This window comes from Streptomyces parvus (assembly GCF_014648875.1).
In the GTDB taxonomy this organism is placed as follows: Bacteria; Actinomycetota; Actinomycetes; order Streptomycetales; family Streptomycetaceae; genus Streptomyces; species Streptomyces parvus.
Window position 1 is genome coordinate 553,253 of record NZ_BMRY01000004.1, and the last position, 57,532, is coordinate 610,784.

Below are 57,532 nucleotides of genomic sequence, written 5' to 3' on the forward strand. Positions count from 1 at the left end.
GTCGACGGGGGGCTCGTCCACCGGGGGCTCGTCGACCGGGGGTTCGTCCACGGGCGGTTCGTCGACGGGGGGCTCGTCCACCGGGGGCTCGTCGACCGGGGGTTCGTCCACGGGCGGTTCGTCGACGGGCGGCTCATCCACCGGAGGCTCGTCGACCGGGGGCTCGTCCACGGGCGGCTCATCCACCGGGGGGTGTTCGTGCTTCGGGCCGTCGGCGTTCACGCACTTGTTGCCGAAGGCCGGGTTCAGCAGAGCGATCACATTGACGGTGTTGCCGCACACATTGACCGGGACGTGCACCGGCGCCTGCACGGCGTTGCCCGAACCGACCCCCGGCGAACCGACGGCCGCGCCCTCGGCCGACGCGTCGGCGTGCGCGGTGCCGCCCACCGCCGCCAGGAGGCCCGATGCGGCCGCCATGACGATCATGCTTTTGTTCAAGACCTGTCGCATTACTTGCCCTTTCTGAGGACATTCGCGAGGACATCGCGTGGGTGCTTCGCGCGCGGACAACGGGCAGCCATCGGGCGGAGCCGCTGCACAGCCGGATCCGGCGGGAAGCCATGGTGAAAGTGGTGAAGACGTGCGCGCTGGACGACTGCCATAACGACACAGACGTCACGCGGGAAACTTGGAGTTGCGTGGAAATTGTGTAATCACCCGTACGGGTGGTGCTGTCGTATCCCGCTCATCCCGGTTCACAGAACAAGAAAAACGATTCGCCCTCAACTGTGCTGATCTTCGGTGGTGTTGACCGCGTCCGGGTGTCCGTCACGGCTGTCGGGCGGCGTCACGGGCGTCGGCGTTCGCCCACTCGTTCGGGCGAAATTGTTCGGAGGGGCCCTGTGCAATTCCTTCACGAACGGACTGCCGTACGGAATCACCGTGCGCAGGGAGGTGGGGATCCCCTCGTGTCCGGCATTCGGGTGAAGGGGCGGAACCTAACGTCGCGTGGCGAGTTGACCAGGGGGCTCCGCCACGGGGCAACCAGTACGAGAAGGGTTAATCGTGATCAAGAAGGTTCTGGCTACGGGCGCTGTCGCCGCCTCCATCCTCGGTCTCGGTGCGACGCAGGCCATGGCCATCGCCAACGACGGCGGCACGACCTCGGTCAACGGCAACGGCGCCTCGCAGTCGTACGGCAACTCCGAGACCCACGGTGACTGGAGCCCGCAGTTCGCGCTCGTCCAGGGCTCGCTGAACAAGCCCTGCATCGCCCTCCCTGCCAAGGCGAACGTCGGTTCGCTCATCGGTCTCGTGCCGGTCGCGGTCCAGGACATCAACGTCCTGTCCTCCCCGCAGAACCAGCAGTGCACCGAGAACTCCACCCAGGCCAAGGGTGACGAGGCGCTGTCGCACATCCTGGAGGACATCCCGATCCTCTCCGGCAACGGCGTCGGCAACAACTGACCCGCAGCCGCCCTACTCGGGCCCGGGCCCTCGGCGTTCCTCCACCGAGCGACCCGGGCCCGTCGCTTTCCCGGGACGCGACTGCGGCATTCGGGGGGATATCCAGAAATCCGTCCGGCGGACAGTTCCGATTCCCGGTGATCATCGTTACGTAGGACAGCGCAGGAGTCGCGAGCGATTCGTTATCCGGCTCGGGCGGGGCACGACAGTCGTGACCGCACCGGACTCCGCCGAGGAAGGGAATAGACGTGAAGTTCACCAAGGTTGCCGCTGTCGCCGCCGGTACGTTCATGGCGATGGGCGTCGCCGCGCCGGCCATGGCCGACTCGGGCGCCGAGGCCATTGCCGCGGGCTCCCCGGGCGTGCTGTCGGGCAACATCCTCCAGGCCCCGATCCACATTCCGGTCAACGTCTGCGGTAACACCGTCAACGTGATCGGTGCACTGAACCCGGCGTTCGGCAACACCTGCATCAACAAGTAACTCCCCGGCGGGGCCGGGGCTTCCCGGTCAGCAGTCGGTGGGCCCCGGACGGCACATGCCGTCCGGGGCCCTTTGTCGTGGACGACGTCGGAGAAATTCCGCGCCCCACAGTTTCCCGGAAGCGGCCTGATCGTTGATCAGGAGGAAAGCGGCAGAAGTCACAGGTAAAGAAAGCTTGTGTGCGGCACGGAGACGTGACCGAAGCAGACGCCGCGCAGAAGGGAACCAGAAAAGTGAAGTACGCGAAGACCGCCGCCCTCGTTGTCGGTTCCGTGGCTGCCCTCGGAACGGCCGCTCCCGCCTTCGCGGCTCCCACGCCCACGGCCCCCAACTTCAGCCTCGACAGCGGCCTCAACCAGGTGATGGCCAGCGCCCCGCAGGTCGTGGACCCGCTGGTGGACACGGCCGCCGAGACCACCGAGACGCTCTCGGAGGACGGCACGGTCGGCAAGCTGGCGGGCCAGGCAACCGGTGCGGCCGAGGGCGCCGCCCCGCTGCTCGGCGGCGTTCCCCTCGGCGGCTGACCGCCGCTACACGACCATCTCCCCGGGTTTCTCCGCCTGATACGCATCACTTCGAGAAGGGCTCTTCCATGTTCAAGAAGATCATGTCCTCGGCGGCCGTCGCCGTCTCCATCGTCGGCGTCTCCGCCGCGGCCGCCCCGTCCGCCATGGCCATCGCCAACGACGGCGGCACCACCACGGTCAACGGCAACGGCGCCTCGCAGGCCTACGGCAACTCCGAGACCCACGGCGACTGGAGCCCGCAGTTCGCGCTCATCCAGGGCTCGCTGAACAAGCCCTGCATCGCCCTCCCGGCCAAGGCGAACGTCGGCTCGCTGCTCGGCCTCGTGCCGGTCTCCGTCCAGGACATCAACGTCCTGTCGTCCCCGCAGAACCAGCAGTGCACCGAGAACTCCACCCAGGCCAAGGGTGACGAGGCTCTGTCGCACCTCCTGAACGACATCCCGATCCTCTCGGGCAACGGTGCCGGCAACAACTGAGACCGCGTGACCCCGGTCCGCTCCCGGTGACCCCTGGGGCCGGTCCATCCGTACGGCGACCGTTCTTCGCCGGACCGGACGGACCGGCCCCTCGTCATGTGCCACGTCGTGTGCCGGTGTCTCCCGTCGGGTCAACCGGTTGGGCCGGATGCCGTAACCACGGCTGACGGCCCCCGCCGGGCCGGGTAGGGCATCGGCATGGATCCGTACGACAGTCAGACCCCGCAGAGCGCCGAACGGTGGCCCGCGCCGGGCGGCGGCACACCGATCTACGACCGGCTCGTCGCCGAATGGCAGGCGGCCCGCGACGGCCACCCCCTGGCGGAACCGCACCAGGAACCGGCCCCCCGCCGCGGTGGATTCGTACCGGCGGCGCGCACCGCGGACCAGGGCCCCGGGCCTGAGACGCCCGGAAACTGACCAGCAGCGTCGACCTTGCGCCGGAACGAACCCATATGAGTGGTACTGCGCAACCGATCAGGGGCAGCGGCAGTTGATCAGTACGTTCCACAACGGGACGCTCCGAAAGGTGAAGTTGATGAAGAAGATGATGGCCGGCGCTGCAGTGGCCGTGTCCCTGCTCGGTCTGTCCGCAGTCGCGGCTCCCACGGCCATGGCGATCGGCAACGACGGCGGCACCACCACCCTCAACGGGAACGGTGCCGAGTCGGAGATCGGCAACGCGGAGACGGAGGGCGACTGGAGCCCGCAGAACCAGCTCGTTCAGGGCACCCTGAACAAGCTCTGCGTCGGCCTGCCCCTCAAGGCGAACGTCGGTTCGCTCGTCGGTGTCGTGCCGATCGCGGTCCAGGACGTCAACGTCCTCTCCAACCCGCAGAACCAGCAGTGCGCCGACAACTCCACCCAGGCCAAGGGCGACGAGCCGCTGTCGCACATCCTGGACGACATCCCGGTCCTCTCGGGCAACGGCGTCGGCAACAACTGACGCACCCCAGCCTGACGCAGTCGGCGCGGGCGGTCCGAGGATCACTCCTCGGACCGCCCGTTCTCGTTCGGCACGGCATCGCGCACACGACGAGGCCCACCACTCCACGGGGGTGGTGGGCCTCGTCGCAGGCGGGGCGGTGACGTTCCTCAGCCCAGGGAGCGGACCGGGAGCAGGCAGTGGGCGGCGGTCCGGACGACCTCCTCGTCGGCGGCGAAGGCCCGCAACTGCTCCTCGCTGACCGGCTGTCCGGGAACCGCCTCCGGCCACGGGGTCGTGGCGAACATCCCGTACACCTGGCCCTGCGCCTGGGCGGCGGCCAGCCACTCAGCGGGGGCCGGGTACTGCGCGCTGAGATGAGGCAGGGTCAGGACGGCCTGCCCCGCCTGGACGAGGAGCTTCGCCTGGATGCCCGGGCTCTCGGCGGCGTCCTGGATCGAACCGCCGACGTGGAGGCCCGCACGCTCCAGCGCGGCGCGCATGGCCTCGCGGCCGACCACCGGACCGTCCTGCCCGTCGCCCAGCGAGTAGGCGAGGAGGAAGGCGGTGTCCTGGTCCGCGTCGGGCTGCCGGCCGCTCCAGCCGATCAGGATCTGGGTGCCCAACTGGGCCGGGGTGAACATGCCGGTGGAGGCCTGGGGTGTGGTCATGCTCGGCACCCTAACGGCCCCGGACCGTGGCTCATGCACACGTATCACCCGATCGAGGGAGATTGCGGCCATCCCTCGCGAATAAGCCTGCTCGAACGTCCCTCGACCGTGGTCCGGAATAAATCGGTTGACGGTGTTCCCGGGGGGAGGGCTAGGGTGATCACCGTTCCGCCGGAAGCCGGTTCCGGGAACCGGGAACCAGAGGAATCAGGAGGTGAGGACATTGATGACTGTCGTTGCGATGGGCACTGCCCACAACCGGAAGAGCATCGTCCTCATCCCCGTGGCCACCGGCTGACCACTTCTCTCCTTTCCGCGCCGAGCGCGCGCCGGGGCCACCCTGTGAAGGGTCTCCCTTGTCTTTCCCGCTTTCCTCCCTCTCTTCTTCCGCTGACTCCGCTGTCTCCTCCTCGCACCCGCTGACCCCGTACGGCTGGGACGAAGACTGGGCGGCAGCCTTCTCCCCTTACGCCGAGCAGGGGCTCGTGCCGGGCCGGGTCGTGCGCGTGGACCGCGGCCGGTGTGACGTGATCACCGCCGACGGCACGGTCCGCGCCGACACCGCGTTCGTCGTACCCCGCGACCCGATGCGGATCGTCTGCACCGGCGACTGGGTGGCGCTCGACGCCGACGGTGACCCGCGTTTCGTCCGTACGCTGCTGCCGCGCCGTACCGCCTTCGTCCGCTCGACCTCCTCGCAGCGGTCTGAGGGCCAGGTGCTCGCCACCAACATCGACCACATCGCCATCTGCGTCTCGCTCGCCGTCGAGCTGGACCTCGGGCGGGTCGAGCGGTTCCTCGCGCTCGCCCTGTCCAGCTCCGAGGGCGCCGCGCTGCTGGGCGACGGCTCCGGCGGGGAGCGGCAGCCCCAGCCGATCGTGGTCCTGACCAAGGCCGACCTGGTGCCCGACGCGGTCACCCTCTCCCACCTCGTCCAGGACATCGAGGCCATCGCGCCCGGCGTCCAGGTGCTGCCCGTCAGCTCCACGACCGGCGAGGGGCTCGACGTCTTCGGCGCCATCGTCTCCGGCGGTACGAGCGTGCTGCTCGGCATCTCCGGCGCCGGCAAGTCCACCCTGGCCAACACCCTGCTCGGCCAGGACGTCATGGACGTACAGGCGGCCCGTGACGTCGACGGCAAGGGCCGGCACACCACCACGACCCGCAACCTCCTGCTCCTGCCGCAGGGAGGCGTCCTCATCGACACCCCGGGGCTCCGCGGCGTCGGCCTCTTCGACGCCGAGACCGGGGTCGGGGAGGTGTTCTCCGAGATCGAGGAGCTGGCCGGGGAATGCCGGTTCCACGACTGCGCCCACGAGGCCGAGCCGGGGTGTGCCGTCCTCGGCGCCCTGGCGGACGGAACCCTGCCCGAGCGGCGGCTGGAGAGCTACCGCAAGCTGATCCGCGAGAACCAGCGGATCGTGGCCAAGACCGACGCCCGGGTACGCGCCGAGATCCTCCGGGACTGGAAGCGCAAGGGCGCGGAGGGGCGCGCGGCCATGCAGGCCAAGCGCGGCCGGGTGCGGTAGCCCGCCGGCGCACGGATGCGACGTCCGAATTCCGCGAGTGCGGCGGCCCCGGCTGCCGCACACTGGACGGTGTGATGGACGATCGGACCAGGTACGAGGCGGTGAGCAGCCGCGACGCACGGTTCGACGGCGCGTTCTTCTTCGCCGTCGTGACCACCGGCATCTACTGCCGGCCCAGCTGCCCCGCCGTCACCCCCAAACGCGCCAACGTGCGCTTCTACCCCACCGCGGCGGCGGCCCAGGCGGGCGGCTTCCGGGCCTGCCGCCGCTGCCGCCCGGACGCCGTGCCCGGCTCCGCCGAGTGGGACGTCCGCGCGGACGTCGTGGGCCGGGCCATGCGTCTGATCGGCGACGGCGTCGTCGACCGCGAGGGCGTCCCCGGGCTCGCCGGGCGGCTCGGCTACAGCGCCCGGCAGGTCCAGCGCCAGCTCACCGCCGAACTGGGCGCGGGCCCCGTCGCGCTCGCCCGCGCCCAGCGCTCCCACACCGCTCGGGTGCTCCTCCAGACCACCCCGCTGCCGGTCACCGAGATCGCCTTCGCCGCCGGGTTCGCCAGTGTGCGGCAGTTCAACGACACCATCCGGCAGATCTACGCCCGCACCCCCAGCGCGCTGCGCGCCGAAGCGGGGACGGGGCTCGGCGGCGGCCGCCGCGAGGGGCTGCGGGCCGGCATCCCGCTGCGGCTCGCCCACCGGGGCCCGTACGCCACCGCCGCCCTGTTCGACCTGCTGGCCGCCGAAGCGGTCGCCCGGATCGAGGAGGTGGCCGGCACACCCGGCTCCCGTACCTACCGGCGCACCCTCCGGCTGCCGTACGGCTCCGGGCTCGCCTCGGTCGACGAGGCCTCACCGGGCGGCCCCTGGCTGGAGGCCCGGATCCAGCTCACCGACCTGCGCGACCTGACCACCGCCGTCCAGCGGGTGCGCCGCCTCTTCGACCTGGACGCCGACCCGTACGCCGTGGACGAGGCGCTGGCCGCCGACCGCCGCCTCGCCCCGCTGGTCGCCGCCCGCCCCGGGCTGCGCTCGCCGGGCGCGGCCGACCCGGAGGAGGCCGCGGTGCGGACCCTGGTGGGGCGTGCGGCGGCCGAGGAGCTGGTCGAGCGGTACGGGAAGGCGCTGGACGTGCCCTGCGGGGGGCTCACCCACCTGTTCCCGGAGCCGGACGTGCTCGCCGGTTCCGCCGAGGACCCGGCGCTGCGGGCCCTGGCCACCGCGCTCGCCGACGGCCGGCTGCGGCTGGACGCCGGGGCCGACCGGGACGAGGCGGAGGAGACGCTGCTGGCGCTGCCCGGGATGGACCGGCCCACCGCCGCCCTGATCCGGATACGGGCGCTCGGCGACCCCGACGTGGACCCGTACGGCACACCGGGCGCGGAGCGGTGGCGGCCCTGGCGCTCGTACGCCGTACGCCATCTGGAGACGGCGGGTGCGGCGGAGGCGGCAGCCCTGGGCTGACCCGGGCCGACCGGCCGACCGGACACCCCGGGTCAGCCCCAGAGCACCGCGCCCAGCCAGGCACCCGCCACCAGCAGGCAGCAGAACAGCTCCACCAGCACCGCGTAGCCCGTCGCCCGCATCACCGAGCGCACCGACGTCCAGGCCGCGCCCCGGCTGCCCAGGCGCAGCCGCTCCGCGCCGAAGATGGCCCCCACGTACCCGAGGACCCCGCCCACCACGGGCACCACGAAGAACCCGGCGATCCCCGCCACCCCGCCGATCATCAATGTCCGGCGCGGCGCCCCCGACTCACCCGGGCGACGGGGTGGCAGCAGCGGCTTGAGGGCCTGGTTCAGCAGCATCAGCCCCGTCGCGCCGATCAGGACGCCCCAGGCGGCCGGTGTCATGTCGGTGAGCGCCCACCACAGGACCGCCGCCCACACGATCGCCTGACCCGGCACCCCCGGCAGCAGTACGCCGACCAGACCCAGCAGCATGACCAGGCCGACGGCGACGAGCTGCCACACACTCATCTGACCAGCGTGCCGGAGAGTGTCCCGCTCCGCCCGTCAGCGCACCCCGGCCACCTGCGGCGATGAGGCAGTTTGACGACAGGACCTAGGCCCCCGAACCGGTACGGGCCACCCAGCCACGCTCGTACGCGTGCCAGCCCAGCTGGAGCCGGGTCGAGACGCCCGTCAGCTCCATCAGGCCCTTGACCCGGCGCTGTACGGTCCGCAGCCCCAGATCCAGCTGCTTGGCCACACTGGCGTCGGTCAGCCCCGCCAGCAGCAGGGACAGGATCTCCAGATCCGTCGGATCCGGCCCGACGCCGTCCTCGCGGACCCCGCCGCCCTCGCCGAGGCGCAACGGCATGGCATCGCGCCACACCGCCTCGAACAGCCCCATCAGCGACTCCAGCAGACCACTGGCGTGCACCACCAGGGCCGCGGGCTCCGCACCCCGCCCGGTCAGCGGGACCATCGCGAGGCTGCCGTCGGCCACCACCAGCTTCGTCGGCACCCGGTCGACCACCCGGCACCGCTCGTCCCGGCTCAGCGCCGCCGACAGCTCCAGGATCCCGTACGGCGTCGACAGCACCTCGCGCTCGACCACCACCCGGTAGCTCACCCCGCGCGAGGCCGCCCGCTCCTCGGACTCGTTCTCCATCCCGGTCACCGCGATCGGCTTCCCCGTCACCAGGGCGCACACCTCGGACACCGCGCCCAGCTGCAACTGGTGGAAACGCTGGGTGACGGCACTCGCCCCCGTCACCACCTCCACCAGATCGTGCACCGCCGGTTCGCTCGCCTCGGCCCGGTACTCCTCGGCGAGCAGCGCGGAGGCCAGCTCCGCCTGCTCCAGCTCGTGCCGCTGCTGGATCAGCAGCGCGCCGAGCGCCACCCCGGGCGGAGCCGCCACCCAGCGTCCTGGCCGGGCCGACGACTGGGCGGCGAGACCCTGCTGCTCCAGCCGTCGCAGCACCCGTTCGGCGTCCGCCTCCGGAAGCGCCAGCCGGTGCGCGAGATCGGTCAGCTCCGCGGCCCCCGCCGCGACGAGCGCGCGGTACGCGGTCTCCTGTCTCTCGTCGAGACCTATGGCCCCCAGCATTCTCCGACCTCCCCGGACGTGGCTGATCGCGCATCGCGGCGCCCCTGCGGCGGGCCCCGCATGGCGGGAAAGGGCCACGGCGTAAACCCGCCGCCCACATCATCCCCCGTACCCCTGGCCCCTCTGCCACTGTGGCGCCACCGCAGCACCAACAACCTCCGGGATGCGGCCTCTTGGGCTGCTTCGTTCCGGAATGACCTGGGGAGAGCGATGCGCCCGATATCGCGTACGGCACTCGGAACGGCGACCGCCGCCGTGCTCGCCGTCACCGTGATCGCGCCGTCGGTGGCCGCGCCACCGGACGGGCGAGACGCGAACAGACCGATCACCGGGAGCGCGGCCACCGCCGCCACGGACCCGAAGCCCGTCACGCTGACGCTCGTCACCGGGGACAAGGTCCTGGTGACCACGGACGCCTCGGGCGCGCCCGCCGCCACCGCCCTGCCCCGCCCGGACGGCAGCGTGCCCCTCGTCCAGACCCGGCAGTCCGGCCCGGACCTGTACGTCTACCCCGAGTCCGCCGTCTCCGCGCTCGCCGCCGGAACCGTGGACGAGGAGCTGTTCAACGTCACCGGGCTGATCCGCCAGGGCTACGACGACAGCCGCGCCGACTCCGTCCCGCTGATCGCCACCTACACCGGCGACACCGCCCGCCGCACCCTCGTCACCCCGCGCGGGGCCGAGCGCGGCGCGGCCCTCGACATCATCGGCGGACTCGCGCTCACCGCCGACAAGAAGCGCGCCGCCGACTTCTGGGCCGACCTGACCGCCCCCCGCTCCCGCGCGGGCTCCGGCCTCAAGAAGCTCTGGCTCGACCGCAAGGTTCAGGCCAGTCTCGACAAGTCGACTAAACAGGTCGGCGCGGACCGCGCCTGGGCCGCCGGCTACGACGGCACGGGCACCAAGGTCGCCGTCCTGGACACCGGCGCGGACGCCGAACACCCCGACCTCAAGGGCCGGATCACCGCATCGGAGAACTTCACCGACTCCGCCGGAACCGACGACCGCCAAGGCCACGGCACCCACGTCGCGTCCACCGCCGGCGGCTCCGGCACGGCGAGCGACGGGAAGAACAAGGGCGTCGCGCCCGGCGCCGATCTCCTGGTCGGCAAGGTCCTCAACGACAGCGGCTCCGGCGCCGCCTCCTGGATCATCGCGGGCATGCAGTGGGCCGTCGACAACAAGGCCGACGTCGTCTCCATGAGCCTCGGCAGCGCCGAACCCACCGACTACACCGACCCGATGAGCCAGGCCGCCACCGAACTCGGCAAGAACAAGGACACGTTGTTCGTCGTCGCCGCCGGAAACCTCGGCCCGTCCCTCAACACCGTCTCCTCGCCCGGCTGCACCCCCGGAGTCCTGACCGTGGGCGCGGTGGACCGCGACGACTCCACGGCGAACTTCTCCAGCCGCGGCCCCGCGATCGTCTCGCACACCCTCAAGCCCGAGATCGCCGCGCCCGGTGTCGCGATCTCCGCCGCGTCCGCGGGCGGCCGGGGCTCACAGGCGTACCGCTCCATGTCCGGTACGTCGATGGCGACCCCGCATGTCGCGGGCGCGGCAGCCGTGGTGAAGCAGCGTCACCCCGACTGGACCGCCCAGCAGATCAAGGCGGCCCTCGTCTCCTCGGCGAGCAGCGCCGTCCCCGGTGACGTACGCGAGACCGGAGGCGGCCGCCTCGACGTCGACCGCGCGATCCGTACGCCCGTCACCGGCGCCCCCGCCGTGCAGGGCGGCACCTTCAACTGGCCGCAGGACAAGAGCGACCGCACCACCGTCGCCGTGCCCTACACCAACACGAGCGGCAAGCCGGTGAAGCTGTCGCTGAAGGTCGCGGGCGTCACCGGTAACGACGGCTCGGCCGTCCGCTCGAAGATCGCCTCGCTCGGCCGCACGTCCCTCACCGTGCCCGCCGGGAAGACCGTCGAGGTGCCCCTCGCCCTCGACCCCGCCGCCCGGCTGACCGCCGCCCAGTACGGCGATGTCACCGGCCGTGTCCTCGCCACGGCCGCCGGGGGAGTGAAGGTCTCCACCCCGTTCTCCCTGTACGTGGCACCGGAGACCGTCACCCTGCGCGTCAAGCTCGTCGACCGCACCGGTAAGCCCGCCGACGGCGTCTCCTCCCTCGACCTCATCGGCACCGACACCGCCTCCGGCGAACGCCGGTTCAACGAGGGCGCCACCGACCAGACCTTCCAGGTGCGGCCCGGCGCGTACTTCGTCTTCAGCTTCATCGCGACGCCCGACCCCACTGACCCGACGGGCCGGCTCGTCGGGTCCGTCGGCTATCTGGCCCGCCCCCAGCTGACCGTCACCAAGGACACCACCCTCGTCCTCGACGCCCGCAAGGCCCACCGCCTGAAGGTGCGGACCGAGGACCGGGCTGCCGAGACACGCGGCGCGACCCTCGCGTTCGGGCGTTCCTGGGACGACACCTGGCTGCACTCCGGATCCATCTCCGGCACCGGGATCGTCAAGGACTACCTGGTCGACGTCCAGGGCAAGGCCCGTGACGGGGACTTCGAGTTCGCCTCCTTCTGGCGCGCCTACGCCCCGCAGATCCAGAAGCTCTCCCTCGTCGGCGGAGCCGCGCTGCACCCCAGGCCGGCCACCACGGGCTCGGTCAACCTGGACGGCACCGGCCGCGCCGAGGTCGTCGACGCCGGTGCAGGCAGCGCCGCCGAGCTGGAGGCCGCCGGAGCGAAGGGCCGGATCGCCCTGGTGAAGGTCGGCGACGACGCGTCGAACGTCCTGGCCCAGGCACGGGCCGCCGAGGCCGCCGGGGCGAAGGCGCTCATGGTGCACCGCCCCTCGGCCGGCGACTGGCAGCCGGGCCTCGGCTACGGGGCCGCGCCCCTGCCGGTCCTCGCTCTGCGCGCCGACGAGGCCGCCGTGCTGAAGAAGGCCCTCGGCAAGGGCGGGGCGGAGGTCTCCTGGACCGCCACGGCCGTCAGCCCGTTCGTCTACAATCTCGCGTTCCCGGAGAAGGGGCAGCTCACCTCCGACCGCACCTACAAGGTCCGGGACAAGAAGCTCGGCTCGGTCGTCTCCACCCATGAATCCATGGGCGTGGCCGCCGACTTCATCGACACGCTCCTCGTCTCCCGCCCCTACGGCGCGACCTACAGCGCCTCCTCCCTCGCCCTCGTCGCCGCCCCCGGAAAGCGCACCGAGTACTACACGGCGGGGGACACGGTCTGGCAGAAGATGCTCTCCTCCAGTTTCCCGTGGGGCGAGCTGATGACCGGCGACGCCCGTACGTACCAGGCGGGCCGGACCACGACGGAGGAGTGGTACCGAGGTCTGCTGGTCCCCGGCGCCCCGCGCGACGCGAAGGGCGAGGAGGCGCTCGCCGGTGAACGGCAGGACAATCTCATCGGCGTCGCCCCCGCCTTCATGACCGACTCCGAACACGTCGGCCAGCAGGGCTCGTTCGGAGACATCGGCAGTATGCAGCTCAAGCGTGAGGGGGAACTTCTCGGAAGCAGCGGCTATCCGTTCGGCGTCTTCACCGTGCCCTCCGAGGACGCCGCGTACGAACTCACCCTGACGACCACGAAGATCGGCTCACCCGCCGCGGTCTGGAAGCGGTCCACGCAGACGGAGACCACCTGGGGCTTCCGCTCCGAGCGGAAGCCGGACGTGGCGTCGCAGGGGCTCCCGCTGCTCTTCCCCCGCTACGACGTGCCCACCGACGGCATGAAGACGGTGCCCGCGAAGAACGGTCAGCGGATCGGGCTCGCCGCGACCGGTCACGCCGGGTACACACCCGGTGAACTCACCTCCGCGAAGGTGTCGTTCAGCTACGACGGCGGCGAGGCCTGGCACGCGGCCACCACCGCGCACCAGGGCGGCCGCTGGACCGCGACCGTCGACCACGCGGACGCGGCGGGCAAGTCCGTCACCCTGCGGACGGAACTGACCGACGCGAACGGCAACGCGGTCGTCCAGACGGTCGACGACGCGTATGCCGTGCGCTGACAGGGCGGGCACAGCGAGCCGCTGAACCGCAGATCGGCTGAGCATACGACCGTCTGAAACGCCGAGATGCCGATCGTTCCGACCGGTCCGCCGGGCGTCCTTCCCGTGGGGGGTGGGGCCGCCCGGCGGACCCTGTTTATGGGCCACTTTTTCCCGATGCCCCGTTTTCGGGCCGCCTTCGCGGTCGACAATAGGGGCATGAGTCAGCAGGGGGAGAAGCCCGCCGCCCACGAGGACGACTGGTGGCGCAAGCTGTACGACGAGTCCGCGCCGGACACCGGTCCCAGTCGCGCGGCCGACAGCCTCGACGACCGCTTCGACTCCGTGTCGGACACGGTGAGCGGCCCCGCGGACACCCGCCGGGCCAGCGCACGCGAAACGGTCCGCGACCCGTACGCGGACGCCTACGAGGATCCGTTCGCGGACCGCTACGAGTCCCCGGACGCCGACGGTTACGAGGCCGCGCACCCGGCCGCCGAGCCGGTCCGGGACGTGGACGCGAACCGGCCGCCGGACCAGGGGCGGTTGCCGGGGCAGAGCCGGTCCGAGGTCCCGGCTCCGCCTCCGCCGCCGGTCGTGATCCCGGACCCCTCGGTAGCGACGGGTCCGGTTCAGGACCCCGGACCGGACCGGGCAGCGGCGCCGAGCCCGGACCCCGACCCGTCAGGGGTTGCGGACCCGCCGCCGGTTCCGGCAGCGGCACCGGCTCCGGATCCCGTGCTGGACCCCTGTGTGCTGGCCCCGCCCCCGCCCACCGCGCCCCGCACCACCGCCTTCCCGGCGCCCTGGGAAGCGCCCGGTGGGCAGGCCGGACCCCGGACCTTCGCCGCGCCTCGGGTGCCGGCCCCGCCCGTGCCCGAGGCCGACGGGCAGCCCGAAGCCGGTCTCGCGGCCGACCCCAGTGCGCTGCACGAACTGCCGCCGGATCCCACCCTCGCCGCCGGTGTACGGCCCGTCGTCGGGCACCTGGGGGACCGGCCGCCCACCTACGACGCCGAACCCGCCGCGCTGCCCTCCGCCACCTCGGAGAATCTCGAAGGGCTTGTTCCCGACACCGTGTCGGACGGTGCGAGCTACGGGACGTACACCCTGCGCGCCGCCTCCGTACGCGGCGACTCCGCCCGCTTCCGCGGCGAACCCCGGCGCGACGGGCTGCTCACCGCCCGGTTCGGCGCCGCCGAAAGCGCCCTCGTCCTCGTCGCCGTGGCGGACGGCAGGCGGGACGGCGAGGCGGCCCACCTCGCCGCGGCCGACGCCTGCCGCTGGATCGGCGGGGCCGTCGCCCGCAGCCACCTCCGGCTCTCCGAGGACATAAGAGCGGGCCGCCGGGGCGACCTCAAGTCCGGGCTGCACCGGCTCACCGACCGTACGTACGGCAAGCTGCGCGCCCGCGCCGCCGAACTGGGCGTCGAACCCGACGCGTACACGGCGAACCTCCGCTGTCTCCTGCTGTCCGCCGACCCCGACTGCCGCACCCGGGTGTTCTTCGGCGTCGGCAGCGGGGGCCTCTTCCGGCTCCGCGACGGGCTCTGGCAGGACCTTGAGCCCTTCATCCCGGAGAGCGGCGGGGCAGGCCGGGCCGCGTGGCCCGGCGGCGAGCAGGAGGCGGGGCCGGACGGGGACCGGCTGACCATGGATCTGCAGATCACCGGGCCGGCGACGCCTGACGTCGAGGGTCCGCCGCAGCCGCCCGCCGAGCCCTTCCGGTTCCGGGCCTCCGTGGCCCGCCCCGGGGACACGCTGATGCTGTGCAGCAACGGACTCGCCGAGCCCATGCGCGGCGAGCCGGCGCTCCCCGGCGAGCTCGCCGAGCGCTGGGGGAGCGCAGGGCCGCCCGGACTGCCCGCCTTCCTCGCCGACACCCAGCTCCGGATCAAGGGGTACGCCGACGACCGCACCTGCGCCGCCGTCTGGGAGGCGTAACCGCGCGCCCCGTGGGTTGATGGATTCCGGAGCCCGGCGGAACGACGTTTCGCCGCTCCGGTCCCCGGACAACCGACGTGCACGGAGCACGGGCAAGGAAGGGCGCGCACCCATGGCCAAGCAGAACGTGGCGGAGCAGTTCGTCGACATCCTCGCCAGGGCGGGCGTCAAACGTATGTACGGTGTCGTCGGCGACAGCCTCAACCCCGTTGTGGACGCCATCCGGCGTAATGCGGCCATCGACTGGATCCACGTCCGGCACGAGGAGACCGCCGCCTTCGCCGCCGGAGCCGAGGCGCAGGTCACCGGCTCGCTCGCGGCCTGCGCGGGCTCCTGCGGGCCGGGCAACCTGCACCTGATCAACGGCCTGTACGACGCGCACCGCTCCATGGCCCCCGTGCTGGCCCTCGCCTCGCACATCCCCTCCAGCGAGATCGGTCTCGGCTACTTCCAGGAGACCCATCCCGAGCTGCTGTTCCAGGAGTGCAGCCACTACAACGAGATGATCTCCCACCCGGAGCAGATGCCCAGGCTGCTCCAGACGGCGATCCAGCACGCCATCGGGCGCGGCGGCGTCAGCGTCGTCACGATGCCGGGCGACGTCGCCTCCAAGCCCGCCCCCGAGAAGTCCATCGAGCACGCCCTCGTCACCGCGCGGCCGACCGTGCGCCCCGGCGACGACGAGATCGACAAGCTCTGCCGCATGGTGGACGAGGCCAAACGGGTGACGCTGTTCTGCGGCAGCGGCACGGCCGGGGCGCACGCCGAGGTCATGGAGTTCGCCGAGAAGATCAAGTCCCCGGTCGGGCACGCGCTGCGCGGCAAGGAGTGGATCCAGTACGACAATCCGTACGACGTCGGGATGAGCGGGCTGCTCGGCTACGGCGCCGCGTACGAGGCGACCCACGAGTGCGACCTCCTCATCCTGCTCGGCACCGATTTCCCCTACAACGCCTTCCTCCCGGACGACGTGAAGATCGTCCAGGTCGATGTGCGCCCCGAACACCTCGGCCGCCGCTCCAAGCTCGACCTCGCGGTCTGGGGCGATGTGCGCGAGACCCTGCACTGTCTCACCCCCCGGGTGAAGCCCAAGTCCGACCGCAAGTTCCTCGACCGGATGCTGAAGAAGCACGCAGGCGCCCTGGAGGGCGTGGTCAAGGCCTACACCCGCAAGGTCGAGAAGCACGTCCCGATCCACCCCGAGTACGTCGCCTCCGTGCTGGACGACATGGCCGACGAGGACGCCGTGTTCACCGTCGACACCGGAATGAACAATGTGTGGGCCGCCCGGTACCTGACACCCAACGGCAAGCGCAGGGTGATCGGTTCGTTCAGCCACGGCTCCATGGCCAACGCCCTCCCGCAGGCGATCGGCGCCCAGTTCACCGACCTGAACCGGCAGGTCGTCGCGATGGCGGGCGACGGCGGATTCTCCATGCTGATGGGCGACTTCCTCACCCTGGTCCAGTACGACCTGCCGGTGAAGGTCGTCCTGTTCAACAACTCCTCCCTCGGAATGGTCGAGTTGGAGATGCTGGTGGCCGGACTGCCGTCGTACGGGACCACCAACAAGAACCCCGACTTCGCCGCCATCGCCCGCGCGGCCGGTGCCTACGGCGTACGCGTGGAGAAGCCGAAACAGCTCCAGTCCGCGCTCAAGGACGCGTTCAAGCACAAGGGGCCCGCCCTCGTCGACGTCGTCACCGACCCGAACGCGCTCTCCATCCCGCCGAAGATCAGCGCCGAGATGGTCACCGGCTTCGCGCTCTCCGCCAGCAAGATCGTGCTGGACGGCGGAGTGGGCCGGATGCTCCAGATGGCCCGCTCCAACCTCCGTAACGTGCCGCGCCCCTGAGGCCCTTCACGCCGGGGTCAGACGCACCGTCAGGATCTGGAACGGCCGAAGGTCGAGCACCAGTCCGCCCTCGTCGGTCGCCGCCGGGTGCAGCGGCCGCTCCAGCAGATCGGTGATCCGGGCCTCCGTGACCGGGAAGGACACCGTCAGCCGGGTCCGCGCCCGGCCGCCCGCCGACTCGTAGAGCCGTACGATCACGTCCCCCCTCCGGTCCTCGGCGAGCTTGACCGACTCGACCGTCACCGCCGGATGCCCCGTCGACACCAGCGCGGGCACCACCGGGGCCACCGCCGCCCGCAGCGGGAGGTTCAGCGCCAGGCCCTCCCGTACGGCATCCGTCACCTCCGCGCCCGGCGCGAGCGCGTAGCGGAAGCGGTGCACGCCCAGATCTGTGTGCGGGTCCGGGCTGTGCGGGGCGCGCAGCAGCGTCAGCCGGACCGTGGTGCCGAGGCCGTCCGGGTGCGGCGTGCGGGTCACATCGTGGCCGTACGTCGAGTCGTTGAGCAGCGCGACCCCGTAGCCCGGCTCGGCCACCCGTAGCCAGCGGTGGGCGCAGATCTCGAAACGGGCCGCGTCCCAGGACGTGTTGTCGTGGGTAGCCCGGTGGACATGGCCGAACTGGATCTCGGCGGTGGACCGTTCGGCGTGGACGTCGAGCGGGAAGGCTGCCTTGAGGACCTTCTCCGACTCCTGCCAGTCCACCTCCGTGTCGATGTCGAGCTGCCGGGCCCCCGCCGCGAGCCGTAGCTCCTGTACGACGGTCGACTGCCCGAACGAACGCACCACCCGCACGGCCGCCCGCAGCGGTCCCTCCTCCACCAGCGACACCGAGTCGGCGGCGGTGAGGTCGGTCCGGGTGTTCCGGTAGTGCCGGTCGATGTCCCACGCGTCCCAGTGGTTGGGGTGGTCCGGGTGCAACTGGAGGAGGTTGGCGCGGGCGCCCGGGACCAGCACCTCGCGCCCGGCGACGAGGTCGTGGACCGACGAGACCAGCCCGTCGCCGTCCACCACCACCCGCAACAGCCCGTTGTCCAGGACGAGGCCACCTGAATCCGAGGCTTTCGCGGTCACCGCTCGCTCCGGGACCGCCGCCCCGTCCAGCAGACCCGCCCCGAGCCCCGGACTCCGCGCCGGCACCGCCGCCCTGCCCTCGCCCAGCTCCTGGACGTGCGCCCCCGACGGCAGCACCCCGGCCGCCTCCGCGTCCAGCTCGATCACCTGGACCCGGTCGTACGGCGATGAGTTGAGCGCCACCAGGCCCTCGGCCGTGCCCAGCGAGGCCACCGCGTCGGCGACCAGGTCCGCCAGCTCGGCGCGCACCTCCTCATAGGTGTCCCGGGCCTCACGGTGCACCCAGGCGATCGACGAACCGGGCAGGATGTCGTGGAACTGGTGCAGCAGCACCGTCTTCCACACCCGGTCGAGCCGCTCGTACGGATAGCGGTAGGAAGGGGAGCGCAGGGCTGCCGCCGTCGCCCACAACTCGGCCTCGCGCAGCAGATGTTCGCTGCGGCGGTTGCCCTGCTTGGTCTTCGCCTGCGTGGTGTACGTGGCCCGGTGCAGCTCCAGATACAGCTCGCCCGACCAGACCGGCGCCCGCTCCCCGTACTCCTCCTCGGCCGCCGTGAAGAACGCCGAGGGCTTCTCGACCGTCACGCGCGGCGAGCCCTCCAGATCCCGCAGCCGGCGTGCCCGCTCCAGCATCTCGCGGGTCGGACCGCCCCCGCCGTCACCCCAGCCGAACGGGACCAGCGAACGCGTCGCCCGGCCCTTGTCCGCGAAGTTCTTCTCCGCGTGCGCCAGTTGGCGGGCGTGCAGCTGGGCGTTGTAGGTGTCGACCGGCGGGAAGTGCGTGAAGACCCGGGTGCCGTCGATGCCCTCCCACCAGAAGGTGTGGTGCGGCATCCTGTTGTGCTGGTTCCAGGACAGCTTCTGGGTGAGGAACCACTTCACCCCCGCCAGTTTCGCCAGTTGGGGGAAGGCGGCGGTGTAGCCGAAGGAGTCCGGCAGCCAGATCTCCTCCGTCTCGACGCCCAGCTCCTCCTCGAAGAACCTCTTCCCGTGGACGAGCTGGCGGGCCAGCGCCTCGCCGCCCGGCATATTGGCGTCCGACTCCACCCACATCGAGCCGACCGGCGACCACTGGCCCGCCGCCACCGCCTCCTTGATCCGCTCCCAGATGTGCGGCTGGTGCTCCTTCACCCAGGCGTACTGCTGGGCCTGCGAACAGGCGAAGACCAGCTCCGGGTAGTCCCGCGCGAGGGCGGTGACATTGGCGAACGTACGGGACGCCTTGCGCACGGTCTCGCGCAGCGGCCACAGCCACGCCGAGTCGATGTGCGCGTGCCCGGCCGCCGAGATCCGGTGCGCGCTCGCGGATGCGGGCCGCGCCAGCACCTCGGCCAGCGCCGCCCGGCCCGCCGCCGCGGTGGCGGAGACGTCGTGCAGATCCAGTGCGTCGAGCATCGACTCCAGTGCCCGCAGGATCTCGTGCCGCCGCGACCGGTCGTCGGGCAGTTCGTGCATCAGCTCGGACAGCACCTCGATGTCCAGGATCAGATGCCAGACCTCCTCGTCGAGGACCGCGAGGTCGGCGGAGGCGAAGCGGTACAGCGGCCGGTCGCCCGCGGTCAGCACATCGCCGAGCGGGGTCGGGGCGAAACCGTGCTCCAGGACCGCCGGATTGGCGGCCGCCTCCAGCAGCAGATCGACCGGCTCCCCGCCCGCCGCCGGGTGCGCGAGCGCCAGATGCCGGTTGCGGGGATGAACACCCTTCAGGGGGACGCCCAGATGGTCGTACAGCATCCCCTCGGCCTGGAACCCCGGACCCTGGCCCGTGAACCCCGGGTCGACGACCACCTCCACCCGGCGCCCCGACCACTCCCCGGGCACCGCTCCCCGCAGCCGGAACCAGCTGGTGGACCAGGGCTTCCCCCACTCCGTACCGGCCGTGAACGGCGCGAAGTCCGCCCCGATGGCCTCCGCCACCGGCACCGGCTCACCCGGAACGTGCCACACGGACACGGTGAGCGGGGTGCGGGCGGCGTACTGGGCCGGGCGGACGAACTGGTGGAGGGCCCTCTCCAGGCGGCCCTCCACCAGGGCGCGGTCGTCGTGCATCACAGCTCCTCGGGAAGGGGTGGGGCTCAGGTTCCTTCCCCGGGAGCGCGCGGAACACCCCTCGGAAACGGGGTCAGCAGCCGTGGTCCACCAGGTCGAAGGAGGCGTAGTGGTCGGCGGTGTAGTAGTCCTCCTCGTTCTGCTCGCCGGTGACGATCCGGCGGGCGCCGCGGTTCGGTGAGCCGGGAGTGATGACCGTGTACTCGTGGTAGTAGCCGGTGGACTGATCCGGCAGCAGGCCCTCGCGGTTCTGGAAGACGGTGCCGTCCTGCTCGTACGGGAACGGCCCGCCCTGCTCGATGAGATCCAGGGTGTCGTGCGCCTGGGAGGGCAGCGCGGAGTAGCAGACGCTGCCCACCGCAGCCGTCCGGAACGTGGTCGCGGAGTAGGCGGTGGCGGAGGTCGTCGCCGGGGTGGCCGCCTGGGCCGTGACCGGGCCCGAGGCGAGGAGAAGGGACAGGAGGGCGGCCGAGCCGCCGAGCCGGGTGATGCGTGGGGGGATGCGCATGCCGTCATGATGACGCGCGTAGAAGTTGGGTCGTCAACGTCAACTCAGGTGTATTCGCCGGACGTTGACCGCAGCTGCGCCTATGTGGTGATGGCGTGCGCGGGTGGGATGTTCCGTGCGCCCCTCGCCGCTCCCGACCGTTCACTTATTGATGGGTCCCGGGGCGTGACCGTGTGCGTACAGGGGCATGCATCCCGCGAGGCTGTTCGACGGGCAGCCGGATCGAAGGAGGTCGGTTCACTGTGCGGGCGGGGGAAATGGCGAAGCGTCAGAAGAGGACCACGGTCGTCGAGGGGCGCGGCCCGCGGGGCCGGAGACCGGGTGAGGCGTCGCAGCCGGCCCGGATGCGCCGAAGAGTGGGGCACGCCGAGCGTTCGGCGGTGGGGGAGGTCCGCCGGGAGCTGCGGGAGTTCCTCCGACATCGCTCCGGCCAGGAGCAGACCGACGCCGCGGAACTGCTCGTGAGCGAGCTGGTGACCAACGCGCTCATCCACACCCGGCACGGGGCCGTGGTCACCGCCACGGCGTCATCCGCCCGACTGCGGGTGGAGGTACAGGACTTCGCGTCCGAGGATCTGCCCGCGCCGTACGTACCGAACGCCGACGACGGTACGCACGGCAGGGGCCTGATCCTGGTCCGGAGCCTGGCCGACGCCTGGGGCGTGGAGGCACAGGCCCTGGGCAAGACCGTCTGGTTCGAGCTGCACGGCGGAAGGCCCTGAGGAGCCCTCCGCCGCGCGATGAGGATCAGCCGAACTGCTGCTCCAGATCCTTCAGTTTCTGTTCCAGTGAGTCGAGCCGGGGGAGTGTCTGGGTGTCGTCCTCGGCGGTGAGGTCGACGGTCCTCGGATCAGTTCCCTGGTTCGGTGCGTCCAGACTCTTCGGGCTCGAACCATCGGCCGTCTGCTTCGGGCCGACGGCTTGCAGGGATGGCCGGGGTCGCAGAGGCAGCTGACCCGGCTCTGCTATGGCAGGCTCCGCGACGGCCGGCGCCGCGCCTCCCGAAGCCGGGGCGAGGGCGGGCACATCGACCTGCTGCCCGCCCCGGCCGCGTCCCCAGACCCGGTTCTGCCGGTTCAGGGCCTTGATGCGGGCCCGGTCCAGCTTGGCCTGGTCCCTGCGGCGCAGCCGGTCCTGCTCCTGCTCCTTCCGGTCCTCCCGCACCTCGTCCACCGCCTCGTCCAGGGTGCGGACGCCCTCCAGGAGCATCAGCGACCAGGCGCCGAAGGTCTCCCGGGGGGCCCGCAGCCAGCGGACGATCCGGATCTGCGGCAACGGACGGGGCACCAGGCCCTGTTCGCGCAGCGCCGCGCGGCGGGTCTGCTTCAGCGCACGGTCGAAGAGCACCGCGGCCGAGAGGGACATCCCCGCGAAGAAGTGCGGGGCACCCGCGTGGTCCATGCCCCGGGGAGCGTGCACCCAGTTGAACCAGGCGGCGGCCCCGGCGAACGTCCACACCAGCAGCCGGGAGCCGAGCGCCGCGTCTCCGTGGCTCGCCTCCCGTACGGCCAGCACGGAACAGAACATGGCGGCCCCGTCCAGCCCGAACGGGACCAGATACTCCCAGCCGCCGCTCAGGTTCAGGTTCTGCCGGCCGAAGCCGACGAGCCCGTGGAAGGAGAGCGCGGCGGCGACCGCCGCGCAGCAGAACAGCAGGACGTAACTGGCGGTGGCGTACAGCGCTTCCTTGCGTCTGCGGCGTTCCTCGCTGCGTTCCCAGGAGTCGTCGGCCGCGGCCTTGGCACGCTTACCGCGTGCGACCACCGTCACCGCCGCCATGACCCCCACGAGCAGTACGGCGCCCGGAAGCAGCCAGTCAAGCGATATGTCGGTCAGTCTCATGCGCGGTCCCTTGCGTCACGTAGGGCGTTTCGTACGCCATCGTGACGGAATTCCCGTCCCGCTCCGGTGGTTTCGGGACAAGAGCACGCCATGGGGGAAGGAGAGGCTATCGATGGGTGGAATCTTCTCGAACTCCCGCCCGGTCAGGCCGAGTTGCGTTCGATTTCGCGTCCCTCGGACGGGCGGTGTGGATCAGGAAGCCGCAGCGAGCTTCCGCACCCGGTCCGCGTCGCAGGTACGCGGGCAGGTCACACAGGTGTCCTCGGGGCGCAGGGTGTAGAAGAGGCAGCAGCTCGCCCGGTCCCGGGTCGGCAGCGACTGCCCGTCGGGCCCGGTCAGCTCGCGGAAGCCCGCGGTGCCGACGTACGGCTTCGTCGTGCCGGGGAGCAGCAGCTCCAGCTCGGCCATCGCGCGCCGCTCCTCGCCCATCAGATGCGCGACGTACCAGATGCCCTCGACGATCTCGTCCGTGGCCATTCCCCACAGGGCCCGCTTTCCGCGCCGCATGCGCGGACCGAAGCCCTCCAGCACCGGCCCGAGGTGCTCGGTCAGCGAGGCCAGGACCTCGGCGCGCAGCGCCGCCTCGTCCGGCACGACCCGGGCCCCGGGCAGCGTGGCCGCCGGGTCGCCCGGCAGGCAGGCGAATTCCCTCACCCGCACGGTCAGGTGGCCCAGCGCCCGCTGGAAGGACACGTCCTCGACCGGGATCCGGGGCACCCGGCGCTGGAGGAACCACGGCACGGTCACCAGGAGGCAGGCGGGCCACGCGTACCGGTGCAGACCGAAGCTCGCCACCACGTCCGGGCGGGCCTGCTGGCCGTAGTCGCGCAGCACCTGGGCGTTGTCCCAGGCGAGGAAGGTGTCCACGGCGGCTCCGCCTGCCGCCAGCTCCGCCGCGCCGACCCAGCCCGCGCCGGACGGGGCGACGGCGTCGCCGTCGAGCACATCGGCCCGCAGACCGGGGAACACCTCGGTCAGGCGCGTGTACGCGGCGGTCACGGGGGACGTCGCGGCACCGGTGAACGGCGGGGAGAGGGTCATGCAGGGGACCACCGAATCGGGGGATCGTTTGCAGGTAAGGCTTACCTTACCCGACGCCATCGATGTTTGAACTGCAGCCTCGGTCTTCTATCGTGCACAGGAGGTCCGGCACACGCGAGTCGGCCCGCGGCAGATGGAGGAGGTCCGGGTGGAGCAGGGCAGCGCGCGCGAGGGCGCACGTCCGGCGTACGCCCCCGGAGGGTCCCCTTACACCTCGGGGAACGCCGCCCGCGTACCGCAGGACCGGGTGCCGGAGCAGGCCCGGGGCCGGCAAGGCGAGGAGGGGCAGGCCCGGGGTCGGCAAGGCGAGGAGGGGCAGGCCCGGGGCCGGCAAGGTGAGGAGGGGCGGGCCCGGGGCGAGCACACCCACAGCGAGCCCCCCGCGCCGCGCGCCGTCCATCGCCACTCGGTCCGGGGCCAGATCCTGGACGCCCTGCGCGCCGCCCTCGTCGACGGGGAGCTGGTGCCCGGCCAGGTGTATTCCGCCCCCGCGCTCGGCGCCCGCTTCGGGGTCTCCGCCACGCCGGTGCGCGAGGCCATGCAGCGGCTGGCCGTCGAGGGCGCCGTCGAAGTGGTGCCGAACCGCGGCTTCCGGGTCACCGAACGCGGCCCCCGCGAGCTGGCCGAGCTGGCCGAGGTGCGGGCGCTGATCGAGGTCCCGGTGATGCTGAGCCTGGCCCGTACGGTTCCGGCGCACCGCTGGGGCGTCCTGCGCCCCCTGGCGGAGGCCACGGTCGCGGCGGCGGCCGTGGGCGACCGGGCCGCCTACGCCGAATCGGACCGGGCCTTCCACCGGGCGGTCCTCACCCTCTCGGGCAACGAGCAGCTCGTGACCGTCGCCGACGAACTGCACCGGCGCTCCCAGTGGCCCCTGGTCGCGGGGCCCGTCACCCGCCGGGCCGCGCTGCTGGCCGACGCCGCCGAGCACACCGCCCTGCTCGACGCCCTCATCGCCCAGGACCTCACCGTCGTCCAGGCCCTGGTCCGCGAACATTTCAACGGCGCCGACCGCTGACCGGGCGGGGCCCGCAGCCCGGCCCGGTCAGCCGCCTCCGCTCAGCTCGCCTCGGCGGTGCGCTGGGCCGGGGGACCCAGATACGGGGCCAGCCAGGTGGGCACGCCGCCCAGGAGCCGGAACAGCCGGCCGGCCTCGGCCCGCAGCCGGGCCGCCTCCGGTTCCTCCTCCGCCTCCGCGAGCGAGATCAGCGCCGGCGCCGTACCGACCAGGAACCCCAGCTCCTCCCGGATCCGCAGCGACTCCGCGAAGCCGTGCCGGGCCTCGGCCAGCTCCCCCTCGCGCAGCGCGAGCGCGGCCAGATGCCGCCAGGTGGACGACAGCAGCAGCTCGTCCCCCAGGTTCGCCGCACCCGCGTGCGCCCGGCGGAAGGCGGCGCGCGCGGCCTGCGGCGACTCCGCGATGTTCTGGGCGATCAGCCCGCGCCGGAAGTCCAGCAGCGGCCGGGCGGGCGACGCGGGAGCCAGCAGGGCCGCCGACCGGCTCAGCGCCACGCTCGCCTCGTCGGCCCGGTCGCGTACCGCGAGGAGGGTGGAGGCGTACGCCAGATGGCCTCGCTCGGAGGCGGCGGCGCCCCGCTCGTCGTCGCTGCGGGCGACGGCCTCCGCCGTGCGCAGGGCGTCCTCGGCCTCGGTCCAGCCCTGCCCGGTGTAGAGACACCGCTCGGTCAGCAGCGCGGTGCGCTGGAGCGCCGCGGCCGGTACGGTGCCCGCGTCGTGCTCCAGCAGGGCGGCCGCGTCCGTCCAGCAGGCGCGTGACCGCAGCCGCCATACCGCGGTCTGGAGCGGCGGATCGTCATCTGCTGTCGTTCCGGAACCAGACATGGCGGTATGCGCCACATTGCCCTCCCCGAGCGCGCCATTGTGCTGTTGAGTGCTTGAGTGATGCCGCATCTCAGCATGGATCGGCACTCCGGGCCAAGGGGTCCGGGCAATGTCAGGTGAAAGATTTCACAATCGCTCGAAGGCCGACGGTGTCCCGGTGGACCCCGTGCGCGGACGGAAGATCAGCTCATGCGCAGGGCGAGGAAGAAATCGAGCTTGTCCTCCAGGCGCGAAAGGTCACGCCCCGTCAACTGCTCGATGCGGCCGACGCGGTAGCGCAGTGTGTTGACGTGGAGGTGCAGCCGGGCCGCGCAGCGGGTCCAGGACCCGTCGCAGTCCAGGAAGGCCTCGAGCGTCTCGATCAGCTCCGCCCGGTGGCGCCGGTCGTAGTCGCGCAGCGGGTCCAGCAGCCGGGCGGTGAAGGCGCGCCGGACGTCGTCGGGGACGAACGGCAGCAGCAGCACGTGCGAGGCCAGTTCGTGGTGGCCCGCCGCGCAGACCCGCCCCGGACGGGCCGCGGCCACCCGGCGGGCGTGCCGGGCCTCCTCCAGCGCGCCGCGCAGTCCTTCGGCGGAATGCACAGCCGCGCTGACACCCAGTGTCAGCCGGCCGTCGTCGGCGAGCCCCGCCGAGAGGGGTTCGCGTACGGAGGCGAGCAGTGCGTCGGCGTGGAGTCCGGGCTCCCCGGCGAGCGCGTCGGCGTCCTTGCCGTCCGCCCCCGCCGCGGCGTCCTCCTCGACCTCGCCGGGCTCCGCCGGCGCGGTGATGACCGCGGGCAGCGGTACGAGCGCGATGGCCTCCTCGCCCGTGTGGGCGACGGCGATCCGGTCGGCGGAGTCGGGGCCGCTGACCGCCGGGTCGACGAGGATCTCCTCCAGCAGCGCCTGGGCCACCGGGCCGCTCGCGATCTCGCCCGCGGCGGCCTGGCCCGAGGCGCTCCAGTCGACCCGGGCCACCACGACCTGCCACTGCGGGGCCACGCCGAGGCCCGGCAGCAGGACCGGCGCGGCGACCCGCAGCCGGGCCGCGATCTCCGCGGGGGCGGCGCCGGCCTGGACCAGTTCCAGCACCTCCTGGGCGAGCCTGCGGCGTACCGTACGGGCCGCGTCGCGGCGGTCGCGTTCGACCGCGATCAGCTGGGTGACGCCCTGGAGCAGGTCGAGCCGGGCGGCGGGCCAGTCCGAGGCGTCCGCCTCGACCGCCAGCAGCCAGTCGGAGAGCACCGACTCCCGTACGTCACGGGCGGCCGGCACCGCGCCCCGCCCGGTGTTTCGGATCGGGAAGAGCGAATACGTCGTACCGGCGACCGCCGCCCGGTGCGGGGCCCGGCGGCCGGTCCGGGTCGCGGCCAGATGGTGCCCGGCCAGCGTGGCGCCCAGGGGGCCGGGCAGCGGGGCGCCCGCCCCGGCGATCTGCCGGCCGGTGGGGGAGAGGACCCAGGCCCGCAGGTCCAGGTCGGAGGTGAGGAGGTCCAGGACCACCTCGGGGCCGCCGCCGGCGGGACCCGAGGTCATCAGCCGCCGGTGCCGGTCCACCACGGCCGCCAGATCGCCCGCCCGCTCACCGGAGACCTGACGTACGACGTACTCCGTGATCGTTGCGAACGCAACGGTCTCGTTCACGGCGAAGAGGGGCAGGCGGTGGTGCAGGCACGCCTCGACGAGATCGGCGGGGATGTCACCGAGCTCCGCCTCGCCGGCCGCGAGACCGGCCACCCCGGCGCCCGCCAGGATCCGGACGAACGGCTCCGAGTCCGCCGCGTCCCGGCGCCAGGCGAGGCCCGTGAGCACCAGTTCGCCGCCGGAGAGGTAGCGGCTGGGGTCGCGCAGGTCGGTCGTCATGACGCCCCGGACCGTGCGGTCCAGCTCGTCCTCGCCGCCGAGCAGTCGCAGGCCCAGCGCATCGGTCTCCAGCAGTGCGCGCAGCCGCATCTCGTTGCCGCCGATCTTTCGTAGGGGGAACAGGTGAAGTTCGCCGAGGGAACAGGTGAGGGGGAAGCGGGTGAAGGGGGTCGTGGGGTGGGGGAGCGGTGGGGTGGACGGGGTATCTGTGAATTGCGGTGAGGTTACCGATCCCCGTCATTCGTTCGAATCTACAAGACGAGGACGGAGACCAGCCAACTCCTTCAGTGTTTCGGTGACTGCACCGGCCGGGGCCGGGCTTGTGTACTGGGCCACACACCACATGAACACCACATGAACGAGCCAGTCGAGGCAGGCCGTCCCCGGCCCCGGCGAACGACCCGATTGAGAAGAAGAGAGCCACTCATGGACTTCCTTCGCCCCGCCAGCTGGGAGGAGGCGCTCGCCGCCAAGGCCGAGCACCCCACGGCAGTGCCCATCGCGGGCGGCACCGATGTGATGGTCGAGATCAACTTCGACCACCGGCGGCCCGAGTACCTCCTGGACCTGAACCGCATCGGTGAGCTGTCCGAGTGGGAGGTGGGCCAGGAGAAGGTGCGGCTCGGCGCCTCCGTGCCGTACAGCAGCATCATGGACCACCTGCGCGCCGAGCTGCCCGGCCTGGCGCTCGCCTCGCACACCGTCGCCTCCCCGCAGATCCGCAACCGCGGCGGCGTCGGCGGCAACCTCGGCACCGCCTCGCCGGCCGGCGACGCGCACCCCGCCCTCCTCGCCGCCGACTGCGAGGTCGAGGCCGAATCCGTACGCGGCACGCGGCTGATTCCCATCGACGCTTTCTACACAGGGGTCAAGCGCAACGCCCTGGAGCCGGACGAGCTGATCCGCGCCGTGCACATCAAGAAGGCCGACGGACCGCAGCAGTACTCCAAGGTCGGCACCCGTAACGCCATGGTGATCGCCGTCTGCGCGTTCGGGATCGCCCTGCACCCCGAGACCCGCACCGTGCGCACCGGCATCGGCTCCGCCGCCCCGACGCCCATCCGGGCGAAGGAGGCCGAGGACTTCCTGAACGCCGCGCTCGAAGAGGGCGGGTTCTGGGACAACGGAAAGATCATCACCCCCGCGATCGCCAAGCAGTTCGCCGCCCTCGCGTCCGGCGCCTGCAACCCGATCGACGACGTGCGCGGCACGGCGAAGTACCGCAGGCACGCGGTCGGCATCATGGCCCGCCGCACGCTCGGTTGGACCTGGGAGCAGTACCGCGGCGCGGGCCGCACGCTGGAAGGAGCTGCGTAACCATGCGAGTCAATTTCACGGTCAACGGCCGTCAGCAGGAAGCCGACGACGTCTGGGAGGGCGAGTCCCTCCTCTACGTCCTGCGTGAGCGCATGGGCCTGCCCGGCTCCAAGAACGCCTGCGAGCAGGGCGAGTGCGGTTCCTGCACCGTCCGCCTGGACGGCGTCCCGGTCTGCGCGTGCCTGGTGGCCGCCGGACAGGTCGAGGGCCGCGAGGTCGTCACCGTCGAGGGCCTCGCCGACTACGCCAAGCACCGCGAGGACGCCCACCCCGGCGGCGGCTGCGCCTCCGGCGCCTGCGGCACCACGCTGGACTCCGCCAAGCGCTGGCAGGCCCGGCCCACCGACGGCCAGACCGGCGAGGCCGTCGAACTGGCGCCGATCCAGCAGGCGTTCATCGACGCCGGAGCCGTCCAGTGCGGCTTCTGCACCCCCGGCCTGCTGGTCGCCGCCGACGAGCTGCTGGAGAACACCCCCTCGCCGTCCGACCAGGACATCCGCGAGGCGCTCTCCGGCAACCTGTGCCGCTGCACCGGTTACGAGAAGATCCTCGACGCGGTCCGCCTCGCGGCCGCCCGCCAGGGAGAGGCGGCCCAGTCATGACGACGCGCCCCGAAGCCACCACGCGCCCCGCGGCCACGATGCCGAAGGCCCAGAACACCCCGTCCGGCACCCCGACCAAGATCACCCAGGGTTCGCCCACCAAGGGCGGCATCGGCGAGTCCACGCTCCGCCCCGACGGCACCCTCAAGGTCACCGGCGAGTTCGCGTACTCCTCCGACATGTGGCACGAGGACATGCTGTGGGGCCAGACGCTGCGCTCCACCGTCGCGCACGCGGAGATCGTCTCCATCGACACCTCCGAGGCGCTGGCCACCTCCGGCGTCTACGCGGTGATGACGTACGACGACCTGCCCGCCGAGATGAAGAACTACGGCCTGGAGATCCAGGACACCCCGGTTCTCGCCAACGGCAAGGTCCGCCACCACGGCGAGCCGGTCGCCATCGTGGCCGCCGACCACCCGGAGACGGCCCGCCGCGCCGCCGCCAAGATCAAGATCGAGTACCGCGAGCTGCCGGTCGTCACCGACGAGGCGTCCGCGACCGCCCCCGACGCCGTGCTCGTCCACGAGGGCCGCGACGACCACCACATCGGCCACGTCCCGCACCCCAACATCGTCCACCGCCAGCCGATCATCCGCGGGGACGCCGACGAGGCCGCCAAGCGCGCCGACGTCATCGTCACGGGCGAGTACGTCTTCGGCATGCAGGACCAGGCCTTCCTCGGCCCCGAGTCCGGGCTCGCCGTGCCCTCCGAGGACGGCGGCGTCGAGCTGTACGTCGCCACCCAGTGGCTGCACTCGGACCTCGGCCAGATCGCCCCCGTCCTCGGCCTGCCCGAGGACAAGGTCCGCATGACGCTTTCCGGCGTCGGCGGGGCCTTCGGCGGCCGCGAGGACATCTCGATGCAGATCCACGCCTGCCTGCTGGCGCTCCGCACCGGCAAGCCGGTCAAGATCGTCTACAACCGGTTCGAGTCCTTCTTCGGCCACGTCCACCGGCACCCGGCGAAGCTCCACTACGAGCACGGCGCCACCAAGGACGGCAAGCTCACGCACATGAAGTGCCGCATCGTCCTGGACGGCGGGGCCTACGCCTCGGCCTCCCCGGCCGTCGTCGGCAACGCCTCCTCGCTCTCGGTCGGCCCTTACAAGATCGAGGACGTCGACATCGAGGCGATCGCCCTCTACACCAACAACCCGCCCTGCGGCGCCATGCGCGGCTTCGGCGCGGTCCAGGCGTGCTTCGCCTACGAGGCGCAGATGGACAAGCTCGCCGCGAAGCTGGACATGGACCCGGTGGAGTTCCGGCAGCTCAACGCCATGGAGCAGGGCACCCTGCTGCCCACCGGACAGCCCTGCGACTCGCCGGCCCCGGTCGCCGAGCTGCTGCGCCGGGTCAAGGCCCGTCCGCTGCCGCCCGAGCAGGAGTGGCTGACGGCGGGCGCCGACGGCACCTCCGTCGACGTGCGCGCCCTGCCCGGCGGGCTCTCCAACACCACGCACGGCGAAGGCGTCGTCCGGGGTGTCGGCTACGCGGTCGGCCTGAAGAACGTCGGCTTCTCCGAGGGCTTCGACGACTACTCCACCGCCCGGGTGCGGATGGAGGTCATCAACGGCGAGCCGGTCGCCACCGTGCACACCGCGATGGCCGAGGTCGGCCAGGGCGGCGTCACCGTCCACGCCCAGATCGCCCGTACCGAACTCGGCGTCAACCAGGTCACCATCCACCCGGCCGACACCCGCGTCGGCTCCGCCGGATCCACCTCCGCCTCCCGCCAGACGTACGTCACCGGCGGCGCGGTCAAGAACTCCTGCGAAGCCGTACGGGAGAAGGTCCTGGAGCTGGGCCGCACCAAGTTCGGCACCTACCACCCGGCCTGGGCCACCGCCGAGCTCCTCCTGGAGGGCGGCAAGGTCGTCACCGACGGCGGCGAGGTCCTCGCGGACCTGGCCGACGTGCTGGAGGGCGAGGCCATCGACATCGAGCTGGAGTGGCGCCACCGGCCCACCGAGGCGTTCGACCTCCGTACCGGACAGGGCAACGGCCACGTCCAGTACTCCTTCGCCGCGCACCGCGCGGTCGTCGAGGTCGACACCGAGCTCGGCCTGGTCAAGGTCATCGAACTGGCCTGCGCCCAGGACGTCGGGAAGGCGCTCAACCCGCTCTCCGTCCTCGGCCAGATCCAGGGCGGCACGCTCCAGGGCATGGGCGTCGCGGTGATGGAGGAGATCATCGTCGACCCGCAGACCGCGAAGGTGCGCAACCCCTCCTTCACGGACTACCTCCTCCCCACGATCCTCGACACGCCGACGATCCCGGTCGACGTGCTCGAACTCGCCGACGAGCACGCCCCCTACGGGCTGCGCGGCATCGGCGAGGCCCCCACCCTGTCGTCCACCCCGGCCGTCCTCGCGGCGATCCGGAACGCGACGGGCCTTGAGCTCAACAGGACACCGGTGCGGCCCGAACACCTCACCACCACCTGAGAGCCTGCCGGGTGACCTCCCACCGGTCGTCACCCGGCAGCCTCCGAGCGGTCCCCCCAACTCTCCGGGCGGTGCGAAGCCGAGAACGTCACACTTTTCCGCACCCCGCACCGCCCGGAGGCCCAAGTACCGCACCGCTCGCGGTTCTTCTCCGCCGTGCCCGAGAGCACGGCAGCGCCTCACGGATCATCCGTGCCGCCGGCACATCCGTTCTGCTTCAACAGTTCGTCCCGGCCGTCCCCGGGTCGTGCAGCCGACGCAGTCATCCCAAATCCCGCATTCAGGAATCTCCAAGCGGGTGCCCCTGTGAACCTTGGGAGTCAGGCATCATGACCCAGCAGTCAGTGGAACCGAAGACCAGTCCGGAAGGCGCGGGCCCCGGCTCGCGCGTCCCCGCCGGAAGATCATGGCTCGACCGGTACTTCCACATATCCGAACGAGGATCCACGGTCGCGCGCGAGCTGCGCGGCGGCGTCACGACCTTCATGGCCATGGCGTACATCCTCCTGCTCAACCCGCTGATCCTGGGCGGGGAGGACGTCAACGGCAACCTCCTCAGCCAGCCCGGCCTGATCACCGCGACCGCCTTCGCGGCGGCCGCGACGACCCTGCTCATGGGCTTCGTCGGCAAGGTGCCCCTGGCGCTCGCCGCCGGGCTCAGCGTCTCCGGAGTGCTCGCCTCGCAGGTCGCGCCCAACATGACCTGGCCGCAGGCCATGGGCATGTGTGTGATCTACGGTGTGGTGATCTGTCTCCTGGTGGTCACCGGCCTCCGCGAGATGATCATGAACGCGATCCCGCTCGCGCTCAAGCACGGCATCACCATGGGCATCGGGCTCTTCATCGCCCTCATCGGCCTCTTCAAAGCCGGCTTCGTCCACAAGGGCGCCGGCGCGACCCCCGTGTCGCTCGGCCCGGCCGGTGAACTCGCCGGCTGGCCCGTCCTGATCTTCTGCGTGACCCTGCTGCTCATCTTCATGCTCCAGGCGCGCAACATCCCCGGCGCGATCCTGATCGGCATCGTCGTCGGCACGCTGGTCGCGATCGTCATCAACGCGATCGTCGACATCGACCCCAAGAAGTGGAGCAGCGGCCCGCCGGAGCTGGAGGGCAGTGCGGTCTCCACCCCCGACTTCTCGCTCTTCGGGAACGTCGAGTTCGGCGGCTGGGGCGACGTCGGCGTGATGACCGTCGGCATGATCGTCTTCACCCTGGTGCTGGCCGGCTTCTTCGACGCGATGGCGACCATCATCGGCGTCGGCACCGAGGCCAAGCTCGCCGACGACAAGGGCCGTATGCCCGGCCTGTCCAAGGCGCTGTTCATCGACGGCGCCGGCGGCGTCATCGGCGGTGTCGCCTCGGGCTCCGGCCAGACGGTCTTCGTCGAATCGGCCACCGGCGTCGGCGAAGGGGCCCGTACCGGCCTCGCCTCCGCCGTCACCGGCCTCTTCTTCGCCGCCTGCCTCTTCTTCACCCCGCTCACCGCGATCGTGCCGACCGAGGTGGCATCCGCCGCCCTCGTCGTCATCGGCGCGATGATGATGCAGAACGCCCGGCACGTGGACTGGGGCGACCGCTCGGTCGCCATCCCGGTCTTCCTGACCGTGGTCCTGATGCCCTTCACGTACACCATCACCACCGGTGTCGCCGCGGGTGTCATCGCGTACAGCGCCATCAAGCTCGCCCAGGGCCGGGCCCGTGAGGTCGGGGCCTTCATGTGGGGGCTGACGGTGATCTTCATAGTCTTCTTCGCCCTCAACCCGATCGAGAGCTGGCTGGGCGTCCACTGACGCCCGGGCCCCCTTCCCGCTTAAGGAGAGAACGCCATGCTGGACATCGCCGAAGAGCTGCACCGGTGGGTCTCGCAGGGACGCGAGTTCGCCGTCGCCACCGTGGTGGCGGTCGGCGGCAGCGCGCCCCGGCAGCCCGGCGCGGCCCTCGCCGTCGACCGCGACGGCACGGCCGTCGGGTCGGTCTCCGGCGGCTGCGTGGAGGGGGCCGTGTACGAACTGTGCCAACAGGCCATGGAGGACGGCCGGCCCGTCCGTGAGCGCTTCGGCTACAGCGACGAGGACGCCTTCGCGGTCGGCCTGACCTGCGGCGGCATCATCGACATCCTGGTGACCCCGGTCCGGGCGGACGACCCCGCCCGGCCGGTGTTCGCCGCCGCGCTCGCGGCCGCCGCGGAGGGGACGGCGGCCGCACTGGCCCGGATCACGGACGGCCCCGAGGAGCTGCTCGGCCTGCCGCTCCTGGTCCGCCCCGACGGGAGTTACGAGGGCGGGCTCGGCGGCCACCCTGCGCTCGACCGGACCGCCGCCGCCGAGACCCGGGCCCTGCTCGACGCGGGCCGCACCGGACCGCTCGCCATCGGCGCGGAGGGCTCCCGCTGCGGCCGGCCCATCGAGCTGCTGGTCGAGTCCAGCGTGCCGCCGCCCCGCATGATCGTCTTCGGCGCCATCGACTTCGCGGCGGCCCTCGTCCGCGCCGGGAAGTTCCTCGGCTACCGGGTCACCGTCTGCGACGCCCGACCGGTCTTCGCCACCGCCGCCCGCTTCCCCGAGGCCGACGAGATCGTCGTCGAATGGCCCCACCGCTACCTCGCCGGGACCGAGACCGACGCCCGTACCGTGCTCTGCGTCCTCACCCACGACGCCAAGTTCGACGTACCGCTGCTGGAGGCGGCCCTCCGGCTCCCGGTCGCCTACGTCGGCGCGATGGGCTCGCGCCGCACCCACCTGGAGCGCAACGACCGCCTCCGCGAGGTCGGCCTCACCGACCGGGAACTGGACCGGCTGCACTCGCCGATCGGCCTCGACCTCGGCGCCCGTACGCCGGAGGAGACGGCTCTTTCCATCGCGGCCGAGATCGTCGCGGTCCGGCGCGGCGGCAGCGGCGTACCGCTCACCGGGGCCCACACCCCCATCCACCACGACAGCAGCGGCCAGCCGCTCGCCTCGGTGGCCTGAAACGCCCGTCAACACCCCGTCCATCCCGGGCGGGTTACCGCCACGGCGGTTTCCCGCCCGCCCGGAACGCAGCGGTCACCCCGGATCAACCGGTAGATCAGCTGCATGACTTCTTCCCCCTCCTCCGTTCCCGGCCGGGCGAGATCCGCCCGCCCAGGACGCAGAGCCCTGCTCCTGGCCACCTCGGCGGCCCTGATGGGCGGCATGCTCGTCCCCTTCGCCGGGGCGGGCACCGCCGGCGCCGCCCCCGCGCCGCGCCCCGAGGCCCCGCGCTCCGGCGTCACCACCGAGAGCCACACCGTCACCCTGGTCACCGGTGACGTCGTGCGGTACGTGGACGGCCCCGGCGACCGGGACACCGTCACCGTGGACCGCCCCGACGGCGCGAGCGGCGGCGTCCGCATCCAGCAGGCGGGCGAGGACGTGTACGTCCTGCCCGACGAGGCCACCACGCTGATCGCGGCGGGCACCCTGGACCGGCGGCTGTTCAACGTCTCGGCCCTGGTCCGGATGGGGTACGACGACGAGGGCACCGGCGCCATCCCGGTCATCGCCACCTACCCGCCCGCCCGCGCCAAGACCCTGCCCGCCGCCCCGCGCGGCGCGAAGAAGGTCCGCACCCTCGCCTCCATCCACGGGGCCGCGCTCAGCGCCGACAAGGACGGGGCGCGCACCTTCTGGGACGCCATCACCCGTACCCCCGGCGCGCGTTCGCTCGACAGCGGCATCGCGGAGCTCTGGCTGGACGGCCGCTCCGAGGCGCTGCTCGCCGAGTCCGTGCCCCAGGTGAAGGCCCCCGAGGCGTGGGCCGCGGGCTTCGACGGCAAGGGCACCAAGGTCGCCGTCCTGGACACCGGCATCGACGCCGACCACCCGGACGTCAAGGACCGCCTCGTCGGCACCCGCAGCTTCATCCCCGGCGAGGAGGTCGACGACAAGAACGGCCACGGCACGCACGTCGCCTCCACCATCGCCGGATCCGGCGCGGCGTCCGAGGGCGCGAACAAGGGCGTCGCCCCGGCGGCCGACCTGCTCGTCGGCAAGGTCCTCAGCGACGAGGGCTCCGGCGCGGACTCCGGGATCATCGAGGCCATGGAGTGGGCGAAGGCCGAAGGGGCCGACATCGTCTCCATGAGCCTCGGTTCCCCGGTGCCCGACGACGGCACCGACCCGATGTCCCAGGCGGTGAACTCCCTCTCGGCGGGCGGCGGTCCGCTCTTCGTGATCGCGGCGGGCAACGCGTACGGGGCGGGCACGATCGGCTCGCCCGGCTCGGCGGAGCAGGCGCTCACCATCGCCGCCGTCGACAAGCAGGACGGCCGCGCCGACTTCTCCTCGATGGGCCCGCTGGTCCGCTCGCACGGACTGAAGCCCGACCTGTCGGCCCCCGGCGTCGGCATCGACGCCGCGGCCTCGCAGTCCGTCCCCGGCACCGAGGGCATGTACCGGTCGATGTCCGGTACGTCGATGGCCACGCCCCATGTCGCGGGCGCGGCGGCAATCCTGAAGCAGCGTCACCCCGACTGGAGCGGTCAGCGTCTCAAGGACGCGCTGATGACCTCGTCGAAGAAGCTGGACGCGTACACCCCGTACCAGCAGGGCACCGGCCGGCTCGATGTGAAGGCGGCGATCGACACCACGATCGAGGCCACCGGCTCGGTCGAAGTCGCCTCCTACGCCTGGCCGCACAGCCCCTCCGACGAGGTCGCCGAGCGCACGATCACGTACCGCAACACGGGTGATGCGGACGTCACGCTGAACCTGGCGACCGACACGGACGAGGCGGCCTACACCCTCTCCACCGACACGCTGACCGTCCCGGCGGGCGGAACCGCCGAGGCGGTCCTCTCCCTGGACCCGGCGAAGGTCGCCAACGACACCACTTTCTCCGGTCAGGTCGTCGCCACCGACGCGGCGGGCACGACGGTCGCGCACACCGGGTTCGCGCTCACCAAGGAGAAGGAGATGCACGATCTGACGCTGAAGCTCCGCGACCGGTCGGGCAAGCCGATGGACGGCCTGGTCGTCCTCGGCGAACTGGGCGACCCGCAGCTCGGCCTCGTCCAGGTCAGCGGCGGCGAGACCACGCTGCGCCTGCCGCCGGGCAACTACACCGCCTGGGCCTCCGTGGACGTCGACGGCGACCGCCCCGACTCCAAGGCGGTCGCATTCCTCGCGGCCCCCGAGACGATCCTCACCGGCTCCGCCACCGTCACCCTCGACGCGTCGAAGGCCCGCAAGGTCAGCGTGCGCACCCCGAAGGAGACCGAGACCCGCCAGCTCCGCTACGACATGGCGCGCACCGCACCGAACGGCACCGTCCAGCGTGACGCGTACCAAATACCCCTCACCTACGACCAGTTGTGGGCCAGCCCGACGAAGAAGGTGAAGGAGGGCGACTTCAGCTTCCTGACCCGCTGGCGGCAGGGCGAGGAGCTGATCGACGTCGAGGCCGACGGCCGTGACGTACCGGTCCACGTCCAGGGCGGCGCGGCGATCGCCGAGGACAGCCGGCAGAAGCTGAGCGCGGTGTACGCGGGCAAGGGCGCACCGGCGGACTACAAGGGCCTGAACGCGCGCGGCAAGGCCGTCGTGACCACCCGCAGCGCGGACATCACCCCCGCCGAACGACTCGCGGCGGCGCTGGCCGCCGGGGCGAAGGCGCTGTTCGTCGTCAACGACGAGCGAGGCGTGGCGATGGAGAGCTACACCCCCTACGGCGAACAGACCACGATCCCCGTCGCCTCGGTCCAGAAGTCGGCGGGCGAGACCCTGATCCGGGCCGCACAGCGCGGCAAGAAGATCGAGATGGACCAGAAGAGGTTCGCGGACTACCTCTACGACCTGGTCGACCGCCACGACGGCACGATCCCGGACCGCTCGCTGGCCTTCGCGCCCTCGACCCGCCGGCTGGCGAAGGTGGAGAACACCTTCTACGGCCACAAGAAGACGCTCGGCGGCGGCTACCGCTACGACATCCCGGACTACGGTCCCGGCCTCGGCTTCGAGGAGTACGAGCAGTTCCCGGACGTCCGCACCGAATGGGTCAACCCGCTGCCGGGCGACTCCTTCTGGTACGAGAACCACTCGGTCCTGAACGCCGACGAGTCCGACCGGGCTCACGAGATGCGCAGCGCCGAACTGGACTACCGGGCGGGCAAGGACTACCGCGCCGAGTGGTTCGCCCCGGTGACCCGCCCCCGCCTGGGCACCGGCTACTGGGGCCCGTTCCGCACGGTCGACAACGACCTCCAGTTCAACATCACCCCGTGGACGGACGCGGGCGCCGGCCACTCCGGCTCGATGCCCGAGAACGAGTACGACACCACCTCGTACGCCTTCTACCAGGGCGACACACAGCTGAAGAAGGGCGCCGGCAGAGCGGGCTACATCGGTGACCTCTCCGCCGAGCAGCGTCCCTACCGCCTGGTCATCGACTCGGCACGCGACGCGAAGACCTGGAAGACGTCGACCCGTACGCACTCCGAGTGGGGCTTCGTCTCCGGCGCCCTGGACGAGTCCGTTTTCTACCAGGCCGACATCCCGCTGCTCCAGCTGGACTACGCCGTCGACACCGACCTGGCGGGCGACGTCCGTTCCGGCCGCACGACGGAGATCGGGCTCGCCTCCGGCACCCAGGAATGGCTGCCGGGCGCGGTGAAGGCCGACAAGGCGTCCCTGTCCGTCAGTTACGACGACGGCGGGAGCTGGACGAAGCTGGAGCTGCGCAAGAAGAAGACCGGCGAGTGGACCGCGAAGTTCCGCACCCCGTCGAAGGGCGCGGCATCGGTCTCGCTCAAGGCCCACGCGGAGGGCCCCGGCGGGCTCGTCGTCGACCAGGAGATCATCCGGGCCTTCGGCCTGAAGTGACCCGCTGACCTGGTCCCGCACCCCCTCGGGAGGGAGTGCGGGACCAGGTGCGTCGGCCTCGGGCCGGTGCGGTTGGATGGGCCCATGAGCGTTCACGACGTGGCCCGCGGGCTGCCGGGCATATCCGCCCTCACCGATCTCTGCCGTTCCCTGGCGATGCTCGACGCGATCCTGTGTCCGGAGTGGGACCACCGCTGGCACGGGTTCGACGCGCAGTGGTCGCCGACCGAGGCGATGGCCTCGATGCGGGACGGGGCGGGCGGGGAGTACTCCGTCGTCTTCTCCGCCGCCGGCGCGTACGCCCGGGGCTTCGACCACGAGTCGCCGATGAGCCCGTACGTCGACGACGCGCCCTGGCCCGGGGTGCTCGACGAGGTGCCCGAGGTGTTCCGGCGTTACGTGGACGAGCCGTCGTTCTGCGACGAGTTCGGGCTGCCCGTCGTCACCGCCTGCCTCTGGCGCGAGAGCGGCGACGACCGCTGGCGGGCGGGGGACGTGGAGTTCCCGGAGGACGGGGAGGACTCCGACGGGGCGGACTGGCTCTTCCAACTCCTCGTCACCGGGACCCCCGAGTCGTACCAGGAGTGGGCCGAGGACCACTTCGAGGTGACCGTCGACCTCGAAGCCGTACGCCACGTCTACGCGCTGCGGCCGTTGACGGACGAGATCGTCGCCGCGCTCAATCCGGAGCGGGTTCCCGCCGAACTGGCCGGTGACATCAAGGAGATCGGATACCCGGCCGGCGCGGGCGAGTGAGCCGGTGAGCCCTTCGCGGCCGGTTCGTCGGCGGCGGTGGGGTCAGTCGTCCTCCTCCGGGACCGCCGGATCGCGCCGGGCCAGCGCCTCGGCCACCGGCACCCCGGTACGGGCCGCCACGGCCAGGCGGGCCCGGACCTCCGCGCCGGTGCGGGGGCGGAAGCGTGGCCGCTTGCCGCAGCCGCACGGCTCCAGGCCCTCGTAGCGCAGGCCCGCCCCCAGTACCGCCGCCACCGCGCTCCAGGCGTCGGTGTCGCGGCGCGGCGGGGGCGCGAAGTCGTGGCCCGCGCAGACGAGTGCCCGGCCGCAGTTCGGGCACGGCGGGGCGCCGCCGTCCGGGGGGAACCGCTTGAAGCTGACGCGGCAGGCGACGCAGGCGTAGTGCAGCTTGTAGTGGACCATCGCGTAGAAGCACACACGACGACGCTAGCGGGCCGGTCCGTCGGCCGACAGGCCCGGGGGCGCCCCCGGGCGGCGTCTTGTCCGCGTACAGGCCCGGGCGGGTCCTCCGTGCTCGGGAGGGTCCCGCCCGGGCCCGTGCTCACTTTCCGCTCTGCAGGGCCGTCCACGTGGCCGGGCCCACCTGGCCGTCGACGCCCAGCTTGCGGGTGGTCTGGTAGCTGCGGACCGCCGAGTCCGTGGCCGGGCCGAAGCTGCCGTCCACGCCCACGGTCTTGCCGAGCGCCGCCGTCAGAGCGCGCTGGAGCCGCTTCACCGCATCGCCCGAACCGCCCTGCTTCAGCAGCGGGGTCGAGCCGGCCGACAGCAGGGCCGTCCAGGTCTTCGGGCCGACCGTCCCGTCGGCGTCGAGGGAGCGGTCCCGCTGGAACTTCTCGACCGCGCTCCTCGTGGTGGCTCCGAAGAGCCCGTCCACCTTGCCCGGGCTGTACTTCTGCTGGGTGAGCAGCGTCTGGACGGCGGTCACCTGCGGGCCCGACGAGCCGGACTGCTGGGTGGTGTAGAGCGGGAACGTCAGACCGTCGCCGCCGTTGCCCGGGTCACCGCCGATCAGCTCCATGTAGTAGTTCCAGTCCCAGTGGGGGCCGGGGTCGGTGTGGTCGTTGCCGGGCACCTCGACGTGGCCGACGATGTGCGCCCGGTCCTTCGGGATGTCGAACTTCGCGCTGAGGTGGGAGGTCAGCGCGGCCGACGAGCGGTACATCGCGTCGGTGAACCAGGCCGGTTCGTCGACCCACCCCTCGTGCTCGATCCCGACGGACGAGGCGTTGGCGCTGCGCGCGTGCCACGCCGTGTCCTTGTCCCGGACGGTCTGGGTGACCTCACCGTCCGACGACCGGATCACGTAGTGGGCGCTGACCTGCGACGCGGGGTTCTGGAACCAGCTGATGGAACCCGCGTAGGAGCCCTGAGTGACATGGATGACCACCTTGTCGACGGTCGCGGTGCGGCCTACGGCGAAGTTCTCGGCGTGGGCCGGTACCCAGCGCGCCGAGGGGTAGTCCTCGCTCTGCGCGTAGACGTCGGACGCCGACACCTCGCCCTTCTCCGGGGCGACCGGCTGCGAGGGCACGAGCACCTCCTCGCCGCCGGCCACCGTCGCGGCCACGCCCTCGGCGAGGAAGGTGAAGACCGCGTCCGCGTAGAGCGCGGCGGCCGGCCCGTCGGCGGCGCTGTAGCGGGCCACCGCCGGATACCAGGCGTTCACGTCACGGCGCTCGGCGGCGTCCAGGCCCAGTGCGTCGGCGTGGTCGCGCAGCACGGCCGCGCCGCCGAGGATGTTGGCCGTCGTGTCGCGGCGCAGCCGGGCCGCGCTCTCGCCGGTCAGCTCGGCGGCCTTCTCCAGGGAACGGTTCGTGGGGTTGCTCGCCAGGTGCATCACGCCGTAGCCGTTCGCCTGGCTCGGCTTGCCCGCGTGTCCGTTCAGCCGGGACTCGCCGTACCCGACGGCGGCCAGCAGATCGCGCGGTACGCCGTACTCCTGGGACGCCTCGGCGAAGGCGCGGTTCATCGGATCGGCCGTGTCCGCCCGGGGCGCGGCGTTCGCCGGCTGCCCGGTGGCGAGAAGGGCCGTGGCGGTGAGGGCCGCCACGGCACAGGCGCGGGCCCGGGTTCGGGCGGCGGTGCGTAGGCGCATGAGGGCTCCTGCTCTGTAGGAGGAAGAGGAAGAAAAAAGCCCTCGGGCCCGGGTGGGCCAGAGGGATGCCGAACCCGGCCAGGCTATCCACCTGAGTGGAGCATGACAAAGGGGCCGGCCGTCGATCTCGCTGGCAACATCCTGCAAATCGAGGGGGAGTTGTTCGATCCGCTGCGCCTGTCGGGTGACATCGAGCGTCACCCGACAGGGGAGCGGGCGCCGGTTGACGCGGGGCCCGTCGCTACCAGCGGTCGCGGTGGATGACGTCCGCCACCGGGCGCCGCCGGACGGGCCCGAAGTTGCCCGCGGGCCACCCCACCGGAACGGCGGCGAACGTCGCCATGTCCTCCGGGATGCCCAGCTCCTTCTTCCACTCCTGTTCCAGCATCAGATGCCAGATGGTGATGTTCGCCGCCAGCCCCAGCCCCCGGGCCGCGAGCAGCAGGTTCTGCACCCCCGGATAGACGCAGGAGCCCTCCGCCAGCGCCTGGAACCGGGTCTGCGTGTTCATCATGTGCTCCGTGCCCGCCGGGCCGAGCGCCCGCGCCGACGCGGCGAGACCCTCCTCGTCCAGGCGCGGCTCCGGGAACCGGTAGCACGGCACGATCAGCGCCGGGGTGTCGGCGAAGTGGTCGCGCTGATACTCGATCGCCGCGACCATCCGGCCGTACGCCGCCTCGTCCATGCCCTTGGGGGCGTACTTCCCGGTCGTCGCCAGATACGCGTCCACGCACCGCTTCCACAACGGGGCGAGCCGCGCCATCACCTGGCGGTCCGTCACCACCACGTACTCGTAACACTGCATGTTGCCGCCGCTGGGCCCCCAGACGGCCGCCTGTATCAGCTGCTCGATCGTCTCGTCCGGCACCGGGTCCGGCTTGAGGCGGCGCATGGCGCGCATCGTGGACATCGTGTCGAAGAGAGCGGGGCCGCCGAGGGCGGACGGGTCGGCCTGAACCGTTTCCATGGTCATGATCGCGGAGTTTACGGTTCTGGCCGGTGCGCCGTAAGGGCCTTCGGCGGCCGGACCCCGCAGGCTTCGCGCAGGCCCTCGCGGCTCCCGCCCCGCCGTCTCAGGTCCGCGTCAGCCGCACCACCGGGATGTCCCGCTCGGTGCCCGCCTGATACTCCCCGTAGCGCGGGAACAACTCCACCAGACCCGGCCAGACCCGTGCCTTCTCCTCGGCCGGAAGCGTCGCCGCGACCGCCCCGAACCGCTCTGTCTCCACCCGCAGTTGAACCTCGGGGTCGGCCTGGAGGTTCAGATACCACAGCGGCGGGCGGTCCGAGCCGCCGTTGGACGCCACGATCAGATAGTCCTCGCCGTCCCGCCCGTACATCAGCACCGTGCGCCGCACCGTCCCGCTGCGCCGGCCGACGTAGTCCATCAGCAGGCAGGGGACACCGAGCTGGGTCGTGCCCTTCGTGCCGCCGGAGGACTCGTACAGCTCGGCCTGCCGGGCCACCCAGTCGGCGGGGCTCAGCGCGACCTCCGCGGTGCCGTCGCGATCGCCGTCCTGCTCGGCCGTCATGGGCTTCTCCTTCTCTCGTGGCGCCCCGTACGGGCTGCGCCTCCATCCTGGCATCCCCGCCCCCTGCCCCCGCTCGTCACCGCACCCCGGATTCGTACACCTGGACAGCCCGCCCACCGGACGGGGGAACGCGGACCGGGGGGCCGCCCGCGAAGGCGTATAAAGGGTCCTTCCGGAGCAGCCGGCGTCCCCCGATGGCCCCTCCCCCCACCTCCCCTCACCACGCGGCCGGCGTCACCGCGTCACCGAGCCCAGGAGAGCCGAATGAGCACGTCGGAAGAGATCAGCACGCTGCTGGTGACGAAGTTCGGAACCGATCCGGAGGCCATCCACCCCGATGTTCCCCTGCACCGCCTGCGGCTGGACTCCCTCGCCCTGGAGGAACTGCGGCTGCACATCGAGGACCGGCTCGACGTGGACCTGGAGGACGTCGCGCTCACCTCGCGCGACACCGTCGGCCGCCTCGTCGAGGCCGTGCAGGGGAAGGTCACCGCATGAGCCCGGCCGCCGCAGCCTCCTACCGCCGGACCCCGCTCGCCCCGTTCGCCGCCGCCGTCACCGGCGTCGGTCTGGTCACCTCGGCCGGTACGGGCACGGCCGCCGCCTGGCACGGCGTCACCGAGGGCCTCGCGCCGTCCGCCGCACCCCGGCCCGAACTGGACGGTCTGCCCTGCGACTTCTTCTACTCCGTCACCGACTGCGACCCGGGGGCCGTCCTCGGCGTGGCCACCCAGCGGCTGATGGACCGCTTCGCCCAGCTCGCCGTCATCGCCGCCCGTGAGGCCGTCGCCGACGCCGGACTCGACCCGGCCGTATGGGACGGCGGCCGCGTCGGCGTCGTCATCGGCTCCGCCCACGGCGGACTGCCCTTCTACGACGAACAGGCCGCGGCGCTCGCCGCGCGCGGCCCCCGCCGCGTCTCCCCGAAGCTCGCCCCGCTGAGCGTCGTCAACGGCGCGGCCAGCAGCGTCAGTCTGGACCTCGGCGTCCACGGGCCCAGCCAGGCCGTCTCCACCGCCTGTTCCTCCGGCACCGTCGCCATCGGCACCGCCCACCAGATGCTCCGCTCCGGGGCCTGCGACATCGTCATCACGGGCGGCGCGGAATCCACCTGCACCCGCCTCCTGATCGCCAGCGCGTGCAGCCTCAAGGCCGTCTCCACCCGCCGCGAGGACCCCGCCGCCGCCTGCCGCCCCTTCGACACCCACCGCGACGGCTTCGTCGTCGGCGAGGGCGCGGGCCTGCTCGTCCTGGAACACCCGGACCACGCCCGCGCCCGGGGCGCCACCGTCCGCGCCCACGTCAACGGCTACGGTGCCTCCAGCGACGCCCACTCCGCCGTCGCCCCGGACCCCGACGGCCTCGGCATCGAACGCGCCCTGCGCACCGCGCTCGCCGATGCCGGCCTCTCCCCGGACGACGTCGGGCACGTCAACGCCCACGGCACCTCGACGCTCTCCAACGACCTGATCGAGGCGACGATGCTGCGCCGGGTCCTCGGCGACACCCCCCTGGTGACCTCCACCAAGGCGATGACCGGCCACACCCTCGGCGCGGCGGGCGGCATCGAGACCGCGCTCACCGTGCTCGCCCTCCAGCACCAACTGGTCCCGCCGACCGTCAACCTGGACGCACCCGACCCGCAGATCCCCATCGACGTGGTCGCCAAGGAAGCCCGCACCGCCTCCTTCGGCTGCGCGGTCAAGACCTCGCTCGGCTTCGGCGGACACAACGCGGCACTCGTCCTCACCAGGTCCTGAGCGGAAGGGAACGCAGCACCCCATGCCCGAGGAGATCATCCGGACCCTGTCGGCCGACGGAGTGCGCTACGGCTACCGCGTCCTGCCGTACGACCGGAGCGGCGGGGCCGTCCCCCGTACCGAACCGACGCTCATTCTCGGGGGCGCGCTCCAGGGCATGTTCGGCTGGCCCCAGATGGACGACCACCTGGGCCCGGCCACCGACGTGGTCACCGCCGACCTGCCCGGCATGGGCGGCGCCGACCCGCTCCCGCCGGGACCCAGCGCCGAACTGCTGCGCCGCGCCGTCCTCGGCATCGCCGACGACCTCGGCGCCCCCCGGCTCAACGTCTTCGGTTTCTCCTACGGCACCGCCATCGCCTTCGGCTTCGCCCAGCACCATCCGGAGCGGGTGGCCCGGCTCGCCCTCGGCGGGGTGCCGGTTCACATCGACGCCGCCCAGGTCGCCTGCTGGGAGCGGGCCCGGCGGCAACTGGCCGCCGGGGACCGGGAGGGGTTCGCCACCACGGCGGCCGACGCGCTGATGTGTCTCGACCCTGAACGCCCGGTACACCGCAGGGAGTTGGCCCGGCGCTATGTGCGACGCTCCTTCCTCCACGCGCTCACCCACTCGCCCCACGCGGCGGACTCGCTCCACCGGGCGCTGGCCGACCGGCCCGACTTCACGGGCGGACTCACCGGCGTACCGGCGCTGGTCTTCGCCGGGGAGCACGACACGGTCACCTCGGCCGAGCGGCAGCGGGAGTTCGCCGCGACGATCGAGGGGAGCCGGTTCCTGACGGTCGGGGAGTCCGACCACTGGGTGGTCCTGGAGCGGGCCGAGGAGGTGGCCTCGCTGGTCACCGGGTTCTTCACCGGGCGGGAGCAGCCGGTGGCCTCAACAGCCCATGGGACCGGCGCTGTTGTGCTGCCACGTCAGGCCACGGCCCCGGCCGGACGGACCTGAGCTTCGGTCCGCCGGCCGGGGCCGGGTGCCCCGCGTCCTACCAGGGCCAGAGGCCGCCGACCTTGATCCGCACCACCTGCGGGTCGTGGTCGCTCGCCTGGTCCGCGAACTCGGCGTTGATGTGCACCACGTCGTAGTCGAGGCGGCGGACGCCGGGGCTCGTCAGGATGTGGTCCAGCGTCTGCGAGTTGCCGTCGAAGACATAGCTGTACCGCTCGCCGACGGGCAGCGTGCTGATCAGCGGCTTCAGCGCCTTCCCCTTGGTCAGCGCCTTCATCGTCGGGGAGAACTCGAAGTCGTTGAAGTCCCCGAGCGCGACGACGTGCGCCGACCGGTCCGCCTTCAGCAGCGAGGTGACGAAGGTGTTGACCTCGGCGGCCTGCTGGATCCGCTTCGTCTCCGAGGACCGCGTCGGCTCCTGGTAGCGGCCGTGCAGCGGCTGGTCGCCGCCCTTGGAAGCGAAGTGGTTGCCGATGACGAAGACCCGCTTGCCCCGGAACACGAACTCGCCCACCAGCGGCTTGCGGCTGTCCGCCCACGCCGGGCTCGCCGGGTTGATCCGGCCCGGGGACGCGGACAGCTTGACGCCCAGCCAGGTGTCGACGGCCCGCACCGGCGTGGTGGCGTCGCCGCCCGGCCGGTCGGTGAAGGAGACCCGCTTCGGGTTGTAGAGGAAGACGTTGCGGATGTTGCCGCCCGGCTCGCCGCCGTCCTTGTTGTTCTCGGGAGCGATGTAGCGCCAGGCGTAGCGCGGCCCGCCCTTCGCGACGACCGCGTCCGTGAACCGCTTCAACGTCGCCTCGGAGCCCGTCGTACCGTCGTTCACCGCGCCGTTGTCGTCCTGGATCTCCTCCAGCGACACGATGTCGGGGGAGGACAGGTTGACCGCGACGCCCTCGGCCAGAGTGTCGAACTTGGCCTGGTCGTCGCCCGCGTCGAGGTTCTCCACGTTGTACGTGGCGACCGCCAGTTCGTCCCTCTTCTGCTTGCGGGTCACCTCGCGCCGCAGCTTGTTGTCGACGACCGTGCCCAGCTCGGTGGCCTGCACGTTGTAGCCGCCGTAGCTCGCGTAGTCGAGTACGCCGGTGGTGCGGCCCTTGAGCACGTCGCCCACGTTCGCCGTCGGAACCGGCTGGGCCGGGTCCAGGGACATCACCTTGAGCCGGCCGGTGTTCTGGTCCTCGTACGAGGCGTAGAGCGTGCCGCCGCGCCGGGTCGGGTTCTCCTTCGGCTTGACCGTCACCCAGATCTCGTCGTACGCGGTCGTCGCCCCGGTCACCCGGGTGTCGGCGATCCGGACCCGGGAGCCCTCCAGCGCCTCGTACAGGTCCAGGGCGTACGTGGCCGGGGCCAGCGGGAGCGCGTCGATCGCCCCGCCGTCCGCCGAGGGCACGTAACGGCCGGGCACCGAGCGGGCGTCGAGGACGACCGGGGCGGGCAGCGCGTTGCCGGAGGAGACCACGGTGACGCGGGGGCCGGTGATCTGGGTGATCGACTGGGTGGCCGCGCCCGGGTAGTACTCGGCGACCTTGCCGCTGACCAGGACGGAGTCCCCGGCCTTGACGGTCGGCGCGGCGGAGCCGGTGTAGACGAACAGGCCCTCGCTCGTGCGCGGGTCGTTGTCGGGTGCGGTGTCCTGGATCCAGAAGCCGCGCGAGCCGCTGGTGCGTACGCCGGTGACGATGCCCGGGACGCCGGTGACCGCCGTGCCCTCCAGCGGGGAGACGCGGGTGGTGCCCTGGATGTCGTGGATCCGTACGTCGCCGGGCTCGGTCGGGCCGGGCTCCTCGGGCTCCTGGCCGCCGCCGGACGTCTCGCCCTTGGTGTTGACCGGGGTGGGCGTACCCGCGGAGAGGTCGGCGGCGTTGTCGTCGGTGTCGGCGAGCGAGGCCGCCCGGGCGACGGAGGCGGTGGCCGAGGCGCCGGGGACCGGGCCGCTGCCCTCCCGGACGACCGCGGAGCCGTAACCGACCAGATCGACGATCCGGGTGTCCGCCGCGCAGTCCGCCGCCGACTTGCAGGTGAGCGGGGCCGTCCCGGAGACCAGGGCGACGGTGCCGCTGCCCGCCGCCATGGCGATCGTGCCGGTGGCGTCCGCGGTGGGCAGTGCGACCGTACCGCCGGTTCCCGCGGCCTGCGCGACCAGATAGCGGCCGCCGGGCGCGATCGACCCGGACAGCTCGGAGACCTGCCACTGCGAGCCGGCCGACGGGCTGCCCGGCAGGTACTGGACGCTGAGGCCGTCGACTTCGAAGGGTGTGGAGCCGACGCCCGCCAGCTCGACGAAGTCCCGGGTCAGCGTCGCGCCGGAGTTGCCCCCGCCGCCGTACACCTCCGAGATGACGGCGGTGGCCGACGGCGCCGCCTGGGCGGCGGGCAGGGCGGTCACCGCGAGAGCGACGGCGACGGCGCCGGTCAGCAGGACGGAACCGGATCTGTATATCTGCACGGGAGGAGCCCCCAACTGAACTGAGTGGTAGGGGCAAAAGCTATGCGCGTAGAACGGGGCATGACAAGGCGCTGGAGGTTAATTCCGTGCGTATCCATGGTGATCGTGACAACAACGCGCCCGGTCGCGGTCCTGGGAAGGGCCGCGACCGGGCGCGTCGCGAAGGTCTCCGCCCCGGCCGGCCGGGGCGGAGACCGGTCACTGCCGGATGCGGTCGCGGATCCAGACCCCGGCCTCCTTCAGGACCCCGGTCCCCGTCCAGTTGCCGCCGTTGCAGGTGCCGGTCCTGAAGACGGCGCCGGAGCGGTGGTCGTCGGAGTAGTTCCAGTTGGTCCAGGAGATCTTCTTGCGCTTCATCAGGTCGAGGTAGCGCTGCGACATGGTGAAGTCGTTCGCGCCCTCGCCCGCGTAGTTCTGTGTCCCGAACTCCGTGACGAAGACGGGCAGTCGGTCGGAGGCCCGGTCGAGGGTGTTGAGGTACTCCTCGCGGTGCGATGCCGCGTAGAAGTGGAAGGTGTACATGATGTTCGAGGCGTTGACGGGGTTGTTCACGACCTCCGACTCGTTGGAGCCCTCGGACACCCCGAAGGACGACCAGGCGCGCGTGCCGACCAGTACCACGGCGTCGGGGTCCTGGGCCCGGATCACCGGGATGATCTGCTCGGCGTACGACTTGATGGCCGACCAGCTCACCCCCGAGGGTTCGTTGGCGATCTCGTAGAGCACACCCGGGTGGTTCTTGTACTTCTTCGCCATCGCCGTGAAGAAGGTCTTGGCCCGGTCCAGGTTCGCGTTCGGGTCGCCCGGGGTCAGCATGTGCCAGTCGATCACCGCGTACATGCCGCGCGCGTGCGCCGCGTCGACGAACTTCTGCGCACGGGCGGTGAATCCGGCGGGATCCGTCTCGTAACCGCCCTCCTGTACGTAGGTGGAGACGCGCAGCACGTCGGAGCGCCAGTCCTGGGCGAGCGCGTCGAGCGAGCCGTCGGTGACGCACTGGGCGTACCACTGGGTGCCGTGCGTGCTCATGCCGTTGAGTGCGACTGCCTGGCCGGAGGCGTTGCAGAGCTGGCGGCCGCAGACCGAGAGCTGCCCGTTGGCGGCGAGTGGGGTGGCGGCGGTGGGGGCGGCGGGCGCCGGTGCGGCTCCGGCGCGGACGGGAGCCATCAGCGCGGTGACGACACCGAGCGCGGACGCGGCGAGCAGGGCTTTGCGGGCCATTCCGCGACGGCCGGTCGTGACCGTGGGGGTGGTGGGGGGAGTGGTGCGCTGGTGCATGGTGGTGCTCCCTTCGGAGGGGGGTGGGAGGCGCCATGTCGGCAGAACTGAAAGTAAAGGTTCCTACCAATTGGCGTCAACGGTGATGGGCAACTTTCCTTCCTGTTGAACGCGCTCGGCGGAAGGGTCAGTTGGAGACCCTTCCGCCGAGTGTCCGTCCCGGATGCCGGTGTGCCGCGGTGCCGCTCAGTCCTCCCGCAGGGGATAGACCGCCAGCGAGAACGAGTGCCCCGCCGGATCCCCGTACACCCGCACGTCCCGGGGGCCGCTGTTGCTCTCACCGGTGTCGACGGGCCGGGCGCCCAGGGATATCGCCTCCCGCTCGGCCTCGTCGATGTCCTCACGCGCCACCAGGATCCGCAGATGCGCCTGCTGTGAATCCTCCGGGCGCGGCCAGCTCGGCGGGGCGTAGCCGTGGTCGCGGCGGATCGCGAGCCGGACGCCGTCGTTGCCGACGATCTCGATGAAGTCGGGGTCGGTGCCGATCCGGGTCTCGGCGCCGAGGAGGCCGGCGTAGAACTCGGCCAGCTCCATGGGCTCGGCACAGTCAAGGACGAGGACGCTCGTCTTCTCCACAGTCATGCGGGAACGGGTACCCCCGGCGGGCGTGGCCACGCCGCCCGCCGGTCCGCGCGGAACGGTCGGACACCCCCTAAGGTGCGAACCATGGCACGGAGCGCGGCGCAGCCCGGGCCGGCCGGGGGCGACGCCGCCCCGGACGGACCCGACCCCCGGCGTTGGCAGGCACTCGCCGTCTGCCTGGTCGCGGGCTTCATGACCCTGCTGGACGTCTCCATCGTCAACGTCGCCCTCCCCTCCATCCGGGAGGGCCTCAACACCCCCGAGTCCGATCTCCAATGGGTGCTCTCCGGTTACGCCCTCGCCTTCGGCCTCTTCCTCATCCCGGCCGGACGCCTCGGCGACGCCCGGGGCCGCCGGGCGGTCTTCATGGCCGGACTCGCCCTCTTCACCCTGGCCTCCGCCGCCTGCGGGGCCGCCCAGTCCAGCCTGTGGCTGGTGATCGCCCGTCTGGTGCAGGGCATCGCGGGCGGTCTGATCTCCCCGCAGATCTCCGCCCTCATCCAGCAGATGTTCTCCGGGCGCGAGCGCGGCCGGGCCTTCGGCATGTTCGGCACCGTCGTCGGCATCTCCACGGCCGTCGGCCCGCTGCTCGGCGGGCTGCTCATCCAGGCCGCCGGACCGGAACACGGCTGGCGCTGGGTCTTCTACGTCAACCTGCCGCTCGGCGTCGTCTGCCTCCTGCTCGCCCACCGGCTGCTGCCCGACACCCCCTCCGCCACCCGGGTCCGCCCCCGCGACCTGGACCCGTTCGGCGTGCTGCTCCTGGGCACCGGGGTACTGGCCCTGCTGCTGCCGTTCGTCCAGGCCCAGCAGTGGCCCGGCAACACGAAATGGCTGCTGCTCGTCCTCGCCGCCGCCCTGCTCACCGCGTTCGTCGCCTGGGAGTCGCGGTGCACGGGCGGACGCGTCCAGCCGGTCCTGGACCTGTCGCTGTTCCGGCTGCGCTCCTACTGGCTGGGCTGCCTGCTGATCCTGCTCTACTTCGCCGGGTTCACCTCGATCTTCTTCGTCACCACCCTCTACCTCCAGTCCGGCCTCGGCTACTCCGCCCTGCTGGCCGGGCTCGCCATCACCCCCTTCGCCCTCGGCTCCGGATTCGCCGCGGCCGTCGGCGGGCGGCTCGTCGGCCGCTTCGGCCGCCCGCTGGTGGTGGCGGGCCTGGCCATGGTCGCGGTCGGCCTCGCGGGCACCGCCCTGGCCGTCCACCTGGTGCCCGGCCGCGGAGCGGGCTGGGCCATGGCCGCCCCGCTGCTCTTCGCCGGCCTGGGCAGCGGACTGGTCATCGCCCCGAACCAGACCCTCACCCTGGCGGAGGTCCCCGTCCGCCAGGCGGGCAGCGCCGGGGGCACCCTCCAGACCGGCCAGCGGGTCGGCTCCGCGATCGGCATCGCCGCCGTCGGCGCGGTGTTCTTCGCCCAGGTCGGCCCGGACGGCTGGGCCGACGCGTACGACCACGGGCTCATCGTCTCCGTCGCCTTCGTGCTGGCCGCCCTGATCGTCGCGGTGGCCGATGTCGGGGCCGGCCGGCGGGGTAGAGGACGTAACGAGCGACAGGACACCGACGCGACGAGGAGCCCGGCATGAGCGACACGACCACGGACGCCACCGGCGGCGACAGCGCAGGGAGCGAGGGCAACGACTCCTACGGCCACAAACCGTTCAAGCGGTCCAAGAGCCACTTCCCCGACCGGATCACGGCGGACGGCCGCGACGGATGGCCCGTCGAGCCCGGCCGCTACCGGCTCGCCGTCAGCCGCGCCTGCCCCTGGGCGAGCCGCGCCCTGGTCTCCCGGCGGCTCCTCGGCCTGGAGGACGCCCTCTCCCTCGCCGTCGCCGACCCGATCCAGGACGACCGCAGCTGGCGCTTCACCCTCGACCCGGACGGCAAGGACCCCGTCCTCGGCATCCGGTACCTCAGCGAGGCCTACGACGCCCGGGAGCGCGACTACCCCGGCGGTGTCAGCGTGCCCGCTATCGTGGACGTACCGAGCGGGCGGCTCGTCACCAACGACTACCAGCGGATCACCCTCGACCTCGCCACCGAATGGACCGCCCTGCACCGCCCCGGCGCCCCCGACCTCTATCCCGAACCGTTGCGCGCGGAGATCGACGAGGTGATGGAGGGCGTCTACCGGGACATCAACAACGGCGCCTACAAGTGCGGTTTCGCCAGCTCGCAGCAGGAGTACGAAGAGGCGTACGCCGCCCTCTTCGCCCGCCTGGACCAGGTCTCCGCCCGCCTCGCCGACCGCCGCTACCTCGTCGGCGACACCATCACCGAGGCCGACATCCGGCTCTTCACCACCCTGGTCCGCTTCGACCCCGTCTACCACGGCCACTTCAAGTGCAACCGGAACAAGCTGACCGAGGACCCCGTCCTGTGGGCGTACGCCCGCGACCTCTACCAGACACCCGGATTCGGCGACACCGTCGACTTCGACCACATCAAGCGGCACTACTACCAGGTGCACACGGGCATCAACCCGACCGGCATCGTCCCCGTCGGCCCCGACCTCTCCGGCTGGACCACCCCGCACCACCGCGAACAGCTGGGCGGCAGCCCCTTCGGCGACGGCACACCCCCGGGACCCGTCCCACCGGGCGAGCGGGTCACCCCGCCGGACGCCGCCTGACCCGGGCGTTCACCGAGGCGCGAGCGTGCCCCTGGCCAGTGGTGTACGGGCCAGGCGCACGCAGCCCGCGGCGATCAGGGCCAGCGCGACCAGCTCGGGCACCAGCCACCACCCGGTCCGCAGCTCCTCGTCGAACAGCGTCACCCCGTACAGGATGCTGATCAGCGCGTCCCCCAGCGTCAGCATCGGCTGAACGGCCACCAGACTGCCCGCCTGCAACGCGTTCTGGAGCAGGAACAGCGCACCCACCCCGGCCGCAGCCGTGGCGTACAGCTGCCAGGACGCCAGCAGCGCCACCACCCCGCCGTCGTCCAGGTTCGCCATCGCGTCCTTCATCAGCGCCGCCGTCAGCGCGTACCCGCAGGCGGCGGCCAGACCCAGCAGCGCCGCCCGGGCGTTGCCCCGGGTACGGAGTGCGGCGACGATCAGCCCCGCCTCGAACACCCCGGTCACCAGCAGCGCCGGAATCCACGCGAGGTCCTCCACCGTGTCGCGGCCCTCGACCGGGGCCGCCGCCGCCATACCGAGCGCCAGGCCGGCCGTGACCGCCGCGACCCCGGACCAGACGGCCGCGTCCGCCCGTACCCGCATCACCAGACCGGCGACCAGCAGGGTCAGCGGCAGCTCGATCACGAAGATCGGCTGGACCACCGCGATCGGCCCGGTGGCCAGCGCGATCGCCTGGCAGACCGCCGCCACGATCACCAGCCCGATCCCCGCCAGCCACACCTTCTGCCGCACCAGACGGGTCATCAGCGACAGCCGCATCGCCTCGCTGTCGGGCACCTCCATCGCCGCCCGGCGCTGGAGTACCGAGGCGGAACCGTTGCTGAGGGCGGTCAGGACGGCGAACAGGACACTGATCACCCGGCCCATCATGGCGGCGGCCCGCCCGGGGCGCGCGGCGCGCGGGTCCGGTGGGCGTAACGCACGTACTCCGCGACATGCGGACCGTATCCGACCGCAAGTCCCGGTAGCGTGCGGGCCATGGCCGCGAAGACGCACCGCACCGCCGCACCGACCACCGTCCTCTCCACCCGGGCGCTGAACCGCGCGACCCTGGACCGACAGCTCCTGCTGCGCCGGTCACCGATGTCCGCCAAGGACGCGGTCACCCGTCTCGTCGGGCTCCAGGCCCAGAACACCAAGCCCCCGTACTTCCAGCTGTACGCCCGGCTCGCGGACTTCGACCCCGAGGAACTGTCCGCCCTGATGGAGGCCCGGGAGGTCGTCCGGACCGTCTCCCTGCGCTCCACCCTCCACACCCATACGGCGGACGACGCGCTCACCCTGGTCCCGCTGGTGCGGGCACCGCGCGACCGGGGGCTGAAGTCCTTCCGGCGCGGGCTGGAAGGCGTGGACCTGGACCGGCTCGCGGCGGTGACCGAGGAGATCGTCGAGGAGCGCCCGCGCCCGCTGGGGGAGCTGCGCGGGGAACTGCTCACCCACTGGCCGGACGCCGACCCCCTCGCGCTGTCCGTCGCCGCCCGCTGTGTGCTGCCCCTGGTCCAGGTCACCCCGCGCGGGCTCTGGGGCCGCAGCGGGCAGGTCGCCCTGACCACCGTCGAGCAGTGGCTCGGCCGGTCCACCGGATCCGCGCCCGCGCTCACGCTCGACGACACCGTGCTGCGCTACCTGGGCGCGTTCGGCCCCGCCTCGGTGATGGACTTCCAGTCATGGGCGGGCCTCACCCGCACCAAGGAGGTCTTCGAGCGGCTGCGGCCCGGGCTGCTCACCTTCCGGGACGAGCGGGGCGTCGAGCTCTTCGACCTCCCGGACGCCCCGCGCCCCGACCCCGACACCCCGGCCCCGCCCCGCTTCCTGCCCGAGTTCGACAACGTCCTGCTCGGCCACGCCGACCGCACCCGCGTCATTCCCGAAGTCAACAAGGGGCGCAACGGGAAGGGCAAGCAGACGTACGGCAGCGTCCTCGTCGACGGCTTCCTGGACGCCCTCTGGCGCGTGGAACGGGAGGGCGGTACGGCGATCCTGACCGTCCAGCCACTGCGGAGGCCGAGCCGCGCGGAGCGTACGGAGATCACCGAGGAGGCGGCGCGGATGCTGACGGTGATGACGGACGCGACGGACCACGACGTCCGGTTCGGCACGTTCCTGGACTTCGAGGACTGAGCGGCGGCCCGCGCGTCAGGGCAGCAGCCCCGCCCGGCGCGCCGCCACCACCGCCTCCAGCCGGGTGTGCGCCCCCAGCTTCCGCATGGCGGACCGCAGATACCCCTTCACCGTCTCGGGCCGCAGCCCCAGCCGCTCGGCCGCCGCCGCGTTCGTCGCGCCCGCCGCCACACACGCCACCACGTCCACCTCGCGCGGGGCGAGGCGGACCTCCCGGGCCGTGGACGCCCTGGGCCCCGACGCCGAGGCGAGCCGCCCGCAGACCTCCAGCAACTCGTCACGCAGGGCCGGGTCCACGACCCTCGGGACCAGGGCGCGCAGGTCGCGGTGGGCCTCGCGCACGTCCTCCCAGGCGCCCGGCACCGCGTTCGGATCGCTCACCCGCTCCCGGCCCGCAGCCAGCAACTGCCGCGCCGAGTCCCGTACCGCGAGCGACTGCTCCACATCGCGGGCCGCCGCCACCACCGCGTCGAACGTCCGGTCGCCGAGCGTGACCGGTGTACGCAGCGCCCCGTAGAGCACGCCCCGCACCGCACGCCGGACGACGACGGGCGCCGCGACGACCGAACGCAGGCCCTCCGCCGCCACCGCCGCGTCGTACTCATGGCTGATGTGGCGGGAGGTTGGGTAGTCCGTCACCGCGCAGGGCCGGGACAGCGCGATGGCCTTGCCGCCGAGGCCGCTCCCGGCGGAGATGACGAGACCCCGCAGGGCGCTGGTCTGCGCCCCGTTCAGCTCGGCGATCCGTGCGTGGCGCGCGTCCGACAGCAGCCCGCCGAACACCACGGGAAGCCCGCTCGTGCGGCGCAGCCTCGACAGCGCTGCCTGCATCTCCACCGCATCGACCGCTTCCGGCACTCCGACGCCCCTCCACCCGGCCCGCGCACCACCCCCGGACGGGGGAGAGGACCACCCCCGTCCGGGGGTGGTGAGACCTGGGTCACTGTTTACATGATGGTAGGCGACCGGTCCGTAATGAGGAGGGCACATGTCGGCAACCAGCGCGACCGAGACGTTCCGGGCCGCCCGGGACTTCCTGCTGGAGCACCGCGAGGACTACGAGCGGGCGTACGCCGGCTTCCGCTGGCCGCGGGCTGACCACTTCAACTGGGCGCTGGACTGGTTCGACGTCATCGCCGAGGACAACGACCGGACCGCCCTGCACATCGTGGAGGAGGACGGCCGGCGCAGCGAGGTGTCCTTCGCCGCGATGTCGGAGCGCTCCGACCGGGCGGCCAACTGGCTGAGGGCGCAGGGCGTACGGGAGGGCGACCGCATCCTCGTGATGCTCGGCAACCAGGTCGAGCTGTGGGAGACCGCGCTCGCCGCGATGAAGCTGCGCGCCGTCGTCATCCCCGCCACCCCGCTGCTGGGCCCCGCCGACCTGCGCGACCGGGTGGCGCGCGGCCGGGTGCGCCATGTGCTGGTGCGGGACGCGGACACCGCGAAGTTCGACGAGGTGCCCGGGGACTACACCCGGATCGCGGTCGGTGAGGACGTGGCGGGCTGGCTGCCGTACGCCGAGGCGGCCGATGCGCCCGCCGCGTTCACGCCCGGCCGGGAGACGGACGCCGACGAACCGCTGATGCTCTACTTCACCTCCGGCACCACCGCCAGCCCCAAGCTGGTCGAGCACACCCATGTGTCCTACCCCGTGGGCCACTTGGCGACGATGTACTGGATCGGCCTCAAGCCCGGCGACGTCCATCTGAACATCTCCTCGCCCGGCTGGGCCAAGCACGCCTGGTCCAACCTCTTCGCCCCGTGGACCGCCGAGGCCACCGTCTTCATCTTCAACTACACCCGCTTCGACGCGGTCCGGCTGATGGCCGAGATGGACCGCTCGGGCATCACCAGCTTCTGTGCCCCGCCCACCGTGTGGCGGATGCTCATCCAGGCGGACCTGAGCCAGTTGACGACCCCGCCGCGCGAGGTCGTGGCGGCCGGTGAGCCGCTGAACCCGGAGGTCATCGAGACGGTCCGGCGGGAGTGGGGCGTCACCATCCGGGACGGCTTCGGGCAGACCGAGACCGCCGTCCAGGTCGCCAACAGTCCCGGCCAGCCTCTCAAGACCGGCTCCATGGGCCGCCCGAGCCCCGGCTACACCGTCGAACTCCTCGACCCGGTGACCGGACAGCCAGGGGCCGCGGAGGGGGAGATCGCCCTCGACCTCTCCCACCGCCCCGTCGGCCTGATGACCGGCTACCACGGAGACCCCGACCGCACGGCCGAGGCGATGGCCGGCGGCTACTACCGCACCGGCGACATCGGCGCCCGCGACGAGGACGGCTACATCACCTACGTCGGCCGCGCCGACGACGTGTTCAAGGCCTCCGACTACAAGATCTCACCGTTCGAGCTGGAGAGCGCCCTGCTGGAGCACGAGGCGGTCGCCGAGGCCGCCGTCGTGCCCGCCCCCGACCCGCTGCGCCTCGCCGTCCCGAAGGCGTACGTCGTGCTCGCGGAGGGCTGGGAGCCGGGCCCGGACACCGCGAAGGTCCTCTTCGCGCACTCCCGGGCGGTCCTCGCCCCGTACAAACGCATCCGCAGGCTGGAGTTCGCGGAGCTGCCCAAGACCGTCTCGGGCAAGATCCGCCGTATCGAACTCCGCGAACGCACCGCTCTCGGCACCGGCGCCGAGTACGACGAGGGAGACCTGAAGTGAGCCCGCTCTCGTACGCGCACGGCACCGGCGACACCGCGCTGCTCGGCGACACCATCGGCCGCAACCTCGACCGGACGGCCGCCGCGCACGGCGACCGCGAGGCCCTGGTCGACGTGGCCTCGGGCCGGCGCTGGACGTACACGGAGTTCGTCGCGGACGTCGACGAGCTGGCCCGGGCCCTGATGGCGTCGGGGGTGGCGAAGGGCGACCGGGTCGGCATCTGGGCGGTCAACTGCCCCGAGTGGGTGCTCGTCCAGTACGCCACCGCCCGGATCGGGGCCGTCATGGGCACCGTCAACCCGGCCTACCGCGCCCACGAGGTGGAGTTCGTCCTGAAGCAGGCGGACATCTCCCTGCTGATCGCCTCGCTCTCCCACCGCACCAGCGACTACCGCGCCCTCGTCGAGGAGGTCCGTGGCAACTGCCCCGGCCTGCGGGCGGTCCACTACATCGGCGACCCGTCCTGGGCGGAGCTGACCGC

The 57,532-nt window shown here is 72.1% G+C and carries 47 protein-coding genes (1 of these 47 only partly in view); 28 read left to right on the forward strand and 19 right to left on the reverse strand.

Annotation, left to right across the window (positions count from 1 at the left end):
- A partial coding sequence (locus tag IE140_RS36520) for a chaplin (RefSeq protein ID WP_189460459.1) occupies window positions 1–453 on the reverse strand: 453 nt, incomplete at its 3' end.
- A 555-nt stretch (window positions 454–1,008) separates the two neighbouring features.
- Here IE140_RS36520 and IE140_RS16030 point away from each other — a divergent pair.
- From IE140_RS16030 to IE140_RS16055, 6 genes are all read left to right on the forward strand, one after another.
- Complete coding sequence (locus IE140_RS16030) at window positions 1,009–1,410, forward strand: rodlin (RefSeq protein WP_006128514.1); 402 nt, start codon at window positions 1,009–1,011, stop codon at window positions 1,408–1,410.
- Between the two features lie 248 nt (window positions 1,411–1,658).
- Window positions 1,659–1,892 (forward strand): chaplin, encoded by a 234-nt coding sequence (locus IE140_RS16035; RefSeq protein WP_075263580.1) that lies wholly within the window; start codon window positions 1,659–1,661, stop codon window positions 1,890–1,892.
- Between the two features lie 233 nt (window positions 1,893–2,125).
- Window positions 2,126–2,416, forward strand: coding sequence for a hypothetical protein (locus tag IE140_RS16040; RefSeq protein ID WP_150194241.1), 291 nt, complete (start codon window positions 2,126–2,128; stop codon window positions 2,414–2,416).
- 68 nt (window positions 2,417–2,484) lie between these two features.
- Complete coding sequence (locus IE140_RS16045) at window positions 2,485–2,895, forward strand: rodlin (protein ID WP_109180610.1); 411 nt, start codon at window positions 2,485–2,487, stop codon at window positions 2,893–2,895.
- Window positions 2,896–3,093: 198 nt separating this feature from the next.
- Window positions 3,094–3,315 (forward strand): hypothetical protein, encoded by a 222-nt coding sequence (locus IE140_RS16050; protein ID WP_109180611.1) that lies wholly within the window; start codon window positions 3,094–3,096, stop codon window positions 3,313–3,315.
- Between the two features lie 118 nt (window positions 3,316–3,433).
- Window positions 3,434–3,841 (forward strand): rodlin, encoded by a 408-nt coding sequence (locus IE140_RS16055; protein WP_032775271.1) that lies wholly within the window; start codon window positions 3,434–3,436, stop codon window positions 3,839–3,841.
- A 149-nt stretch (window positions 3,842–3,990) separates the two neighbouring features.
- Here IE140_RS16055 and IE140_RS16060 read toward each other — a convergent pair whose 3' ends face one another.
- Window positions 3,991–4,491, reverse strand: a complete 501-nt coding sequence (locus tag IE140_RS16060; protein WP_032775273.1) for a DUF5949 family protein — start codon at window positions 4,489–4,491, stop codon at window positions 3,991–3,993.
- A 356-nt stretch (window positions 4,492–4,847) separates the two neighbouring features.
- Here IE140_RS16060 and rsgA point away from each other — a divergent pair, with 356 nt between their 5' ends.
- Both rsgA and IE140_RS16070 read left to right on the forward strand, forming a co-directional pair.
- Window positions 4,848–6,020 (forward strand): ribosome small subunit-dependent GTPase A, encoded by a 1,173-nt coding sequence (rsgA, locus tag IE140_RS16065; RefSeq protein ID WP_093445215.1) that lies wholly within the window; start codon window positions 4,848–4,850, stop codon window positions 6,018–6,020.
- 74 nt (window positions 6,021–6,094) lie between these two features.
- The gene (locus IE140_RS16070; RefSeq protein ID WP_093445214.1) at window positions 6,095–7,477 is read left to right on the forward strand and encodes a bifunctional transcriptional activator/DNA repair enzyme AdaA; all 1,383 of its coding nucleotides are present in this window, start codon (window positions 6,095–6,097) and stop codon (window positions 7,475–7,477) included.
- A gap of 32 nt (window positions 7,478–7,509) precedes the next feature.
- Here the strand turns inward: IE140_RS16070 and IE140_RS16075 are convergent, their stop codons facing one another.
- A complete protein-coding gene (locus tag IE140_RS16075; RefSeq protein ID WP_032768036.1) occupies window positions 7,510–7,992 on the reverse strand; it encodes a DUF456 domain-containing protein in 483 nt (160 codons plus the stop codon).
- An 85-nt stretch (window positions 7,993–8,077) separates the two neighbouring features.
- Complete coding sequence (locus IE140_RS16080) at window positions 8,078–9,070, reverse strand: helix-turn-helix transcriptional regulator (RefSeq protein ID WP_032775277.1); 993 nt, start codon at window positions 9,068–9,070, stop codon at window positions 8,078–8,080.
- A gap of 210 nt (window positions 9,071–9,280) precedes the next feature.
- Between IE140_RS16080 and IE140_RS16085 the strand changes: the two genes are divergently transcribed.
- The 3 genes from IE140_RS16085 (at window position 9,281) to IE140_RS16095 (ending at window position 16,829) form a co-directional block, all read left to right on the forward strand.
- Complete coding sequence (locus IE140_RS16085) at window positions 9,281–13,051, forward strand: S8 family serine peptidase (RefSeq protein WP_150194210.1); 3,771 nt, start codon at window positions 9,281–9,283, stop codon at window positions 13,049–13,051.
- Between the two features lie 198 nt (window positions 13,052–13,249).
- Window positions 13,250–14,974, forward strand: a complete 1,725-nt coding sequence (locus IE140_RS16090; RefSeq protein ID WP_189460461.1) for a protein phosphatase 2C domain-containing protein — start codon at window positions 13,250–13,252, stop codon at window positions 14,972–14,974.
- Window positions 14,975–15,086: 112 nt separating this feature from the next.
- Complete coding sequence (locus tag IE140_RS16095) at window positions 15,087–16,829, forward strand: pyruvate dehydrogenase (RefSeq protein ID WP_150197472.1); 1,743 nt, start codon at window positions 15,087–15,089, stop codon at window positions 16,827–16,829.
- 6 nt (window positions 16,830–16,835) lie between these two features.
- On the opposite strand, the gene IE140_RS16100 is transcribed toward IE140_RS16095, so the two are convergent.
- The gene (locus IE140_RS16100) at window positions 16,836–19,949 is read right to left on the reverse strand and encodes an alpha-mannosidase (RefSeq protein ID WP_150197471.1); all 3,114 of its coding nucleotides are present in this window, start codon (window positions 19,947–19,949) and stop codon (window positions 16,836–16,838) included.
- A 73-nt stretch (window positions 19,950–20,022) separates the two neighbouring features.
- The gene (locus tag IE140_RS16105; protein ID WP_150197470.1) at window positions 20,023–20,457 is read right to left on the reverse strand and encodes a guanyl-specific ribonuclease; all 435 of its coding nucleotides are present in this window, start codon (window positions 20,455–20,457) and stop codon (window positions 20,023–20,025) included.
- 257 nt (window positions 20,458–20,714) lie between these two features.
- Here IE140_RS16105 and IE140_RS16110 point away from each other — a divergent pair, with 257 nt between their 5' ends.
- The gene (locus IE140_RS16110) at window positions 20,715–21,179 is read left to right on the forward strand and encodes an ATP-binding protein (RefSeq protein WP_229826813.1); all 465 of its coding nucleotides are present in this window, start codon (window positions 20,715–20,717) and stop codon (window positions 21,177–21,179) included.
- Between the two features lie 25 nt (window positions 21,180–21,204).
- On the opposite strand, the gene IE140_RS16115 is transcribed toward IE140_RS16110, so the two are convergent.
- Both IE140_RS16115 and IE140_RS16120 read right to left on the reverse strand, forming a co-directional pair.
- Window positions 21,205–22,299, reverse strand: coding sequence for a DUF2637 domain-containing protein (locus tag IE140_RS16115; protein ID WP_150197469.1), 1,095 nt, complete (start codon window positions 22,297–22,299; stop codon window positions 21,205–21,207).
- Between the two features lie 192 nt (window positions 22,300–22,491).
- A complete protein-coding gene (locus tag IE140_RS16120; protein ID WP_150197468.1) occupies window positions 22,492–23,340 on the reverse strand; it encodes a (2Fe-2S)-binding protein in 849 nt (282 codons plus the stop codon).
- A 148-nt stretch (window positions 23,341–23,488) separates the two neighbouring features.
- Between IE140_RS16120 and IE140_RS16125 the strand changes: the two genes are divergently transcribed.
- A complete protein-coding gene (locus IE140_RS16125) occupies window positions 23,489–24,355 on the forward strand; it encodes a GntR family transcriptional regulator (protein ID WP_150197467.1) in 867 nt (288 codons plus the stop codon).
- Between the two features lie 41 nt (window positions 24,356–24,396).
- On the opposite strand, the gene IE140_RS16130 is transcribed toward IE140_RS16125, so the two are convergent.
- Together IE140_RS16130 and IE140_RS16135 are read right to left on the reverse strand one after the other, a co-directional pair.
- Window positions 24,397–25,179 carry a hypothetical protein gene (locus IE140_RS16130; RefSeq protein ID WP_150197465.1) on the reverse strand — a complete coding sequence of 261 codons (783 nt, stop codon included), beginning with the start codon at window positions 25,177–25,179 and terminating at the stop codon, window positions 24,397–24,399.
- A gap of 182 nt (window positions 25,180–25,361) precedes the next feature.
- Window positions 25,362–27,110, reverse strand: coding sequence for a PucR family transcriptional regulator ligand-binding domain-containing protein (locus IE140_RS16135; protein ID WP_150197473.1), 1,749 nt, complete (start codon window positions 27,108–27,110; stop codon window positions 25,362–25,364).
- A gap of 336 nt (window positions 27,111–27,446) precedes the next feature.
- Here IE140_RS16135 and IE140_RS16140 point away from each other — a divergent pair, with 336 nt between their 5' ends.
- From IE140_RS16140 to IE140_RS16170, 7 genes are all read left to right on the forward strand, one after another.
- Entirely contained in the window at window positions 27,447–28,337 is an 891-nt protein-coding gene (locus tag IE140_RS16140) for an FAD binding domain-containing protein (RefSeq protein ID WP_032768011.1), read from the forward strand.
- Window positions 28,338–28,339: 2 nt separating this feature from the next.
- Window positions 28,340–28,939, forward strand: coding sequence for a (2Fe-2S)-binding protein (locus IE140_RS16145; RefSeq protein WP_006128538.1), 600 nt, complete (start codon window positions 28,340–28,342; stop codon window positions 28,937–28,939).
- Window positions 28,936–31,386, forward strand: a complete 2,451-nt coding sequence (locus IE140_RS16150; protein WP_150196663.1) for a xanthine dehydrogenase family protein molybdopterin-binding subunit — start codon at window positions 28,936–28,938, stop codon at window positions 31,384–31,386. Before IE140_RS16145 ends, IE140_RS16150 begins: the two co-directional genes overlap by 4 nt.
- 329 nt (window positions 31,387–31,715) lie before the next feature.
- Window positions 31,716–33,176, forward strand: a complete 1,461-nt coding sequence (locus tag IE140_RS16155; protein ID WP_006128540.1) for an NCS2 family permease — start codon at window positions 31,716–31,718, stop codon at window positions 33,174–33,176.
- Between the two features lie 36 nt (window positions 33,177–33,212).
- Window positions 33,213–34,355: an XdhC family protein gene (locus tag IE140_RS16160; RefSeq protein ID WP_150196664.1), complete on the forward strand. Its 1,143-nt coding sequence runs from the start codon at window positions 33,213–33,215 to the stop codon at window positions 34,353–34,355.
- Window positions 34,356–34,559: 204 nt separating this feature from the next.
- Window positions 34,560–38,225 (forward strand): S8 family serine peptidase, encoded by a 3,666-nt coding sequence (locus tag IE140_RS16165; protein WP_150196665.1) that lies wholly within the window; start codon window positions 34,560–34,562, stop codon window positions 38,223–38,225.
- Between the two features lie 84 nt (window positions 38,226–38,309).
- Window positions 38,310–38,981, forward strand: a complete 672-nt coding sequence (locus IE140_RS16170; RefSeq protein ID WP_093445200.1) for a hypothetical protein — start codon at window positions 38,310–38,312, stop codon at window positions 38,979–38,981.
- A 42-nt stretch (window positions 38,982–39,023) separates the two neighbouring features.
- On the opposite strand, the gene IE140_RS16175 is transcribed toward IE140_RS16170, so the two are convergent.
- The 4 genes from IE140_RS16175 to IE140_RS16190 form a co-directional block, all read right to left on the reverse strand.
- On the reverse strand, window positions 39,024–39,398 hold the full coding sequence (locus IE140_RS16175) for a hypothetical protein (protein WP_150196666.1): 375 nt from the start codon (window positions 39,396–39,398) through the stop codon (window positions 39,024–39,026).
- Window positions 39,399–39,522: 124 nt separating this feature from the next.
- Window positions 39,523–41,076 (reverse strand): N-acetylmuramoyl-L-alanine amidase, encoded by a 1,554-nt coding sequence (locus IE140_RS16180; protein WP_150196667.1) that lies wholly within the window; start codon window positions 41,074–41,076, stop codon window positions 39,523–39,525.
- Window positions 41,077–41,317: 241 nt separating this feature from the next.
- Entirely contained in the window at window positions 41,318–42,049 is a 732-nt protein-coding gene (locus IE140_RS16185; RefSeq protein WP_093445197.1) for a nitroreductase family protein, read from the reverse strand.
- 100 nt (window positions 42,050–42,149) lie between these two features.
- Window positions 42,150–42,608 carry a nitroreductase family deazaflavin-dependent oxidoreductase gene (locus IE140_RS16190; protein WP_150196668.1) on the reverse strand — a complete coding sequence of 153 codons (459 nt, stop codon included), beginning with the start codon at window positions 42,606–42,608 and terminating at the stop codon, window positions 42,150–42,152.
- A gap of 264 nt (window positions 42,609–42,872) precedes the next feature.
- Here IE140_RS16190 and IE140_RS16195 point away from each other — a divergent pair, with 264 nt between their 5' ends.
- From IE140_RS16195 to IE140_RS16205, 3 genes are read left to right on the forward strand one after another with little or no spacing between them, the layout of a single operon-like run.
- Window positions 42,873–43,106, forward strand: coding sequence for an acyl carrier protein (locus IE140_RS16195; protein ID WP_093445195.1), 234 nt, complete (start codon window positions 42,873–42,875; stop codon window positions 43,104–43,106).
- The gene (locus IE140_RS16200) at window positions 43,103–44,368 is read left to right on the forward strand and encodes a beta-ketoacyl-[acyl-carrier-protein] synthase family protein (protein WP_150196669.1); all 1,266 of its coding nucleotides are present in this window, start codon (window positions 43,103–43,105) and stop codon (window positions 44,366–44,368) included. Before IE140_RS16195 ends, IE140_RS16200 begins: the two co-directional genes overlap by 4 nt.
- Before the next feature lie 22 nt (window positions 44,369–44,390).
- Window positions 44,391–45,314: an alpha/beta fold hydrolase gene (locus IE140_RS16205; RefSeq protein WP_150196670.1), complete on the forward strand. Its 924-nt coding sequence runs from the start codon at window positions 44,391–44,393 to the stop codon at window positions 45,312–45,314.
- A gap of 37 nt (window positions 45,315–45,351) precedes the next feature.
- On the opposite strand, the gene IE140_RS16210 is transcribed toward IE140_RS16205, so the two are convergent.
- The 3 genes from IE140_RS16210 to IE140_RS16220 form a co-directional block, all read right to left on the reverse strand.
- Window positions 45,352–47,763, reverse strand: coding sequence for a DUF8508 domain-containing protein (locus IE140_RS16210; RefSeq protein WP_150196671.1), 2,412 nt, complete (start codon window positions 47,761–47,763; stop codon window positions 45,352–45,354).
- A gap of 198 nt (window positions 47,764–47,961) precedes the next feature.
- On the reverse strand, window positions 47,962–49,041 hold the full coding sequence (locus IE140_RS16215; RefSeq protein WP_189460464.1) for a glycoside hydrolase family 5 protein: 1,080 nt from the start codon (window positions 49,039–49,041) through the stop codon (window positions 47,962–47,964).
- Window positions 49,042–49,227: 186 nt separating this feature from the next.
- Window positions 49,228–49,623 carry a VOC family protein gene (locus tag IE140_RS16220; RefSeq protein ID WP_032775495.1) on the reverse strand — a complete coding sequence of 132 codons (396 nt, stop codon included), beginning with the start codon at window positions 49,621–49,623 and terminating at the stop codon, window positions 49,228–49,230.
- Window positions 49,624–49,707: 84 nt separating this feature from the next.
- On the opposite strand from IE140_RS16220, the gene IE140_RS16225 reads away from it, so the two are divergent.
- On the forward strand, window positions 49,708–51,207 hold the full coding sequence (locus tag IE140_RS16225; RefSeq protein WP_093445190.1) for an MFS transporter: 1,500 nt from the start codon (window positions 49,708–49,710) through the stop codon (window positions 51,205–51,207).
- Entirely contained in the window at window positions 51,204–52,256 is a 1,053-nt protein-coding gene (locus tag IE140_RS16230) for a glutathione S-transferase family protein (protein WP_150196620.1), read from the forward strand. Before IE140_RS16225 ends, IE140_RS16230 begins: the two co-directional genes overlap by 4 nt.
- Before the next feature lie 9 nt (window positions 52,257–52,265).
- Here the strand turns inward: IE140_RS16230 and IE140_RS16235 are convergent, their stop codons facing one another.
- On the reverse strand, window positions 52,266–53,123 hold the full coding sequence (locus tag IE140_RS16235; RefSeq protein ID WP_225682261.1) for a DMT family transporter: 858 nt from the start codon (window positions 53,121–53,123) through the stop codon (window positions 52,266–52,268).
- Between the two features lie 120 nt (window positions 53,124–53,243).
- Between IE140_RS16235 and IE140_RS16240 the strand changes: the two genes are divergently transcribed.
- A complete protein-coding gene (locus tag IE140_RS16240) occupies window positions 53,244–54,386 on the forward strand; it encodes a winged helix DNA-binding domain-containing protein (protein WP_150196621.1) in 1,143 nt (380 codons plus the stop codon).
- A 15-nt stretch (window positions 54,387–54,401) separates the two neighbouring features.
- On the opposite strand, the gene IE140_RS16245 is transcribed toward IE140_RS16240, so the two are convergent.
- On the reverse strand, window positions 54,402–55,244 hold the full coding sequence (locus IE140_RS16245) for a response regulator transcription factor (RefSeq protein ID WP_150196622.1): 843 nt from the start codon (window positions 55,242–55,244) through the stop codon (window positions 54,402–54,404).
- Between the two features lie 130 nt (window positions 55,245–55,374).
- On the opposite strand from IE140_RS16245, the gene IE140_RS16250 reads away from it, so the two are divergent.
- Window positions 55,375–57,051, forward strand: coding sequence for an AMP-binding protein (locus tag IE140_RS16250; protein ID WP_150196623.1), 1,677 nt, complete (start codon window positions 55,375–55,377; stop codon window positions 57,049–57,051).
- A protein-coding gene (locus IE140_RS16255) for an AMP-binding protein (RefSeq protein WP_150196624.1) crosses the window boundary here: on the forward strand, window positions 57,048–57,532 show its 5' portion. The gene runs 1,165 nt beyond the window's last position; only the first 485 of its 1,650 coding nucleotides appear in the window; it begins with the start codon at window positions 57,048–57,050; its stop codon lies beyond the right edge, outside the window. Before IE140_RS16250 ends, IE140_RS16255 begins: the two co-directional genes overlap by 4 nt.

What these genes read in the sequence shown, in the direction of transcription:
- IE140_RS16045 (WP_109180610.1), top strand. Translation starts at nt 2,485, where the DNA reads ATGTTCAAGAAGATCATGTCCTCGGCGGCCGTCGCCGTCTCCATCGTC.
- IE140_RS16050 (WP_109180611.1), top strand. Translation starts at nt 3,094, where the DNA reads ATGGATCCGTACGACAGTCAGACCCCGCAGAGCGCCGAACGGTGGCCC.
- IE140_RS16055 (WP_032775271.1), top strand. Translation starts at nt 3,434, where the DNA reads ATGAAGAAGATGATGGCCGGCGCTGCAGTGGCCGTGTCCCTGCTCGGT.
- IE140_RS16060 (WP_032775273.1), bottom strand. Translation starts at nt 4,491, where the DNA reads ATGACCACACCCCAGGCCTCCACCGGCATGTTCACCCCGGCCCAGTTG.
- IE140_RS16070 (WP_093445214.1), top strand. Translation starts at nt 6,095, where the DNA reads ATGGACGATCGGACCAGGTACGAGGCGGTGAGCAGCCGCGACGCACGG.
- IE140_RS16075 (WP_032768036.1), bottom strand. Translation starts at nt 7,992, where the DNA reads ATGAGTGTGTGGCAGCTCGTCGCCGTCGGCCTGGTCATGCTGCTGGGT.
- IE140_RS16080 (WP_032775277.1), bottom strand. Translation starts at nt 9,070, where the DNA reads ATGCTGGGGGCCATAGGTCTCGACGAGAGACAGGAGACCGCGTACCGC.
- IE140_RS16085 (WP_150194210.1), top strand. Translation starts at nt 9,281, where the DNA reads ATGCGCCCGATATCGCGTACGGCACTCGGAACGGCGACCGCCGCCGTG.
- IE140_RS16090 (WP_189460461.1), top strand. Translation starts at nt 13,250, where the DNA reads ATGAGTCAGCAGGGGGAGAAGCCCGCCGCCCACGAGGACGACTGGTGG.
- IE140_RS16095 (WP_150197472.1), top strand. Translation starts at nt 15,087, where the DNA reads ATGGCCAAGCAGAACGTGGCGGAGCAGTTCGTCGACATCCTCGCCAGG.
- IE140_RS16100 (WP_150197471.1), bottom strand. Translation starts at nt 19,949, where the DNA reads ATGCACGACGACCGCGCCCTGGTGGAGGGCCGCCTGGAGAGGGCCCTC.
- IE140_RS16105 (WP_150197470.1), bottom strand. Translation starts at nt 20,457, where the DNA reads ATGCGCATCCCCCCACGCATCACCCGGCTCGGCGGCTCGGCCGCCCTC.
- IE140_RS16110 (WP_229826813.1), top strand. Translation starts at nt 20,715, where the DNA reads ATGGCGAAGCGTCAGAAGAGGACCACGGTCGTCGAGGGGCGCGGCCCG.
- IE140_RS16115 (WP_150197469.1), bottom strand. Translation starts at nt 22,299, where the DNA reads ATGAGACTGACCGACATATCGCTTGACTGGCTGCTTCCGGGCGCCGTA.
- IE140_RS16120 (WP_150197468.1), bottom strand. Translation starts at nt 23,340, where the DNA reads ATGACCCTCTCCCCGCCGTTCACCGGTGCCGCGACGTCCCCCGTGACC.
- IE140_RS16130 (WP_150197465.1), bottom strand. Translation starts at nt 25,179, where the DNA reads ATGTCTGGTTCCGGAACGACAGCAGATGACGATCCGCCGCTCCAGACC.
- IE140_RS16135 (WP_150197473.1), bottom strand. Translation starts at nt 27,110, where the DNA reads ATGCGGCTGCGCGCACTGCTGGAGACCGATGCGCTGGGCCTGCGACTG.
- IE140_RS16140 (WP_032768011.1), top strand. Translation starts at nt 27,447, where the DNA reads ATGGACTTCCTTCGCCCCGCCAGCTGGGAGGAGGCGCTCGCCGCCAAG.
- IE140_RS16145 (WP_006128538.1), top strand. Translation starts at nt 28,340, where the DNA reads ATGCGAGTCAATTTCACGGTCAACGGCCGTCAGCAGGAAGCCGACGAC.
- IE140_RS16150 (WP_150196663.1), top strand. Translation starts at nt 28,936, where the DNA reads ATGACGACGCGCCCCGAAGCCACCACGCGCCCCGCGGCCACGATGCCG.
- IE140_RS16155 (WP_006128540.1), top strand. Translation starts at nt 31,716, where the DNA reads ATGACCCAGCAGTCAGTGGAACCGAAGACCAGTCCGGAAGGCGCGGGC.
- IE140_RS16160 (WP_150196664.1), top strand. Translation starts at nt 33,213, where the DNA reads ATGCTGGACATCGCCGAAGAGCTGCACCGGTGGGTCTCGCAGGGACGC.
- IE140_RS16165 (WP_150196665.1), top strand. Translation starts at nt 34,560, where the DNA reads ATGCTCGTCCCCTTCGCCGGGGCGGGCACCGCCGGCGCCGCCCCCGCG.
- IE140_RS16170 (WP_093445200.1), top strand. Translation starts at nt 38,310, where the DNA reads ATGAGCGTTCACGACGTGGCCCGCGGGCTGCCGGGCATATCCGCCCTC.
- IE140_RS16180 (WP_150196667.1), bottom strand. Translation starts at nt 41,076, where the DNA reads ATGCGCCTACGCACCGCCGCCCGAACCCGGGCCCGCGCCTGTGCCGTG.
- IE140_RS16185 (WP_093445197.1), bottom strand. Translation starts at nt 42,049, where the DNA reads ATGACCATGGAAACGGTTCAGGCCGACCCGTCCGCCCTCGGCGGCCCC.
- IE140_RS16190 (WP_150196668.1), bottom strand. Translation starts at nt 42,608, where the DNA reads ATGACGGCCGAGCAGGACGGCGATCGCGACGGCACCGCGGAGGTCGCG.
- IE140_RS16195 (WP_093445195.1), top strand. Translation starts at nt 42,873, where the DNA reads ATGAGCACGTCGGAAGAGATCAGCACGCTGCTGGTGACGAAGTTCGGA.
- IE140_RS16200 (WP_150196669.1), top strand. Translation starts at nt 43,103, where the DNA reads ATGAGCCCGGCCGCCGCAGCCTCCTACCGCCGGACCCCGCTCGCCCCG.
- IE140_RS16205 (WP_150196670.1), top strand. Translation starts at nt 44,391, where the DNA reads ATGCCCGAGGAGATCATCCGGACCCTGTCGGCCGACGGAGTGCGCTAC.
- IE140_RS16215 (WP_189460464.1), bottom strand. Translation starts at nt 49,041, where the DNA reads ATGCACCAGCGCACCACTCCCCCCACCACCCCCACGGTCACGACCGGC.
- IE140_RS16220 (WP_032775495.1), bottom strand. Translation starts at nt 49,623, where the DNA reads ATGACTGTGGAGAAGACGAGCGTCCTCGTCCTTGACTGTGCCGAGCCC.
- IE140_RS16225 (WP_093445190.1), top strand. Translation starts at nt 49,708, where the DNA reads ATGGCACGGAGCGCGGCGCAGCCCGGGCCGGCCGGGGGCGACGCCGCC.
- IE140_RS16230 (WP_150196620.1), top strand. Translation starts at nt 51,204, where the DNA reads ATGAGCGACACGACCACGGACGCCACCGGCGGCGACAGCGCAGGGAGC.
- IE140_RS16240 (WP_150196621.1), top strand. Translation starts at nt 53,244, where the DNA reads ATGGCCGCGAAGACGCACCGCACCGCCGCACCGACCACCGTCCTCTCC.
- IE140_RS16250 (WP_150196623.1), top strand. Translation starts at nt 55,375, where the DNA reads ATGTCGGCAACCAGCGCGACCGAGACGTTCCGGGCCGCCCGGGACTTC.